Below are 57671 nucleotides of genomic sequence, written 5' to 3'. Positions count from 1 at the left end.
TACAGGATTTACTTTTGCAAAAGAAAATCCTATTGATACGACTTTTCAGTGGAAGTTATGTGAACTGACTCAGATAGACGAAAATATTCAATTGTGTAAACGGGAAGCTAGTGTTTATCAAAGTGCACACTCAAACAGTGTAGAACTAGTTTGTACAGTTTGGTATATTTATAATTCTCAAAAGAAAGAGGTTCATATCGTGAAATATGAAATCTCACCCAATGGGTCGCGTTGTAAATTTCAAGGAGGAATGGGAATGGTTTATCAAAAGAATTTAAATCGTTTGCAGGGATCTTATGCGGGTACTTTTCGATATGAAATAGGCGGAAGAAAGTATTGTGATCAGTTGGAGAAGTCATTTGCTTTTTCTATTGATAAGTAGAGGTTGAATCAATTAACAAGGTAATTATGGCAAAACATCTTATTTTTTTGCTATTCATTTTTGTGGTGATGGCATGTACAAGGGGGACAAAGTATTCTGACGAAACGATAAAAAATGAATTGCGTGCCCCGTCTTATCCACTGTTCTCACTTCATCCACAGGTACGTTTGTGGTCTTCTGCGGATAAATTAACCGATAGAAATATTACTTTTACAAATGGGAAAGCTTTTCCTTTTGTGGGATTTCTACGGGTAGATGCTGTGATATACCGATTTATGGGAAGTGAAGAATTACCAATGCAGGCGATTGCGCCGATGGCTTTCGATTCTGAAAAATGGGAAGGGAAATTCACTAGTCTTATGCCGGAGCCCGGTTGGGAACAGCCGGGATTTGATGATAAATACTGGCAGTTAGGAGAAGGTGCGTTTGGAACGAAGGATAAACGAGAGGTGAAGACTCAGTGGCTTTCATCGGATATATGGGTACGGAGGGAGGTGGATGTTGATCCGTATCTGCTTGAGCATAGGAAAATTTGTCTACGTTATTCTCATGATGATGGTCTTCAATTATATATTAATGGAAAACAATTGGTCAATAAAATAGACGGTACAGCATCGAACGTAAAAGTGGAAATTCCAGATTCTATTTTAGATACGATGAGAGGAGGAAAGGCATTGCTGGCTGCTCATTGTGAGAATAAGGGAAAAAGTGCATTACTGGATTTCGGATTGTTTGTAGATGAACCGGAAATTCTTATAGAGAAGGTTGCGCCTATGGGAAAATGGCAGGGGAGATATACCACAGAAAAACCGGATGAAACTTGGACAACGGCAACTTTTAACGATAGTACTTGGGCGGAAGGAGAGGCAATGTTTGGTACAGAAGGTGAACAAGATGTACATACTCCTTGGAATACCTCAAGACTTTGGGTAAGGAGGAAAGTTGTTTTCGATTCTTTACTGGTGAAAAACAAACAGCTTTGTATACGTTATTCACATAATGATGCGATTCGGTTGTTTATTAATGGAAAGCAATTGGTGAGCTCCGGATTTAAGGCAAAAAATGATGTTCGGGCAGAAATCCCGGATTCAATTGTTGAAACAATGAAGAATGGAGAAGCACTAATAGCCGCCCGTTGTGAAAATTGGGGTGGAAAGGCTTGGGCTGACTTTGGTTTGTATGCTGAACCTAAAGAAGCTGTACAGAAATCTGTTGATGTGCAAGCTACTCAGACTCATTATAGGTTTAAGTGTGGAGATGTGGAATTGAAGCTTACTTTCACAACTCCTTATTTATTGAATGATTTGAAAGTTCTTAGTCAACCGGTGAATTATATTTCTTATCAGGCTAAAGCTTTAGACGGTAAAGAGCATGATGTGGCAATTTATTTTGAAGTTGATCCACATAAAACATTTCGTGCAGGACAGACTACACAAATATATGAAAAAGATGGCTTAGTGCTAATGAAACTGGTCGCGAAAACCAAAAGCTATGGGTCGATAAAGAGAAAGATGCTCCGGTTGGGGATATTTATATCTAGGTACAAAGGATGAGGTTACATATGCTCAAGGAGATGCCGCAGAAATGCGTACGCACTTTATGAAAGAAGGAAGTTTAAAGGAAATGCGCAAGTCTAATGAAAAACGATATACAGCGTTTGCACAGGAGTTGGAATTGGACAGTGAATTTCCACAACATTTGACGATCTCTTTTGATGGACTCTATACGATGTCTTATTTTGGAGAGGACTTGTTCCCATATTGGAATAAAGAGGGTACAAAGAAGATAGAGGAACTGTATGAAAATGCAGAAAAAGATTATAAGGAAGTGATGGCTAAGTGTTATGCTTTCGACCGTCGGCTGATGGAGCAGGCGTATCTTGTTGGAGGAAAAGAATATGCAGAACTTTGTGCATTGGCTTACCATCAGACTGTAGCATCTTTTCAAATGTCTGAAACTTCAGAAAATGAAATGCTTTATTTTACTCCACTGGTTGGCACTGTCGATTCTTATTATGCTGCTTCACCGTTATTCCTTTATTATAATCCGGAGATATTGAAAGCGATGCTTGCTCCTTTCTTTTATTATAGTGAGAGTGGAAAATGGAATAAACCGTATCCAGCTCATGACTTGGGAGGATATCCGTTTGTTAATGGACCGGGAAAAGGAGCAGATTTTCCTGTGGAAGAAGCTGGAAATATGCTGATCATGGTGGCTGCTATGGCTGAAGTGGAACAGGACGTGAGTTATGCGGAAAAACACTGGGAGACTTTGTCGAAATGGGCCAACTATCTTTTAGAGAATGGGACGGATACGAAAGGACAAATGAATGCAGGTAGCTTTGTTGCCCGTTGTCCACATCATGCCAACTTATCTGTCAAAGGAATTTTAGGGGTTGCTTCATATGCTTTACTGGCAAAGATGTTGGAAAAGCAGGAAGAGGCGGATAAATATCTGACGGCAGCTAAAGAGATGTCGAAAGAATGGGAAATGCTGGCTAATGATGGGGATCATTACCGATTGGCTTTTGACCGGCCGGATAGTTGGGGGCAGAAATATAATTTGGTTTGGGATAGATTACTTGGGTTGAATATTTTCCCTGAAAGAGTTATAGAGCAGGAAATAGCTTTTTATACTACGAAGTTGGGTACTTATGGTTGCCCACTAGACAGCGAAACAAATAATGTAAAGGCAGAGTGGAGTGTTTGGATTGCTTCTTTGAGCAAAGACAGTGTGCAGTTTCGTAAGTTTCTTCTCCCGCTTTATCTGTTTATGAATGAAACCAAAACTCGTGTACCAATGCCGGATGCTTATCATGTATCTGACAAAGGGACTTTAACAAAATATTGGGGAAGACCGGTAGTAGGAGGTTATTTTATCCAGTTGCTGGAAAAGAAATTAAATGAGAGCAAATAAGATATAGCACGATTTTAGAAGATCGATGATTTGTATGAATAACAGATAAGACTGTGCTAGAGGGGGCATGAAAGAATTTCTTTCAACGCCTTAAATGTAACGTAGTCTTGTTTATTAGAAATGTGATTTATAAATTTATAGAGAAATAATGAAAAACTTGGCAGTATATATTGATAAGATATTTTTTTTTATTCTTATTGGAGGATCTATCTTTTTTACTTCAGATAAACTAGTAGATCCTCAATTGATGCCAAAATGGCTTTGGACTGGATTAGTGTCTGGTATAATAGGAATATTTATATCCGTAAAGCTTCTGATTAAATCAAATTACGTAAGATGGAATTATGGTTTCCTTTTTGGAACTATAGCTTTTTTTTGTATATGTCAGACATTTTATGGGTTACTGGAATATTTCAAAATAATACCTTCTTTTTATTATAATCAATTTCTTACTGGTAGTTTTGAAAATACAGCTGGTTTTGCAAGTTGTCTTTGTTTTGGATTTCCTTTTGTTTTATATTATTTAAAATGTAAAGAGCAAAAAATAAAAATATTGTGTATGTCTTTGTGTCTAATTGTACTCTTTACTTTGTTGTTATCACTTTCGAGATGTGGAATACTATGTGTTTTGGTAAGTGCTTTTGTCTATATTTTTAATAAAAAGAAACGTTGCTTATGGATTGGAATTACAGTGCTGGCTATTATTATTACAACTTTTTTTTGTTTTAAAAAAAGATTCTGTAAGCGGGCGCCTTTTAATTTGGAAATGTTCTATAGATATGATTGCAGATAGTCCTTTGAAGGGACAAGGAATAGGTGCTTTTGCTGCGCATTATATGGATTATCAAGCTGACTACTTTCAAACACATCCTAATAGCAAATATCAGATGTTGGCAGATAATGTGCAACATCCTTTTAATGAATATATTTATCTTATGATTCAATATGGAGTCATTGCTTTTATAATTATATTGATATTAATGTTTTTTCTTTTATATTGCTATTGGAAATGCCCTTTGAATGAAACTTTTATATGTCTTTTATCCTTGTCCAATATAGCTCTTTTTTCATGTTTTTCGTATCCGTTTCGTTATCCTTTTACTTGGATTATATTGTGCGTATGTATCGGTAGCTTGATAAAATCTGTATATGGAATAATGTTCACATCAGCATGCATTAATAGGTTATTTGGAATTATTGTGTTGGGGTGCTCTATTTTATTGATAATAAGTTGCTCGCGTAGTACGAAAAGTGAATTGCAATGGAAAATGGCTGATAGTCCATGTCTTGATGTCAAAGAAAAAATGCGAGATTATTATCTTTTATTTCCTAAGCTAAAACATAATCCTTTTTATTTATATAATTATGCAGCGACTTTGTATAAATCTGGAGAAGATAAGAAGGCATTATTAGTTGCAGATTATTGCAGAACGTATTTTTTAGCGGATTATGACCTTGAACTACTAAGGGGTGATTTGTATAAATCCTGTCATGATTATCAAAATGCTATTGACTGTTTAAAGCAAGCTGCATTCATGTGTCCCTCAAGATTTATTCCTTTGTATAAGTTGTATACTATATATAGGGAAACTGGTGATTCTATAAGAGGGGATAGTATAGCGGAGATTATTAGTAATAAAAGAATAAAAATAGATTCCCCTATCATAAGAAAAATAAAAGAAAAGATAAAGTTAGATCGATATGATTTTAACGTTTTGTGTGAGTAAAATATTGATATAATTTATAATGTCGTTTATTATTAATTAAAAACAAAGAAAATGGAAAAGAAAAAACAATGTGAAAGTGTGATTTTAGTTTTTTTACTGACAGTTATGTTAGCTTCATGTTCTCAAGACTATGATGAAGAAATATCTAATTCTAGTGAAAATGTGATGAGTCAGTTGAAATATTCAACAATGGTTGTAGAAAGTGAGCCCCAATTTTCCTCATGGAGAGAATATCTCGATTATTTTGTGGTTGGGAAAGGTAGTGAATGGTTGCAAAATCAGAATATGAAACTATTGAACTATGAGGTTGTTAACGAAAACCTGATTCTAACAAATTCAGATCTTAATGTATCTGATGAAACGATAGTGCCAATTTATAGGGATACATGTAATACTAATAAATTTAGTTTAATGAGTATTGCTGACATACGTAATAATGTAGATCCTGTAAATATGATAAATTATTCAGCATTTAAAGAGAGTTTGTTATCTTCATATGTTGGTAAGAAACTGACTGTAGTACGATTATGTTGGGAATATAACCAAGTTAGATATGCAACAGAGGGTTATGCCGATATTAATTCTGTAGTATATGATGATTTTCTTATGAATATAAGAACTGTTGAAGTAAAAAAAAAATGAAGATGTAGCTATTCCAACGAAGTTACAATTAAGACGAAATGAGTCGGAAGGAGAGTCAATAAGTTATTTCTTTTTTAGCGATGAGGTAACTTGGGGTATAGCGGGAGGTTATACTGCTAGAGCTTTTTGTACATTGACTGTGAACGGAAAAAAGACATCGAATGGAAATTTTATTGAGAGTTATTGGCCAGATTATCATACTACAGCAAAACCCGGATTTAAAGCAATAGCAGAACTTAAGGTTGCTAATTTTAAGACGGGGACATCTGGGGCCTGCGAATTTGGTTACGGTATTGCAGCAGGACCTGTTGGACTTTCAATAACATGGAGCGGTGTCACTGCAAGTTTCTCTGGTGGAGGAAACACTCGTGGTGGTGGAGGTTATGTAACCCCATCGCTGTTACATTAAACTTTTGTATGTTTATGTTTCGCAAGTTCTCTCTAAAAGGGAATAAGGATACTTATAAGTATATTATTTATAAAATTTAAAATGATTGTTTATGAAATATTTTTTATTTGGAGTACTATTAGTAGTCTGTCATGTGTTTTATGCTCAAGAGCATAAAACAACAACATTGTACAGATATGGAAAACCATTGGTTACATGTGAGACTAACTTTGAAAATCTTTTTAGCAATGTTCCAAAGTATATTGAAAATAATGATGATTTGGATTTACTTTCTTATCAATTTATAGGAGTGGCCAAAAATGTAAACCATGTTAAAAAGCTATTGAAGAAGAATTTTTCTCATTATCCTCAATGGGCTGTTGCAGAAACTTATCCGGGTTATGTTATTTCTGGGAAAGAAAAAAAATCTGTAGGTAAGTCAGAAGTTAAGTTAATGCCAGCTGTAATTCCACCTTTTAATATAAAAGAAGTGGTTAAAACAATAGCTAATGAATATGTTTCATTAGGAGATCGAATTTATTTGCTACGATTTGTTTATAATCTGGAAACATTTGAACAGTATATTTTTGTACATCCGGATACGAAAGAGGTAGTAACGAAAGCTACTGTTTTTGGAAATGATATCAGATTGTCTCATTTTGACTACTGTAATAAAAACGGTAGTGAATAAATAAAAATAGTGAACGAACTACATTATAATTTGTTAGTTCGTTCACTGTCTTATTAGACTTTAATGTTTTTAATATCCGAATATCTGCTCTTGTGTTAGTTCTTCAATTGGTCCGACTGTTTTCAGTTTATCCATATCAAGATCTTTCTTATCTCCTAGGATACAGTAAACATACGTACGATCTTTCATCCATTCTTTTTGGAAATTGACGATATCTTTCAGTGTCATGTTTTGTATGTCATTGTAAAGCTTGATGCGTGAATCTACATTCTCTCCCAAGTCTTGGGCACTGATATAACTCCAGATAATATCACTTTTGATAATACGTTCAGTACGTAAACGGTTGATTAATCCTTCTTTTGCCAGTTGGAAAGCTTTTTCCGATTCGGGCATGTTGTTGATGATTTCGTTAAATGTATTGATAGCATCGATCATTTTATCATTTTGGGTGGCAATCTGGGTAAACACCATATAAGGGTATTTCAAATACCTTGGTTCATTTAAAGTAGCCCAAGCCGAATAAGCTAATCCACGAGTTTCGCGCATTTCCTGGAAAACAATGGAGTTCATACTACCACCAAAGTATTCATTGTATAGTGCGCGGGTCGGTTCGATAGCCGGATCAAATTTCTTATCAGTGTTGGAAATCTGTGACATATAGATCTGTTTAGCTTCATAAGGAGCTATTAATACCTTAGTCGCTGGAGTTTCGAGATAAGGAAACTCGTCACCTGCAGGAATCTCTTTTAGGGTAGCCGGTACTTTATGATTCTGATCGATAATTTCTAAAATTTCTTTGCTACTACTTGGTCCATAGTATAAGATACGGTGTTGATAACTATTTTGATTATGGATACGGTCTACCAGTGCTTGCGGATCCATTTCAGTAAGTTCTGTTTTTGTCAGTATATTGGTAGCGGGAGACTTGGGACCATACATCGCAAAGTTCATCAGGCGTGAGAAATTCTGTCCCTGATTCAATTTTGCGTCCGAACGGGCTTTCAGGATATCTTCCGCCATGTTACTGTAGGCTTCTTTATTGACTTGTGCATCAGCTAGAAGCTTTTCAAACAGTTGCATAGCCGCCGGCATATTTTCGTTTAGCCCTGAAAGAACGACATAAGTGCGTTCATTGCCCGGAGAAACGTAGAAAGTACAAGCCAAACGATAGAATTCACTTTTTAATTGCTCCGGTGTCATATCAGAAGTGCCTAAGTATTCGAGATAATTGAAAGCTGTCCCTAGTGGCTTATCTTGGTTATTACCCATGTCAAATACATAAATCAATTGGAAGAGGTCATTGGTTACATTCTGTTTGTAAAGAACCGGTATGTCTGATTTAGCTTTTAGTTGAGTCAGATCTTTTTGGAAGTCGAGGAATACAGGCTCTATTGGTTGAACGGTACTATTCTGTATTTCAGTAAGGAAGGCGCTCGCAGTGTCGCGGTTGGATACAATCGGAGTAATTTCCGGCTTTGTCATTTTCTTTTCGTTAGGGTCTTTACCTTGCTTTTTATAGATGGCCGCATAATTATCATTTTTCAGGTATTTATTGGCAAAATCCACGATTTCGGCTTAGTAAGTTTGGCTATACGATCTATGGAAGTGACCTCATCTTCCCAGGAGGTTCCATTAATAAATGAATTGACGAACATATCTGCGCGACCTTCATTGCTTTCCATATTCTGTATTTGATAAAGCTTGAAGTTGTTGATATTGGCTTGCAACATTTTCTCGTCAAAATCTCCGGCACGGAGTTTATGAAGCTCGCCTAACAAGAGATTTTGTACTTCTTCTAATGTTTGTCCTTGTTTGGGAACTCCTCCTAATATCAACATAGAGTAGTCTGCTAATCCCATAGGGTAACCGTATCCACTCAAAACCTTCTGCTGTTGGTTCAGGTCGAGGTCGATAAGTCCGGCCTTGCCATTATATAATAATTGAGAGATTACTTGTAACGTCTCGAAATCTTTGCTTGAAGCACCTGGGAATCTCCATGCCAATGCAACGCTTTCTGCATCCGGTCCCAATACTTCTCGTATAATAGGTTCGGTGATTGGTTCTTCTTTGGGTAGATTAAGTTTGGGTAGTTCCGGATTTGGCTTCATTTGCCCAAAATATTCATCTATGATGGCAATTGTTTTATCCGGATCCAGGTCACCTGACATACAGATAGCCATATTGTTGGGAACATACCATTGTTTATAGTAGTTTTTGATATTGGTAATCGAAGGATTCTTCAAATCTTCTTGTGTTCCTAGAACAGTCTGTGTCCCGTAAGGGTGGTGAGGGAAAAGGGAAGAGAAAATAGCTTCTTGCACTTTTCTGTTATCACGTGTCAGAGACATGTTCTTTTCCTCATATACAGTTTCCAGTTCTGTATGGAAACCACGTATGACATTATTCTCAAAACGATCTGCCTGTATTTTAGCCCAGTTCTCTATTTGATTGCAAGGAATATCTTCCACGTAAACAGTTTGATCGTAGGCAGTATAAGCATTCGTACCGTTTGCTCCGATAGCAGCCATTAACTTATCGTATTCGTTGGGGATAGCATATTTGGATGCTTCGTAAGAAAGACTGTCGATTGTATGATAAATAGCTTTACGCTGAACCTCATCCGTCGTTTTGCGATAAATTTCAAACTGCTGTTCTATTTGATCCAGCAATGGCTTTTCGGCTTCATAATTCTGTGTGCCGTAGCTATTGGTTCCTTTGAACATCAGATGTTCAAAGTAGTGGGCAAGTCCGGTAGTCTCTGCCGGATCGTTTTTTCCACCTACCCGTACTGCAATAAAAGTCTGGATGCGCGGAGTTTCTTTATTTACAGTAAGATAAACTTTCAATCCGTTGTCCAATGTATAAATACGTGCTTTTAACGGATCGTTGGGAACTGTTTCATAGCTATACTTCTTTTGTGAGCTACAACTGCTGAACACTAATACTAGGAAGAGTGATAAGCATAAAAATTTGAGTAGTTTGTTCATATAACAACAACATTTTGATGACGAAAACAAAGGTAGCGGATTTTTGCTTATCTTTGCACCGAAAATTGTAAATTATAAAAGATAAAATTGAAAATCAGATGATTACTATCGAACAACTTAAAGACGTGAAAGAGCGCACAGATGCGCTGAGGAGGTATCTTTGACGTCGATGCGAAGAAAATTCAAGTCGAAGAAGAACAATTAAGAACTCAGGCTCCGGGATTTTGGGATGACCAGAAAAAGGCAGAAGCTCAGATGAAGCTGGTTAAAGATCTGCAAAAATGGATTGAAGGCTATAACGAGGTTAAGACATTGGCGGATGAACTAGCATTAGCTTTTGATTTTTATAAAGAAGAGTTGGTTACGGAGGAAGATGTGGATGTTGCTTATGCAAAAGCAATTGAAGAAGTAGAAACTTTGGAACTCAAGAACATGTTGCGCGAGGAAGCCGATCAGATGGACTGTGTATTGAAAATCAATTCAGGTGCCGGGGGGACTGAAAGTCAGGATTGGGCTTCAATGCTGATGCGTATGTATCTTCGATATGCAGAGACGAATGGTTATAAAGCTACGATTGCCAATCTTCAGGAAGGTGATGAGGCGGGGATCAAAACCTGTACCATTAATATAGAAGGAGATTTTGCGTATGGATATTTGAAGGGAGAGAATGGAGTACATCGTTTGGTACGTGTTTCTCCGTACAATGCCCAAGGCAAGCGTATGACTTCTTTTGCTTCTGTGTTTGTTACTCCGTTAGTAGATGATAGCATCGAAGTGAATATCGAACCTGCACGTATTTCATGGGATACATTCCGAAGTGGTGGTGCCGGTGGACAGAATGTAAACAAGGTAGAGTCCGGAGTTCGTCTGCGTTACCAGTACAAAGATCCTTATACTGGTGAAAACGAGGAGATTCTAATTGAAAATACGGAAACTCGTGACCAGCCGAAGAATCGCGAAAATGCAATGCGTCAGTTGCGCTCTATCTTATATGATAAGGAGTTGCAACATCGTATGGCTGAACAAGCAAAAGTGGAAGCCGGAAAGATGAAAATTGAATGGGGATCTCAGATACGAAGTTATGTGTTTGACGACCGTCGTGTGAAGGATCATCGTACCAATTATCAGACTTCTGATGTGAACGGTGTAATGGATGGGAAGATTGATGGTTTTATCAAAGCCTATTTGATGGAGTTCTCATCACAGGAATCATAAAAACTGAAAAATAGCGAGTATTATTTTTGGAAAGTTAAAAGATTTGTTCTTACTTTGTTAGCGTTGAACTTTAAAGCTAACTATTATGGGTAAGAGTAAAAGAAAAGTAGTACATAGCAAGAAGGAAGAACAACAAGCTCAAAAGGTAATCAAAATAGTGTTTGTTTCACTCGTTATTTTGGCCCTGATTATGCTAATTGGATTTTCTTTCTTAGGTTAATTCATCATGGATTACATAGATTTCTCAGATTATATATCGTAACTTATAGGTTATAATTGATAGTTGGTCTGTTTGTGATCATGTAATCCATGATGATTTTTTGTAATAGGATTGCCATTTATTTGCTGTTTTTCCGTAGTCTCCTTGTATCTTTATAGAGAATTCGGTGTTCCAAGAGAATCGGAATGTGATAAAATAGTGATTGAATCCATGACCCGATTCTAAAGATTTGTATCTTTGTGCCATGGCACAAGAAATTGAACGTAAGTTTTTGGTTTCCGGTGAGTTCAAGTCGCAGGCTTTTGCTCAAGACCGGATTATTCAGGGATATATTTGTAGCGACCGGGGACGGACGGTGCGGGTGCGTATTCGTGATAATAGAGGTTATTTGACTATAAAGGGAGCTTCTAATGCTTCAGGAACCAGCCGGTATGAGTGGGAACGGGAATTGCCGTTGCCGGAGGCAGAAGAATTGATGAAACTTTGTGAACCGGGAATTATTGATAAGACTCGTTATCTGGTACGTAGCGGTAAGCACATATTCGAAATAGATGAGTTTTATGGTGATAACGACGGGTTGGTTGTAGCTGAAGTTGAATTGACTTCGGAAGATGAGGCTTTTAATAAACCCTCTTTTATTGGTGAAGAGGTAACAGGCGACAGGCGTTACTATAACTCTCAACTAATGAAAAAACCGTATAAAAATTGGCGATGATTAACAAATAAGCAGTATATTTGTTTTAAAGTAAAAGGACTGTGTATGGAGCAATTGTATAATTACCTGCCAAGAGAGTTGGTGACTTTTGTATTGGTAACCTTGTTTTCTTTGCTTATCGGGCTTTCTCAACGCCGGATTAGTTTGAAGCGTGAAGGAGAAACAACACTTTTTGGTACCGACCGTACATTTACTTTCATTGGTATTCTGGGTTATCTTTTATATATATTAGATCCTATGGATATGCGTCTATTTATGGGTGGAGGTGCGATTCTTGGTCTTTTACTCGGACTGAATTATTATGTGAAGCAATCGCAGTTCCATGTGTTTGGTGTTACCACGATTATTATTGCTCTTATTACTTATTGTATTGCTCCCATTGTAGCTACTCAGCCTTCTTGGTTTTATGTAATGGTGATTGTTACAGTTCTTTTACTGACAGAACTGAAACATACTTTTACGGAGTTTGCTCAGCGGATGAAGAATGATGAAATGATTACGTTGGCTAAATTCTTGGCAATTAGTGGTATCATACTGCCTATGCTTCCAAATAAGAATTTAATTCCGGATATAAACTTAACTCCTTATTCCATTTGGCTGGCAACGGTTGTTGTATCCGGTATCTCTTATCTTTCTTATCTTTTGAAGCGGTATGTCTTTCATGAATCCGGCATATTGGTTTCGGGAATTGTCGGAGGGCTTTATAGTAGCACTGCAACGATTTCTGTGTTGGCTCGTAAGAGCCGTAAGGCATCGGAACAAGAAACAAATGACTATGTAGCTGCTATGTTGTTGGCAATAAGTATGATGTTCTTACGTTTTATGATTCTAATCTTGATTTTTAGCAAGGAAATCTTTCTATCTATTTATCCATACTTGCTGATTATGGCGATTGTAGCTGCTTTGGTAGCATGGTTCATCCATTCCAAGCAACGTCGTTCGAGTGAAATGACGACAGATGTGGAGGAAGATGATAGCAGTAACCCTTTGGAGTTTAAGGTAGCCTTGATTTTTGCAGTTTTATTTGTTATTTTCACTGTATTAACTCACTATACTTTGATTTATGCGGGGACCGAAGGATTGAACCTGCTTTCATTTGTTTCAGGATTTAGTGATATTACTCCTTTTATTTTGAACTTATTGCAGAATACTGGAAGTGTAGCAGCTTTGGTTATTACGGCTTGTAGTATGCAGGCTATTATCAGTAATATATTGGTGAATATGTGCTATGCTCTATTTTTTGTCGGCAAAGGTAGTAAGTTGCGTCCTTGGATTTTAGGAGGATTCGGAACAGTGGTAGCCATTAATTTAGTTCTGTTGCTATTCTTCTATTTTTAAAGTCGTTGCATGATAGAGATACTACAAAATAATTTCAACTACCAATTTATATAAACAAGAAATAAAGACAGCTGCTTTTTATAAGTTAATGCATTTTGTTTGTGTATTTAAAAATATTTAGTATATTTGTGTAATTATTAAAGCATGCATGGATTAATTTTCGTACGTGAAACGCGTACAAACGCGCTAGTGCAAAATTAATTTGGAGTGAAGCCTAATAAACTAAATATTTATCCTTTAAATTTAACGATTATGAAAAAAAGAATTTTATTATTTGTATTGTCTTAACTGTTGTGATAATATCAGTCGCTTATCAAAAGCAGAAATCAAAGACAATTTTAGGAGATATTGTTCTTCTAAATATTGAAGCGTTAGCTCAAGACGAAGGGGACGGTAACTGTGCGGAATGGATAACAAAGAATTGTTATGAAGTATTCACCTCTGAATATGGATCTGATTATTACGCTTCATGTGCGCCTACAACAATGGGAGGTATGGCAGAATGTGGAGCTATTGAATCTCATAAACCTGCTGGAATGTCTCAAATTAATACTTGTCTTGAATGTATTAGACAGTACTAATATTTATATAACATGAACAAGAAGATTTTTATCCTGATTTTCGTCATTGCCGTCTTGTCTTCATGCCGCAACGGTGCTAAAGATTCTGCTATTCAGAAATCTTCTCGTTTTGAAACCGTATTAATTACCGATACTCTGCCTATTATTAATTTATCTCGGGAAGTCCTTCCCATTGACTTAATATACCCAACGGATATGGTGGCAATTGATACCTTTTTAGTTGTTTTGCAACATCATGAAGAGAAGATTATCAAAGTATTTAGTATTAACTCATATAAGTTCTTAGGAGAATTTCTCAGAAAAGGAGGAGGCCCGAATGAAGTGATTGTTTTCGGACGGGTAAGTCAGTGGTTTATGGAAGAAGGCGAGCCTAAGATTATGATTCAGTCTTACCCTAATTATTTAGCTGTGCTGAACATACGGAAATCTATTGAAGCTGGAGAAACGGTTTATGACCGAAAGTACACTTTTGAGAAAGGCCAAAAAAAGAATTTGTTCTTGGCTTCCAACAGTGTCTATGAAATAAATCAATCGGAGTTGATGATGACCAAGGATCCTCTGAGGTCAGGAATAACAGATAACTGCAACTTCTTTTGGGAGTTTTACGATTGTAAAACGGACGGCGTAAAACGTAATATTATTTACGAGAACTTCACCGGAATGATTGATCCTTTTTTAAAAGAATCGAACAGGCTCTTGAAGCCCGACCGCAAAAAAGCAGCGTTACTGTATAGCAAGATTAACCTTATCGGTATAGTAGACCTTGAACAGGCCTCGATAAAGCAAATTTATCCCGGTGGAAAAACATTTAATGTACAAACAGAATTAGAAATAGATAACCGCAAGTCTTATTTTGACGAAGGAGAATGCACGGACCAATATATATATGCGCTATCCTCCAAGGGGGTAAAAGTCGGTGAAAAGGCGAACATTGAGACAGCCCCTATCTCTCAACTGGATGTATTTGACTGGAACGGCAATTACATTTATAAGGTCGATCTTGGTGAACGAATTAGGCTAATCTCAGTTGATAACAACCAAAGATACCTTTATGCTGTAAATACGGATGATGCCATTATCAGATATGACCTGTCGGCACTGAAGTAAATAACGTTCGATGAAATTCTAGAATAGAGTAAGCTGACTATCAATGTTGAAAGAACATATGATAGGGATATTCAGCAAATAATGTAAAATCAGCCAACTAATTCACACTTAAAGTATTGTAAATTAGTTGGCATTTTTGTATCTTTAGGTATTTTCCTGAACTAAGAGCAAACGCCATCTTGATGATTGACAAAATCTGAAGCAGACAGAGTAAAACCGCATAGCACATGATTATAAAAAAACTATCAGAAGAACTTGTCAGGCTTCTTTGGGAACACTATGCCTAAATGGATAAGATTTTAGGTAGGGGATAGAAAAATTACAATAAAAATGGCATATGAGATGAGAGTAGGCGGTCATCTGCATATGCCATCTTACTTTTTAAAGACATTTACTAAATATATTTGATTAATTCCAGCTCCAGTCGCTTTCCTTATAATTGGCTTCTACCGTATTTTCTATATTATCTGGAAGATTGTGGAAGAAGTCTATACCTGTGTATTCTTCTAATTTATCAATCGAAATTGCATAGCTTTTATAACTTTCGCCTTTCCCATAGGATTTATGTTCAAACCAGAAACCTATTGCATGATATTGACCATTCTTTAGTAATAGTATGGCCATGTAGAAATATTTAGGTACAGGAATAGTATTATTTGCTTTCAAATACTTGATAATATTACCTTGTTGGTCAATAGTTCCTCCCTTAACAGCATAAAGGGTATCCTGATCGTTAGTAATCGTTCCCCATTTCTGAACGCATTTTTCCAGATTAGCCCATATACCGCCATTAAATCCGTTTTGAATCTGAGGATTGATATTTGACATATAGAATGTTTGCAAATTGGCTTCTTCGGAATATTGTCTGTCACTTGAAGCTACCAAATGGCCTCTGCTGTATCCGGAATTGGTATAATCCGAGTAGGATGTTTGGTATTGGACAGGTATTTTCGGATCTTCCGTAAATCTGTCTCCACGACCTGCATCATTATCCGGTGTTGCTGTACTAAAGGTACAAGCTGACCATCGTGCACTTTTCTGTGTGCAATCGTATTCTATGCTGAACGTTGGTAATTCTTTTCCATTAACAGTAGTTGTATGAGTAATGAATAAATTCATGTTTCCTCCTTTTAACTTAGGAATTTCAATTCTTCCGGAATAGTTGGAAGATGTTCCTCCATTGCTGCCCGTTTGTGTCAATACAAGCGTAGCACTTTCTTTTCCTGCCTCAATGGTAATTGTAACGTTACGTTCTGCACCGGTATTTGCTTGTAGGTATCCTGTGATAGAGCTATTGCCATTTCCGGATGTTTGGTTTAATGTACACCATGTTGCGCTACTTTTGGCTTGCCATGCTCCAACAGTTTTGATGCGGATAATAAATCCACCTCCTTCTGCATTTATTTCACTTTGATCAATGACAGCAATTCCTTGGTCGGTATTATCCGAGTTTCCGGGAATGTTGGGTAGATCCTGTTCGCTACATGATACGGTAATGTAACTGATAAAGAAGAATGTGAATAGCTTAAATAATTGCTTCGCCATCTTTGATAGAATTTTATAAGTTTAGGAATAAACAGAAGGAATCTTAAAAGACTTATTTAACTTCTTTTATTAGATAGATAATAGTCGGTAAGTGGTCACTATATCCATTGAGCCACACTCCTCCGGCTTGTGTACGTTTGGGGTATCCTTTATATTTACCGTCTTTTTGAAACATAAAATCTTTGTTGAAGATTTCATGTTTATAATACTTTAATGTACTGCGGTCAGTGCCCAGTAGATTTCCGGTGAAGACGATTTGGTCAAATAGGTTCCATTTTCCTCTATACATGAGAGTACCATATCCTTTTCTCAGCGTATCCCACCATGGATTATACAGATCTGTGGGACCGACCTCGTTTGGTTTACGTTTGGCTCCGAGTGAAACAGCCATGCTCTTGTCCATCGGATCATCGTTCATATCTCCCATGATAACAATTTTAGCTTCCGGATCTTCCCTTAGTAAAGAGTCCTTTATTGCTCTAACTTGTTCTCCGGCACGTTCGCGAGCAGGAGAGGCCGCTCCACGTGAAGGCCAGTGGTTTACGATAAAGTGCATCTTCTCACCTGCTATTTTGCCACTAGCAATCAAGAAACCGCGGGTTTTGCGAATAGTATCATTTATATATATATAAGGTAAGAGTTTACTATGGTCAAGCTCAAACAATTCTGGGTTATAGAAGAAAGCACAGTCTACTCCACGTTGATCTTCTCCCTCATAATGGATATATTTATATCCTCTGTCTGCTAATGCCGGTTGTTTTAAGAGATCTTCCAGCACTCTGTAGTTTTCAATTTCGGATACACCAATAATAGCGGGACCCATCGGAAGTTTGTCAGTTGCAAGCTTGCTTAATACTTCTGACATATTCTTCAGTTTAGCCTTGTACTTCATCGTATTCCACTGATTGGTACCATTAGGCAAATACTCGTAATCATTTTTTCCCTCATCATGGATGGTGTCAAAAAGATTCTCCATATTGTAAAATGCAACACTGTATAGCGCATACTTCTTTTCTTGTCCATAGGCCATGAGGACAAAAAGAGCGAGTATGCCTAAAGTCATTAAACTTTTTTTCATCTTTAAAATCGATTTTAAAAGTGAGCTATATATCATATCTGTGACAAATATCTAAAAAGAAAACGGAAAAACCTTCAAATCCATGTATTTTTTTCATTAATTTCATTGCTATCTATTAAATTCTTTGTTATTTTGTACGACCTATTATTTTAACAACGATTTAATGGTAGAGACCAATTAACATTAATATAAATTAAATTATGAAACAACGATTAGGGTTAGCGATCGTATTATTTTGTTTGGCGCCAACTATTTTTGCGCAGCAAAAGGCAAAACAAAACGCTCGTGAAGACAATGCTTCTTTCATGTTCACAGAATCACAGTTGAACGATGATGATGATGCCGCTCAAAGTGTGCAGGCACTTGTCTCTTCAAACAATGATGTTTATCTGTCTAATGTTGGTTATTTGTTTAGTCCGATGAGATTTCGTGTGAGAGGATACGATTCTCAGTACAATGACATGTACATTAACGGTGTGCAGTTTAATGATGTAGAAACAGGACGTTTCAGTTACGGATTGATCGGAGGATTAAATGATGCTACCCGAAACAAAGAGGGGATTAGTCCTTTTGAAACCAACAACTTTACTTTTGGAGCGATTGGAGGATCGACGAATATTGATCTTCGTGCCAGCCAATATTCAGCAGGATCAAAACTGTCATTGTCAGGATGTAATCGTAGTTATATTTTGCGCGGAATGTACACTTATTCCACAGGTCTGATGAAGAATGGCTGGGCATTCACCGGATCAGCTGGTTATCGTTGGGCAAATGAAGGAAATATCGAAGGTACCTTTTACAATGCTTTTTCTTATTTTCTGGCAGCAGAGAAAGTCTTTAATGACAAACATAGTTTATCAATTGCTACTTGGGGAGCTCCTACGGAACGTGGACAACAAGGGGCATCTACAGAAGAAGCTTATTATTTAGCTAATAGTCACTATTATAATCCTAACTGGGGATATCAGAACGGAAAGAAACGTAATGCACGCGTGGTAAATTCTTTCGAGCCTTCTGCTGTTGCAACATGGGATTTCAAAATTAAAGAAGACATGAAATTGGTGACAAGTGCAGGATTTAAATATAGTAGTTATGGAACCAGTGCATTGGGATGGAATGGAAATGCTTCTGACCCACGTCCTGATTATTATAAGAAATTGCCTAGCTCAATATTCAATGTTTATAATGATGTTCCTACACCTGAACAGTTAGAGCAGTTTAATGAAGTAACTGACTTATGGAAGCATAATAAGGCGTATCGTCAGCTTGACTGGGATTTGATGTATTTCTCTAATCAACAAGCAAATGCATTGGATAAGGAAACTTTGTATTATGTAGAAGAACGTCATAATGACCAATTAGCATTTAATTTCAATTCTGTATTTAATCACACCATCAATGATCATAGCAGTTATACAGCCGGTATTGCTGTGAATACGACAAAAGGAATGCATTTCAAGAAAATGAAAGATTTGCTGGGTGGCGTGTTGTACACTGATATCGATAAGTTCTCAGTGCGTGACTATGGTGAAAACTCTAGCATTATCCAGAATGATTTGGATCATCCGAATCGTCGTATCGGGGAAGGTGATAAGTTTGGTTATAACTACAATATCTTTGTGAACAAACAAAGCGCCTGGTTGCGTTATCAGGGCAAAAGCGGTTCATTCAACTACTTTGCTTCCGGTAAAATCGGTTCTACACAGATGTTTCGTGAAGGTTTGATGCGTAACGGTCGTGCTCCGTTGAAATCTTTGGGGAGCAGTGGTACTGCTAAATTCCTGGAAGGTGGTGTAAAAGCTGGTTTGACTTACTTCCTTAATGGTAACCATTCATTTACATTGAACGCTGGTTATGAAGATCGTGCTCCATTGGCATATAACTCATTTGTTGCTCCACGTATCAAGAACGATTTTGTAAATGACTTGAAGACTGAACGAGTGTATGGTGGTGATTTCACTTATAATTTTAATACTCCTGTTGTGATGGGACGTATTACAGGATATTATACCCGTTTCCAGAATCAGGTAGAATTGGAAGCTTTTTATAATGACAATGAATCTCGCTTTACTTATTTGTCAATGAACGGTATAAAGAAAGAACATTGGGGTGTGGAGGCTGCTGCTACTTTCCGTTTGACTAGCAATTTGTCTTTGACAGCTATCGGTACATGGTCGGAAGCTGAATATATGAACAATCCGGTTGCTACACGTACTTATGAAAGTGAGAGCGAATCTAATCCCGACCGGGTATATGCAAAAGGTATGCGTGCTAACGGGACTCCACTTTCAGCTTATAGCTTAAGTCTGGATTACAATATTAAAGGTTGGTTCTTTAACCTGTCTGGTAATTACTATGATCGTATCTATCTGGATTTCTCTGCTTATCGTCGTTTGGAGAGTGTATTGACTCGTGATAATGATGGTTCAGTAGACGCTAACGGCAATTTGGTAGGTGTAACAGTTCCTTCACAAGAAAAACTAAAAGGTGGTTTCATGCTTGATGCTTCTATTGGAAAGTATATTCGTTTGAGAAATGGCAAAAGCATCAGTCTTAATCTTAGCGTGAATAATGTTCTGAATAATACTAATATGCGTACAGGTGGTTATGAACAAAATCGTGACGATACTTATGATGATGGTTCTATGCGTACTTATATGTTCTCTAAGAACTCTAAATATTATTATGCGCCGGCCATCAATGCATTCATGAATATCGGCTACAGATTCTAAATGTGTTATCAGCCCAATTAATAAATAAAGAAAAATGAATATGAAGAAAATATTATCTATAGGATGTGTTGGAATGTTGATATGCGCTTCAAGTTTTACTTCGTGCATGAATGACTTTGATACTCCGGTTACAGGCAATGCGTTTGGTAATAACTCGATCGAGCCTGGACGTACTATTTCAATAGCCAACTTGAAAGAGAAATATGATGGATTTATAGATACTAGTTCGGATACTTATACCACCATGGAAGGCAAAACACGTATTGAAGGTGTGATTGTAGGAGATGATGAAAGTGGAAATATCTACAAGCAATTGGTCGTAGCTGACGAAACGGGAGCTATTATTGTAGGTGTGAACAATACAGGACTTTATGCAGCTTGTCCGGTAGGTCAGAAAGTGGTTATCAATTGCGAAGGTTTGCAGATTGGTAGTTATCGTAAATTAGCTCAGATAGGTACTACTTATGAAGGTAAGGTAGGTCGTATGCCGGAGTATGAGTGGAAGCAAAGAGTGCGTATCATTAATAAGCCGCAAATGTTTTATGAAGAGTTGAAACCGCTTGAGATTTCTAATGCAACGGAATTGGCGGCTATAGATATGAAGCGTGCTCCGTTATTGGTAACACTGAAAAATGTGAAGTTCCCTGAAGCAAATGGTAAGGTGGCTTTTGCACCGGAATCGGATATTGCAAGTCCTACTTTGAGTTTTGTAGAGCGTAGTATCAATTTTGCAGATGGTACAGCATGTAAGGCAGTAGCTCATACTAGTATTTATGCAAATTTCTCGAAAGATGTGCTTCCGGAAGGAAATACTGATGTAACTGGTATATTGACTCGCTATAACAATAATTGGCAATTGCTTATTCGTACCAGTGCTGATATCAAACAAAATAATTAATAAACTAACAATAGACAATTATGAAAAAGATTCTAAATGCTTTATTCTTGACGCTGCTTGCAGTGATCACATTTAGTGGATGTAGTGATGTCCCTGCACCTTATGATATAAAAGAAGGAGGTGATGATTCTGAATTGGTGGGCGATGGCTCTAAAAATAATCCTTATGACGTAACTAGTTATCTTATCAAGAAAAGTGGTACGGATATTTGGGTAGAAGGATATATTGTCGGTTGTATGAACAATAAATATGATGGAGTAGATGCAAGTGGAGAACCTGTTTTTGCAGGTAATGAATTTGTAACCTCTAACTTTAATGTGAATACTAATATTGTGATTGCGGCAACTACCAGTGAAACAAGTACAGCCAAGATTATTGCAGTGAAGTTACCGGCAGGGGATTTGCGTGATAAGTTGAATGTTAAAGATAATAATGGTAATTTAGGCATGTCTGTTAAAATTAAAGGTAACTATGCCAGTAAGTACTGCGGAGTTACAGGTTTAATTGATATAACAGCTGCTGTTTTACATACTTCAACAGGTGATGTGGAAATTGGTGACGGTAGTAGTGAAGGACCGACAGATGCTTATATTAACGAATCATTCAAATCGTCTTTAGGTGGATTTACAAGTGTTTCAGTATCAGGAACTCTGAGTTGGATAAATGATTATAGCTCTGCAATGATTAAAGGTGGGTCAGCCGAAGGTAAATTCCCATCTGAGACTTGGCTGGTGGCTCCTACTATTAATTTGTCACAGGAAACAGAAGCTTATATAACATTCAAACATGCCATCAACTATGCAGATGCTGCTACGATTAAAGATTATCATCAGTTGATGATTAGTAAAGATTATACGGGAAATGTGTCACAGGCTACATGGACTAATCTTCCAATTGTAATGGCATCAGGTAACAGTTTTACTTTTGTAAGCTCAGGTAATGTTGGTATTCCTGCTGAGTTTATAGGGCAAAGTAGTGTAACAATTGCATTGAAGTATACTAGTACCGAAGTGACAGGTAGTACATGGGAAGTACAGAATTTTGTTGTAGCACATGGTAAAGGTGAAGAAATTGTAGATCCGGAACCTCCTGTTACAGATAACTCTAAAGATAATCCGTATGATGTAACGAAAGCATTGACATTGACTTCTACTAATGGTACTGCTATTGCGTGGGTTAAAGGCTATATTGTTGGCGGAGTAAAGAATGGTAATGATGCAAATACTGTAGATGCTCCTGAAGATGTTGTTTTTGGATTGGATGATATTCGTAATTCTGCTATTCTCATAGCAGCTTCTAAAGAAGAAACTGATTATACAAAATGTATGGTAATTGGTTTTGGTAAAGATAGCCCGACTGCTAAACCTGCTTTGAACTTAGTGGATAATCCTGATAATCTAGGGAAGGAAGTTGTTATCCTTGGAACTCTTAAATATGCATTTGGCGCTCCTGGTATGAAGACTATTACAGACTTTGAATTTTTAGAAGGTGGCAGTGATCCTGAACCGACAGGTCCTGTTTATACAAGTAATATCACATTACCTGCAAAGGACTGGAGTAATTCATCTGATGCAGCTTACGGAGGTATTGTTAAGATTGGAACCGAAGAGACGGAATATCCTATTGTGAAACTTGGAACAACGAAGTTAGCAGGCGTTTGGAGTTCACCTGTATTAGGAGCTGCCAAAACTAAATTGGCTTTTTATGCTGTCGGCTGGAAGGGAAAGTCTGGGATTCTAAAGGTTACCATTGAAAATGGTGGAACTTTTGAAGGAGGAGAAGCAACCAAACAAATTGATCTAGCAGGAAATATTGGAGCTACGAGTAATTCTCCATTTACGATTACCCCTGCTGATTCTGATTATTATGAATTCACATTAACGGGAATAACGGCTACTTCTACCATCAAATTTAATACTGCTGAGGAGGCAGCTGATAAACGTGCAATTATCTTTGGTATTAATGTCAATTAATGCTACGGTTGATAAATAATAAGAAAGGGGGGGCAGCTTGCTGTTCCCTTTCTTTTTTGTGAAAATATAGTAACTGCTCTAAAAGACATTTATAAATATCTATACTTATAGGAAGAAAAAAGATATCTCCATAACAAATTGATATAGCGTGAGTAGATAAGAGAAAACGTGAAGATGACTGAAAATAAAATAAAAGCTTGAACTCTAAGGCGGATTATACTTATCTTTGCATTTCCTGCAGATTAAACAACTGCTGCTTATTTAAAACTATATACTCAAACAAGATTAATATATTATGAATATTGGAATGAAGTGTAATTTCTATATTTGGTTAGGTTTTTTATGCTTAAGTTTTGTATCCTGTAGTAAAGATGAGGATGAGAATGCTAGTGACTCAACAGATTTTGCGACCGGTATTGTCGAACTCCCAGCATTGCGTAATGGAGCAAATGATATGTTTGTTACTCATTCTAATACTTTTAATGGTAAGAAAGTAACAACTTTCAGTATGGAGTATGACAAAAATAAGAAGCATGCCCGTTGGATAGCATTCCGATTCGACAATCAGACAATGCAACAGAATGTGAATCGTAAAACAGGGGATGATCCATTTGAATCGGATCCATTAGTTGCACAAGATTATCAACGTACCCGTTCGGATTTCGGCGTAAAGGGATATGATCGTGGGCACATTTGTGCTTCTGCCGACCGTTTATATTCACGTGAAGCAAATGATGATACATTTTATTACACTAATATGACTCCTCAACGCAATGGATTTAATTCGGGTTTATGGTTAAAACTGGAAGCTAAGGTACAGACATGGGGGAGAAGTTGTACAGCACAAGATACTTTGTATGTTGTGAAAGGAGGAACTATAGATAAAGAAGAACACGTATTAAGTTACATTGATAATAATCACAGTAAACCTGTGCCTAAATATTATTTTGTAGCATTGTTGTTTAAAAAAAGTAGCTCTTTCAAAGCTATTGCATTTTGGTTGGAACATACTACTACGCCTAAGTCACAGAATTTGGCAGACTATGCAATTTCCATAGATGAGTTGGAAGAAAAAACAGGAATTGACTTCTTTCCGAATTTAAATGATAAATTAGAGAATGTCGTAGAAGCTACTTATTCTGTTAAGGCTTGGAATGGCTTGTAAATGTCGTATAATTTGAAAAGATCACTTAGTGTCTTTGAAAAAATCTTCTAACTACAACCGACATCACATTAGCAAGGAAGTTATTGAAAGGTTGATGTTTATAATGTTCCATTTGTGCTATATTATATATTTCAGCTCATTATTAACCCTTTCATCAAGGCTCATTCCTTTAGCAGTATTCTAGACTAAAAAGTGACAAGTGACAATAAATAACCATTTTATTTTCTCCAAGAAAACTTATGCTAAACTCTTACCGTTATGTTCTTATTATTCAAATGAATTATATGGAAGGTATCAACTTTATTTCGAAGAGTTCCAGTAAATATCCGAGTCGCTATTTGGGATTTAGTATTAGTTACCGGATCGGTGACCTGAAAGCGAGTGTGAAAAAAGCGAGCCGGAGTATTCATAGTGATGTTGTGAAAGAAGGTGGAGGAGAAACCATTCAAACGCAAGGAGAAGGGCAATAAGCCCTCCCCTTAGCTGTTCTATTTTTCTTTTGGGGTCTGATTGGAGATCGTATTGAAACCTAATTTAGTCAATCCTGCTTGTACGTCAGGATGGCTCATAAAGAGTTTCCACAATAATCCTGTCCGGTAATTTTCTATCATGACGGCAATAGGACCTTGGTCAATAGCAAGATAACGTTTCGGATACCAATTATCTGTTTCACTGAAAGCATCATAGAAACCGAATGGACCAAAGACTTTATCTCCCATCTTATATAGGTGGCGCATCACTTGCATCGAATATTCGGGTGTATAGACGATAGATGAGAGTGCGGCAGTAGGAGAGATGACTCCTTTGTCGTCTTGTTCATTGGGAGAATGAGCCGCATATCCGTCTACAGAATAACTGGCTGTTAGCCCCCAACAATCCGGTCCGAAACCTTTGTAATGTTTTGGATTGCGGATACAGTAAGCACGATTGACTAATGTCAGATTACGCATTTCATCGAAATAGCTAGGACAATATTCGTCCTTTAATCCTACAGGATCAAGTCCCAGGAAAGAGTATTGTGCCCAGAAAAGTGGTCCTGCTTCTGTCCCTTGATAACGGAGATGTAATTCGATACCTTCTACTTTATGCGGAGAAACGATAGCCCCGTTTTGTGCCCAGCCATCATGGTAGACGGTTGCGGGTACTCCATGCGTTGGAGAAGCAGCGGCGAGAATATACATGATCATACATTCATTATATCCATGTACGGGAAAATCCATTTCCCAACCATAAGTAGGACTCCAATGCCAATATAGAACGTTTTGTCCTCCTTTCCGATACCAATTCCAATCTACTTCACGCCAGATCTGGTCGATACGTTTGGCTAATGCTTTTTCTTTCTCATTGCCATTGACATAATATTGGTGTACGGCGAGCAATCCTTGCATCAGGAAAGCTGTTTCTACCAAGTCGCCTCCATTGTCTTTTTGACCAAAAGGTTTTACTTTCCCGGTATCTCCATACCACCAATGCGGATATGCTCCGTAAAAGCGATCTGCTTTTTCCAGGAAAGAAACAATTCGTTCCATACGTGATAAACCTTCTTCTCGAGTCACATAACCACGATCAATTCCTGCAAGAATAGCCATAATTCCAAATCCACTACCACCGGAGGTAACTACGTTTGAATCATTTTCAGGATATACACCATCTACATGATAACGTTCAGGAGCAAGTCCGCTGTTTGGTTCTGCTCCGTCCCAAAAGTAGAGGAAAGTACGCCGTTGGACAGTATCCAATAACGCGTCATCGGAGATTTCCGAATTATTGGAAGACTGTCCAGAAGGTTTACTCTTACAAGCTCCTACTACTAAAAGAAAACAGAGGAGTGGCAAGTATATATAGTTTTTTATCATACTTCAATAGATTATATATTAGCTATATTAACCTGAGTTTAATAGATACTTAATCAAACTCAGTTTTTTTATTATCATTCATGTAATGTGAACCTGGCTGATTTTACATCTCGCTGTTCGGCCCAATCATAATCTCAAAATCACCGGGCTCAGCAACCAATTGCAGGTCATAGTTATAATACTTCAACATTTCCGGTGCTATTTTGAAATAGACATATTTGACGTCTCCCGGTTCAAGAAATATTTTCTGAAAACCTTTCAGTTCTTTGACGGGACGGGTAGAACTACCTACCATATCTCGGATATAAAGTTGTACAACTTCCGAACCCGGCCAATTTCCTGTGTTGGTTACTTGTACAGTTGCCGTCAATTCACCGGTCATACCAATACTGGAATGACTCAAAGCCACATCACTATAAGAGAAGGTGGTATATGAAAGCCCAAAACCGAACGGGTAAAGCGGTTCATTGTCTACATCCAGATAATTAGTGCGGAATTTTTCGAACCATTTACCCTCGGCTAAAGGACGTCCGGTATTCTTATGTGCATAATAAAGAGGAATCTGACCTACATTCTTAGGGAAACTCATGGTGAGCTTCCCTCCCGGATTAACATAACCGAACAAGGCATCACCAATTGCATAAGCAGCTTCACTTCCCCCAAACCATACATTCAGAATGCTAGGAACGTTTTCTTGTTCCCAGTTTAGTGTGAGTGGGCGACCGGTAAACAATACCAGTACGACAGGCTTTCCTGTTTTCACCAATTCTTTCAATAAGTTCTGTTGCACGTCCGGAATGTTCAGGTCTGTGCGGCTACTACTTTCCCCACTCATCTCCGAAGATTCTCCTAAAGCTGCAATGACAATATCAGATTGTTTAGCTATATTTAAAGCTTCATCCAACAATTGCTGATCTGTACGGTTATCTCGGTTTAGAGAGCGTCCGAACATGGTAGCACGTTCTTCGTAAGCGGCGTCACTGACCAGGTTACTACCTTTTGCATAAAGAATGTTAGCTTTACCCACAGTCATCTCTTTCAAACCTTCCACTAATGAAGGACAACGATCCAACACTGCTGCCACACTCCAAGTGCCTGGCATATTTGTCCGGCTATCAGCTAACGGGCCTATCACTGCGATGTTACCTTTCGGATTGAAAGGAAGCAAAGGTTCCGGTGCTACTCCCGGGCGTCCTGGTACAGGATCGTTCTTCAAAAGCACAAAACTTTCGGCTGCAATTCTACGAGCTGCATCACGATGTGCTTTCGTAAAGATGTCGCGTGCCGGACGTTTCGGATCACAGTATTTGTATGGATTATCAAACAATCCTAATTTATATTTAGCTTCCAGAATTCGTCTACAGGCTGTATTCAATGTTTCCATTGAAACCTTACCTTCCTGAACAGACTTTTTAAGTGTTCCGACAAATCCTTCACTGACCATATCCATATCTACTCCGGCGTTAATTGCCCGTGCGGATACTTCTTGCAGATCACCGATTCCATGATCAATCATTTCAGAGATTCCTGTATAGTCGGTAACAACAAAACCATTGAATCCCCATTGACCACGTAGAATGTCGGTCATCAACCATTTATTAGCAGTGGCAGGAATACCATCTACTTCATTGAATGATGCCATTACACTACCTACACCGGCTTCTACAGCCGCTTCGTAAGGTAACATATAGTCATTGAACATCCGTTGGCGGCTCATATCCACCGTATTGTAGTCACGTCCGGCCTCACTTGCACCGTATAAAGCAAAGTGTTTTACACATGCCATGATTTCATCATTCCGTTCCATGTTTTTTCCTTGGTAACCCATTACCATTGCTTCGGCAATCATAGCTCCAAGAAATGGATCTTCACCGCTACCTTCGGATACACGTCCCCAGCGAGGATCACGTGAGATATCTACCATTGGGCTAAATGTCCAGTTGATACCATCTGCACTTGCCTCGACAGCGGCAATACGTGCCGATTCTTCAATCGCTGTCATATCCCAGGTACAAGATAAGCCTAATGGAATAGGAAACATGGTTTCGTATCCATGGATAACATCCATTCCGAAAAGTAAGGGGATACCCAAACGGGAGTTCTCTACTGCTTGTTTCTGTACATCCATGATACGGTCAACTCCTTTTAGATTGAAGAGACCACCTACCTCGCCTTTCTTGATTTTAGTGGCAATGTCACTACTTTTGGCTTGCCCTGTAGTGATCTCGCCTGTTACCGGAAGATTTAATTGTCCAATTTTCTCTTCCAGTGTCATTTTCTTCATTAAGACATCAATGAAGCGGTCCATATCTTGTGGCGACTTTTGTGCCGCCACATTCATGAGTCCTGCTGAGAATAGCAGGATAAGTAAACTTAATTTTTTATAGTTCATCATTCTAACTAGTTTTTATTGAGCATAGTCAGGATTCTGTACTAATACTCCTTTTGATTTATCAATCTCTGTCTGAGGTAAAGGAAGTAATGCATTCTTAGGCTGGTAATTTACCTTTCCGGCAGCATGCAACACTTCGCTGGCGATCCCCCAACGAACAAGATCATAAAAACGGTCGAACTCCATACCTAGTTCTACGCGACGTTCGTGGCGAATAGCCTCACGCAATTCTGACTGATCATTCGTTGTTATCTTAGGTAGTATACTGGTATCTTTACCTCTGGCACGTGCTCGTACCATTTCCAGATAGTCAACTGCTTCTCCCGGAATACCTTTTTCATTAGCTGCTTCTGCTGCCATCAATACTACGTCAGAGTAACGAATCAAACGGATATTCACCCAGAATCCTTTATTGGTATATTCCTTACGTAGTGCGGGGTCGGTATATGCTTTCTTATTGAAATAAGCTCCTATGGCTGGGGAAACCGGAGATTCTCCATAAGGTTCATTTGTATTTTCCGGAGTAATAGGGTCACTATCTGATCTGCGGAAATAAAGTAAAGTTGCATTCTTACGAGGATCATTGGGCTCATAGGCTTGTGCCATATATTCTGTTGCCATATTCCATCCCCAGCCGAGGTCCCATTTATCGGCTCCACGAACTCCTTGCACTTCTGCAAATTGGCTACCGATAATGTCACTTTGAGGTAGAGCGGCTGTTGCAGTACATTGGAGTTCGAATATAGAACCTCCACTATTCTCTCCATCATCTGTGAAAATCTCGTCATAAGGAGTATTCAGATTATATAAACCTTTATTGATGACATCAGTAGAAGCTGTGTACATATTGTTCCAGTCGTTACGCATCATATAAGTTCGTGCATGAAGAGAACGGGCTGCTCCCCAAGTCAGTCGTCCGGTATATTCAGAACTCCAGGTTTCGGGCAATGTCTCTTCTGCTGTTTTGAGGTCACTGTCAATCTGTACATAGATTTTTTCAGCGGTAGTTTTCGGAATGTTGGCTTCTGAAGCATCGTTGATTTTGTAAGTCACTAAAGGTACTTCACCGAAGGCACGTACCAGATTGAAATAACAGTAAGCGCGGAAGAAAGATGCTTCTCCCTTGTTGATCAAATCTTCAGCTTCTGTCTGTCCGGCTGTTTCTTTGGCGGCAATAGCTTCAAGAATATCATTGCACTGATAAATGATGGCGTAATTCTGTCCCCAATAAGCTCCCAATAGTCCATTGGTAGCTGTATAGATAAAATCATCATACATTTCAGCCACATCGGAACCATCGCTGGCAATACTTCCTTTTTCCGCATCTTCAGAACGGAAGCTGTGGATGGCAAATGCGGGAGGACCGGCAGTAATGTTATAGTTACGCATCATGGTGTAGACATTGTAGATTTTACCGTTCACTAAAGCATTCGGATTGTCATCTTCAGTGAACTGTCCCTGTGGACTGCGGTCCAGAAAATCACTGCAACTGCTAAAAAATAATGCAGTCGTAGCAATACAGATTGAGAGTATATATTTATCTAGTTTCATACAACTATAAATTTTAAAGAATTAAACTTATGTTCCGTATAGGAACTTGGCAGCGGCACTTTGCCACTAGAATGTTAAATTGATACCGAAAGTATAAACTACAGGTATAGGGTAGCTTCCATTGTCCACTCCAAAGGCAGTTGCTGTACCACCTAATTCCGGAGTATACCCAGTATTATGTTTCCATGTCTTCAGGTTCTGTATATTAACGTATACCTTCAAGGCTTGCAGGCGGATCTTTTCTAACAATGATTTGTCGAAAGCATAAGCAAGTTGTACGTTACGGATACGGAAAAAGCTACCGTCTTCAATATAATAATCTGAATTCAGTGTATTGATGGAATGTTTGGAATTCAACAAGGGTTGGCTGTTGGATGTACCTTCACCATGCCAGCGGTCCATACGCTGTGACAAATAGTTGAATTGTGCAAAGTTATAATTGTCCCAAGTACGGAAAATCTCGTTACCGTGTTGCCCCATCATATCGACACCTAATGTCCAGTTCTTGTAAGTCAGTCCGAGAGACAAACCGTAAGTGAAATCGGGAGTAGGATTACCAATCATAGTACGGTCTTCCGGAGTGATGTCTCCGCTACCGTCTACATCCGCAAACTTCAGGTCACCGGGGGTAACTGTGGCAAGCGTATTTTTAGGAGAAGAATCGATGTCTTTCTGTGATTGATAAACACCTTCCACCTTGTAACCATAGAAATATCCGATAGGATAACCTGCCATGGTATAGCTTTGTTGCTTGTCACCTGCAATGATAGAATATCCTTCTTGGACAAGGCTTTTCACTTTATTCTTGATCGTGGTAAGATTGGCACTAACTGAGTATCCCCAATCGCCGATCTGATCACGCCAACTAATAGCCATTTCCACACCTTTATTTTCAATTTCTCCCAAGTTACCGATACCGGGAACGGTTCCTGAGATACCGGGAACTTCTGCAAGAAGGTCTTTAGTATTCTTCTTATAATATACTCCTTCAAAATGCAAACGGTTGCGGAGTACATTCGTTTCAAAACCGGCTTCCCATGCTTCTACTTTTTCCCAACGGAGATTGGGATTAGGCAGATAGGCTAGTTGATATCCGGGATAGATAATGGATGGTTTACCGAATACAGCCGAATAAGCATTTGTCAATAGCGGTTCAGCAGGGTAAGCTTTATCCAGGTTTTGGTTTCCTAAAGTACCATAAGATGCTTTGATTTTCAACATGTCCAACCATGTGATATCTTTCATAAACTCTTCTTCACTCATAAGCCAACCAGCTCCTAGAGAGAAGAAGTTTTGCCATTCATTACCAGTGTAAGAGAAGGCGGAAGAACCGTCACGACGGAATGAACCGTTGAACAGATATTTCCCTTTATAATTGTAAATAAGACGTGCCAGTAAGGATACAGTACTCCGTTCCCATTGGGTACTTCCGTTAGTTGCAGTGGCTGCATCGCCAATGCTCACAAACCATTTATCCGGATCATTTGGAATAACAAGACCTACCCCTTGTTTACGTGCTCCGTCAAGACGACTCAACGAATTATAGTAGGTTGTAAAACCGGCAGTTGCTGTTAAATTATGATTACCATTATCGAAGCTGTTGGTATAAGTCACTAAGTAATCACTTTGCACTTTTGTTTCATTCTCTTTGAACTGGCTGACTTCAGTTTTACCTGTGCCTAAGGTAGCTACATTGCCACTAACGGCAGAGTCATATACTTTCACAATAGGGGTGTAAGTCCTTCCGTTGTTGGACCCATAATCCATAGAGAACATAGCTTTGAAAGTAAAGTGTTTCAGGAAGTTCACTTCACCATAGATATTTCCTGATGCACGGTAATTCTCTGCTTTGGTCGTATTAGCTTTTAGATCTACATCCACCATCGGGTTATTGATCTGTGCTTTCTGAAATTCTGGTAAAGCAGCATAAAGTCCGTATTCATTGTTATATACAGGAGCGATAGGTGTAGCACGCAGTGCACCTAGTACTTGTTTGGAATCTGCCGGAAGCATCCGGGCACCGTTAAATTGGAAACCAACTTTCAGATAATCCGTAATCTTGTAATCATTGCTTGCATTGATTGTTACTTTGCTGTATTTCTCATGCTTGATGTTACCTTGTTCGTGAGAATAACCCACACCTAGATAAAAACTATGCTTGGCGGAAGCACCGGTAATACTGATATTATTGTTAGTGATAAAAGCATTTTGGAAAATCTCATCTTGCCAGTCGGTATTGGCATCCCAACCTGAATAGTTGAATGGATTATCTTTCTGATTTGAAAGTTGTTCGCTGTAGAGTTCTTTGAATTGTGGACCATTTACAAGGTCTATTTTATCTACTACTTTTTTGAAGCCAAATGAAGTATTGATGTTTACTAGAGTCTGTCCTTCTTTAGCTTTTTTTAGTTGTAATGATGATAACACCATTTGCTCCGCGTACACCAAAAATAGCCAATGAAGAAGGGTCTTTTAAGATTTCCATAGATTCAATATCTTCCGGATTAAGGAAATTGATATTGTCATTGAACAGTCCGTCTACAATATACAATGGTTTGTATCCATTAATAGAGTTTGTACCACGAATACGAATTTCCGGGTCGGCACCTGCTCGTCCGGAGTTTACGATTTGAACACCGGCTACTTTACCTTGAAGAGAAGATAGAGGGTTCATTGCCGGTTTGTTGGCAATTTCGTCTCCTTTGATGTTGGTAATAGAACCTGTCAAGTCTCTTTTCTTCGCGCTACCGTATCCGATGACCACTGTTTCGGCCAATAACTGAGAATCTTCTTTTAAGGTTACATTAATAACACTCTGTGTACCTACTTTGATACTTTGTGTAGCCATTCCCACATATGAGAATACCAACACGTCTTCTGGAGTCACAGAAATTGAATACTCGCCGTCCATATTTGTGACGGTTCCGGTAGAAGTACCTTGTACTACCACTGATACACCTATCAACGGTTCATTGTTTGCATCTGTTATTGTTCCTGTCACCGTTTTGGTCTGTGCAAAAGCGGAAACAGAAGTCAGCAACAAGTAAGCGAGCGCCATTATGCCCTTTAACCGGTAGGTTTTCTTTTGAAGATGTTGTAAAAGTCTAGTCCTCATTGCATTAAATTTTTCCATTTGTTATTATTTAGGTTGAAGTCTTTCTTGCCCATTCCGGACGAAGTATTAATGGAAACAAACAAATTGCAAAAAAGATTTTGGAAAAGAGGAGAATGCTTGTTTTTAACACAAGACTATAAGATAAATAGTTCTTGGATTCTAGCCAAAGTTTTGCTTTAGTTAGAAACATAACTATAATTTACGTATAAAATGAGATCATAAATTGGGATATCTTGATCTATCAATCAAAACATTTTTTCCGCATTATTCATACAATGTATAACGTCTTCTTTCGTCCCACTGAAAGGACCTGACTTTTCAATCTTTAATGTAGACATGGCGGCAGCAAAACGTCCGGCTGTAACAATATCTGTACCCAACACCCGTTGATATAAATATCCGATAGTGTAAGTATCCCCACATCCTGTAGCATCTACAACTTGTGTCGGTTTATAGGCAGGGATTCTATGGAAGTCGAAACCGTCGAAAATAAGCGAACCCATACTTCCCAAAGTGACCAATACTTCTTTTACTCCCCATTCATATAGCTGGCGGGCAGCTGTTTGGGGATCGGAGAATCCGGTTAATACTTCCATTTCGTGTTCATTGACTTTAAGGAAGTGGATATATTGCAGAGCTTCTAGCTTATTGGTCCAGTCTATAGGGTAGACGTATGTATCACGTACTTCGCGCAGATAACCCTGAGAGTCTACAGCTATCAATCCTTTCTTTGACAATTCTTTGATCACGTCTACTGAAAAGTCATCAGCTAATAAAGATCCTAAGTGATAGATTTCCGCATCAATGTCTTTTACTGATTCAACGGTGAACGGATCTGCTTTTGCTAGTACTCGTTGCTTGCGGTCATCGGGATTTTCTCCATAAATATTCTCAAAATAAACAGAATATTTGCAGGGTAAGACCGTGGTGTCAATACCTGTTTCACGTAACTGTTCCACTACATTGATTTCTGTAGCACCTACAGAAGTGACTAATTTATAATTAAAGTCCTTGAAATGGGAAATGGCTTTAGAACAATAAAAAGCAGTACCTCCTGGCATATAGACTGTATTTTGAGGAGTAATTACCTTGTCCAATGTGATATGCCCGATGCAGCAAAGTTGATGTTTCTTCATATATGTGTAACCAATTAAAAAGCCTTCAAGATATATTCTTGAAGGCTTTTTAGTTTATTCTGTGCGGCTGATAGGACTCGAACCTACACGTCTCTCGACACCAGATCCTAAGTCTGGCGCGGCTACCAATTACGCCACAGCCGCAGGTGTAACATTTTTGTTTAGCGGTGCAAAGATAGGAAGATTTTCTGATTTGACAAATAATTAAGCAATAAAGTTACTCACTTAAAATTTCAAATGCTTTTTCAATCAGTGTATCTTTGCCTTTAAGTTGGTCTTCCTCAGTCATATCGACGGGAATATCCGGTAAAATACCATTCTCCAGCGGTTTCATATTTTTATCAAAATGTGGGCTGGCAGAGAAACGGATACTCCAACCATTTGGTAGCTCGGAAGTGAAAGGAAGTCCGGAACCGCCTCCTGTCTGATCTCCTAATTGGATAATATTATCATTTTCAATACTACGCATTGCGTTTACAAAGTCATTAGTTGCACTGTAACAACGGCGGTTAGTCAAGATAACCACTTTCTTTTGCCAACGGATACTGCTGGATGGTTCTAGGTAGACTGGCTCAGGATCAGAGAAGTCTGAATGTCCTGGTCCGTTTTTATGCTGGATAAATCCGGTCAATACTTTTTCATTAGTAAAGCGTGCGGCGATGCGTTCGGAATAAGTCAGGTTTCCTCCTCCGTTATCACGTACATCGATAATTAGCCCATTACAAGTAGATAGATAAACAAGGATTTCATCCAAGTTACCATTTCCTACTCCGGAACTGAAACTTTCGTATCGGATATAGCCGATATTGTTATCGAATATTTTATATTTCATTCCGGCGGAGGTACGATATCCTGAACTTGCACTGCCCAGGTAAGTCTGATAAAGAATATCCTTCCGGTAATTCCAAGGAAATCCTTCATACCACGCGTCATAATAGGAAGTTCGGCTGGCAGAGGAGAGGTTTACATGTCCATCTTTCAGGATGAACAGCATTTCGCTTAGTTTGTCGAATAAATCCTCATTAGTCATTTCCGGTACAATATATTTCCGGTATTCTTGATGTACTGCGTCCCAATCAATTCCTTTCTCTTCCAGAAAGCAGTATTGTTGGTCGATGATTTTCCACAGTTGTTCGAAGTTACCAACAGGATCGTCGGCATAATTATCTTCTCCAATGCATCCGGACAGCAAAGGGATGCAACAGAGTAACCGGAATATATATATAATTTTATTTTTCATTCTAATTTCCTTCATTACAGTTTTAGTAAGCTTGTACAGCAGGTGGCAGGGACATAGCCTGTTTGTTAGAAACACGGAATAAGTTCTTTACAAATCCTACCATGAACACGTGAGAGTAGGTATGCGTCTTGATTTTGTTTACATTAGACTGTTGCAAATCAGCTAAATAACTAAAACGCATTTTGGTATCTCCTATAGGTAAATCGACAGAAAGCATCTGACGAAGAGATGGCTGATTATGAATAGAAGTAAAACGTACCACACCACTTGCATTTCCCAATGAGAAAATCTCATAATATGATTGTCCGTAATGCGGTGAGAACATCAGACCGATGACTGGCAAATTGACTTGATAACGCAACACTATCGGATAACGTTTAATTTTTAAATGCCAAATAGCCATACCTGAAGCATCTAGATTAACGTATGCACGTGCAGAAGCTGGATTATTACCGTTGCGGAGGTTATAAACAAATCCACCGTTGAGATCAAATAACCCACCTGCCAATAGTTTGAAGTTGTCTGTTAACCGGAACTGGTAGTGAAGTCCGTAATTCCAATTCACTAATCCGGAAAAAGCATTATTATTGTCTGCACGATTGTGAGTGTATCCTAAATCGGCCTGAAAGAAATTTTGTACAGAGACATTTCCGTCGAATAGTTTTGTCATTCGCATTGTTTCACGGGAAATGCGAAAGTCAATTCCTTTGTATTCCTGAGGCGAGAGATAGGTATCGAACACATTAGTGAAACCAACACCATACATTGTAGAACGTGTCACATAACGGGTAGGATCGGAAAAACCTTCTCCTGAACTTTCATTATTCTGTCCCAAGCTAGGGAGAACATGGACCATCAATGTGATTAATACTATAATACTTTTTCTGAATTCTATCATTCTGTTCTATCTTTATTCCCTTTCCAAAAGAAAGGGGATGAAAGGGAGGTTCTAAAATAATTTCATCTGCCCTGTAATCTCATCAATGATATCTCCTTCACTTTTATCGCTGTCCGGATCTAGATTTTCCACTTCCTCTTCCGTCTCCTTCTGCTCTTCCTGCAACGGTTCGGGAAAACGAAGCGGATCGAGTTCATTGATCGTTTCGATACCAAACGTTGAAATTCGTTTTCCTTTTGCCTTGAAACCTTTCACTGCAATAAATTCTTCTGCATCTATAATCAGCGGGTCACGGAAACTGTCGTGTCCACCAAAGACTACTTCCAGTCTTGGGTAATATTCATCCGTAAGCAGGATGAGGCGGTTGTTCTTGTTGTCTCCCAGATAATTCTGTTTACGATTGGTACCTTCAAAACAGAAACGTTTCAGATAAGGATAGTTCTGCTGGTCGGCATCATATAGTGCTGCAGTCCATACTTTATTGGAGTCAAACTTCTCAACAATGCTCACATTATCTTCGTAGTGGTTGCTTAGGTCAAAGTTAGTAGTATAGAATTCGCCATTGTTTAATACAACCAGAATCGTATCATCACTTTGGAATTCTCCCAAATACTCACCCCTGCCATCATAGTTGAGACGGAGTATGTCACGGTCAAACCATACTTTTCGTCCTCCTAAAGTAGATCCCCCCTTCTGTTTCAGTGTTATCTTATGGATTGGAAGGCGAGTTAGGATGACGCCTCGTGCCTGACGACCTTTAATACCAGTTTCACTAAAGTCATGTTCGAAAATAATACGTCGTACACGTGGATTCGGTTTTAGAGTCACTTTTATAATTTCTGCTTCTCCGTTCGGGTTAGCACTGAAATATGTGATGCGTGAGTCCGGTGTGCCTTGAGTGACGTCATACTCACGATCGCGTACCACAGAAGTAACAGCGAAACGTTTAACGTAAGTGGTCCCTTCTTTGCCGTCCCGATAGGCCACATTGTAAATAGTGCGTTTGTCGTTCTTCTTAAAGACATTAACATAAAGTACATTTTTACCCACGAACTTCTTGTCTGCTACCGGGGTTACAATATATTTTCCATCACGAAAGAATATAATCACATCATCAATATCCGAGCAACAGGCAACGAATTCGTCTTTCTTTAAAGAAGTACCAATAAATCCTTCTTCGCGGTTAATATAGAGCTTTTCGTTAGCTTCCACAACCTTAGCCGCTTCGATAGTGTCGAAGTTTCGAAGTTCTGTATGACGTGGGAAGTTTTTGCCGTATTTTTCTTTTAGCATCTGATACCAGTCAATAGTATATTCTATGATATTTGCTAGATGATGGTCTATCGTAGCGATCTCTTCTCTCATTTTGACAATCAGTTCGTCGGCTTTATCCGAGTTGAACTTCAAGATACGTCCCATTTTGATTTCCATCAGTTTGAGAATATCATCTTTCGTCACTTCACGGATAAACTTTGGATAGAAAGGAGTCAGTCGTTTGTCAATATGTTTACAAGCAGCGTCCATATCTTTGGATTGTTCGAACTCTTTATCTTTATAAATCCGTTCTTCAATAAATATCTTTTCGAGAGAAGCGAAATGGAGGGCTTCCAATATTTCGTTTTTCTTGATTTCTAGTTCCTGTTTCAGCAAGTCTAATGTGTTGTCTGCTGATTTTTTCAACACTTTACTAACAGTGAGGAAGTGGGGTTTACTGTCATCAATCACACAGCAGTTCGGTGAAATGCTTACTTCGCAATCGGTAAAGGCATATAAAGCATCGATAGTTTTATCTGAAGAGGTACCGGGAGCCAGGTGAACCAGAATTTCCACATTGGCAGCCGTATTATCATCCACTTTACGTATTTTGATTTTCCCTTTATCTACTGCTTTCAGAATAGAATCGATTACAGAAGAGGTTGTCTTACCATAAGGGATTTCCGTGATGGCTAAAGTCTTATTGTCTATTTTATTGATTTTGGAACGTACCTTTACGACACCACCTCGTTCGCCATCATTATATTTGGCTACGTCTATTGAACCCCCTGTTTGAAAATCGGGATAGATTTGAAAAGGTTCATTACGTAAATAACTGATAGAAGCGTCGCAAAGCTCGTTGAAGTTGTGTGGTAATATCTTTGATGAAAGTCCAACAGCAATACCTTCTACACCTTGAGCCAGCAATAATGGAAATTTGACAGGAAGTGTGACTGGTTCTTTGTTTCGTCCATCATAAGACAGTTTCCATTCCGTAGTTTTGGGATTGAAAACAACGTCGAGTGCAAATTTAGAAAGACGCGCTTCGATATAACGTGGGGCTGCTGCACCATCACCGGTGAGAATGTTACCCCAGTTACCCTGACAGTCAATAAGTAGGTCTTTTTGTCCTAATTGTACCAAGGCGTCTCCAATTGAAGCGTCACCATGAGGGTGAAACTGCATGGTGTGTCCCACTATGTTGGCTACTTTGTTATACCGTCCGTCGTCCAGACGTTTCATTGAATGCAGAATACGACGCTGCACAGGTTTTAAACCATCATTAATATGAGGCACTGCACGTTCCAGAATCACATACGAAGCATAGTCCAGAAACCAGTTCTGGTACATACCTGTGAGTTGATGTTTTACGTTTTCGTCTCGCCCGTCAGCCGGCTTATAGTCTGAATGTCCTTCTGTTATTTCGTTAATTTCGTCACTCATAAATTGCTGTATATACTTCATTTTAACGCATACGTTCGCAAAAATACAAAAAATAAAAGAGATTTTAATGATGAAAAGAAGAGATTCATTATGTTAAAAGCTGATAACGAGGAAGAATTGTATGATAAACTGAGATTCCTGCAGTTTTTTTACTTTTAAATGTCATTTTAGAAATGAAAAAAATCATTATTAACAGGTCTATGTCATTAACTATCTGCTATTTTTGCTAATTATTTGCTCCTCATAATAATTGTGATAAGTAAATCTGGGGCATAGCATTGGAACGGAATAGAGAAACAAGCGGCTGGGCGTGATTATAATCTGGTTGACTATGGGCTGATGGAAGATTTCACAGTTTTACATCCAAGTAAAACTTGTCTTGTGTATTTTTATAGTTGAATTTTGTAAACATCAACAACTAATATTTTTATGAAACACATTTTATTACTATTATTCCTATTCGGAATTCTTTTTTCTTCAGAAGCGCAAAAAAAAAGAGGTACGACGAAAATATGATGTCGCAGCTTTTTTATACCCTGCTTATGCGTCGGACGATCCTCGCTTACGCCCTTTCTGGCCAATGGGCATTGGAGAATGGGAAACTGTAATGACTATCCAGAACCGTTATCCTAACCATTATTGGAATCGAAAACCTTTATGGGGATATATTAATGAAGCAGATCCGACAGTAATGTCTATGGAAATTGAAGCAGCTGCCAATCATGGAGTAAATGTCTTTATTTTTGACTGGTATTGGTATGATGGACGCCCCTTCATGGAGACAACCTTGGATAATGGTTTTCTAAAGGCTGATAACGTTTCTAAGATGAAATTCTATCTGATGTGGGCCAACCACGATGTACTAAATTTGTGGGATACGCGTTTAGCACGTATTAATGAAAACAACGTCATCTGGACAGGGAAAGTAGATCGACAGGAGTTTGAGAAGATTTGTAAACGTAATATCGAAAAATATTTCAAGCATCCTCAATATTATAAGATTGATGGAAAACCGGTATTTATGATCTATGATATCCCTCAGTTGATTACAGGATTAGGTGGAATCAAAGAAACTACCGATGCTTTAAACTGGTTTAAACAAGAGATAAAGAAAGCAGGTTTTCCTGGATTGGAACTCCAAATAACAATGTGGGGAGTTAATTTGAACTATAGTGGATTTGATGCGGGGAAAACCACCAGTCCTGAAAATGAATTTGTGAAAATACTCGGCTTTACAAGTGCTACTCATTATCAATTTGTACACTTTACGAATGTGGATGATGAATACCCTAATATAGTGGATCGAGCAGAAAAAGAATGGTATCGTATTGATTCCATATTCGATTGTAAATATTATCCTCATGTCAGTGTAGGATGGGATAATAGTCCGCGTACTGGACATAGTGCGGTAATGAGAAATAATACACCGGAGAATTTTGAGAAAGCTTTGAGAAAAGCACGTGATTTTGTAGATAATCATCCCTGGCAAGCTCCTCTCATTACAATTAATAGTTGGAACGAATGGACGGAAACAAGCTATTTGATGCCTTGTAACGTGTATGGCTACGGCTATTTAGAAGCTGTGAAAAATGTTTTTATGAAATAATTTATTTCAATTCTATTTCGTGGCGTGTTCTGATTTTAGAGGAGAGGTGAAAAGATAAAATGTGTGCGTATTCCTTTCAAATGAATAATTGAAGAAACAAGAATAAAACCCTGATATAGGTTCTCTAATAGATAACTCATATCAGGATTTTATTTTATATTAATAATGTCTATTTGTATGAGCGTGTGCCTTCTTTTTAAAAAGACTTTTTCCACCTATGAAAAGCAATCTTGGAACCCACAATATAAAATAGATGAAAAGGCTGATAACAAATACATAGCCTATCTGGGAGAACATTTCGACCCATGGACGTGTATAAACAATGATAGCTATAATGTTAATAATGAACGCAAGGACAAAGCACAATATATAGATATTTCTTTCTCTCTTGATTTTTTTTGAAGTTATGACGATATCTTTCATGGCTTAAAATTTCATGTATGGTATTTTATATTCATCCGGGAAAACAATGCAACGTTCTTCTTCCATAGACTGGTTACCCAGTAAGCAAAGTACTGAAGAACAATAAGCTTCTTCTACAACATCCTTCGCTTTTTCTCCGGTGATGCATGATTGACAGAAAGAAGAAAGAATAGTATCTGATCCGTCCTTTTCGAATCCAACCATACTCAAACCGTTGCTGACGTTGCTACCTCCATCGATTACAAAGTGCGGTGTATATTCCATCTTGGTTTCGGGGCGCCAGCTAGGACCGGCTGTAGGGATAGCGGCAAATACTTTATCCTTTACCTGATCGATTAATTGGCGGATACCGGTGATGGAATGGTCTTCTTCCAGATAATAAAGTCCTTTTGACAAATCCATCGTTCCTTTATGTCCCAGAATTTGTTCTTCCATTCCATTGAATTTGTTAGAGATCAATGACTCGTAAGCAATCTTTGCTCCGTTGGAATACCGATAAGTCACATTTACACTATCATAAACTTCCCGGCCGTCTTTCCAGTAAACGATGTCGCCCATACCCATGATGTGTGTTGGCATTTTATGTATTGCCCAGTTGCAGACTTCCAATTGATGACTACCCAGTTCGGTCATCAAACCGCCGGAACTTTCCTTATAAAGTCGCCAGTTAATTTTACGTTCCAACTCTGGTGAAGGAACAGGACGTCTCCAATCTGCATTACGGAACCAATGGCATCGCATTCCTACTACCTCTCCGATGAGTCCGGAATGAATCATTTGCATTGCCTTGATATATTTCTCATCATACATACGTTGCATACAAAAGTAAAGCACTTGGTTGGTATTCTGATAAGTATCGTACACCGTTTTACATTCTTCTAGAGTACGTGCCATTGCTTTTTCGCAAAATACATGTTTGCCGGCGGAAAGAGCATCCAATGTAATACATGCATGCCAATTAAGCGGAGTAGCGATGATAACTCCGTCAATATCTTTAGATTCCAGCAATTTCTTGTAGTCCGTATAAGTTTTTGCATTCGGGAATAATTCCTGTGCAGCTTTCAGATTGGGAGGATAATTGTCACAGATAGCAACTACCTGTGCATGGGGGATCTCTTTGAGGTTGTGAAGGTGGTATTGTCCTCTGGATCCTGTACCGATAACAGCTACCCGCGCTTTTTCACTGCTGATTTCTTTTAGCTTTTCTGGTGTGCAAGAAGTGAGCCAAGGAGTACTCGCCAATAATGCACTTCCTCCAGCAATGTATCCCAGACTTTTAATGAATTGTCTGAGACTAAGGTCTACACCTTTTTCTGTATTGTTCTTCATTGTTTATAATGTATATATTATTCCTTTTATATTCTTGAAATTCGTGTTGATTTGTTCCCGTTGTTGTTCATTGGCAATCATCCAGACTGTGCTAAGTACTTCGGCGTCTAGAGGATCTTCGGAAACTATGGTACTGGCTTTCCGTTGTTCGTCATAGACACCAGTGAGTGGATTGATAATATGTCCGGTGTATTGCCCGGTATTTCCCGAGGTAGATAATGTTGTATCATTGAGATCAAATTCATTTAACGGAATTTGGTTGTATGGATTGAGAAAACTAACTTTCCAGCATTTTCCGTAAGGATGATGCCCGATGCCCATAATGGAACTGTTGCCAAAATTGACAAACGCATTCTTAACGTTTGCGCAAACGATCATCTTCCTGATTTTTTTTAGCGCATATCCCTTGGCAAATCCTCCAAAGTCGAATGATAAATCCGGTCGATTGGAAGAAATAAAACAGTTGCTATGGAAATTTACCTGTGAGAAGTCTTTTAGAGTTATATCGAACAAGTGAAGTGTTTGTTCGTAATATTGGCGGCAAAGCTGTAACATGGTCCATAGCTCTGTGCTTATTGGGGTTTTATTCACTGAAAGATGTTTGTTTAGAAGAGCCACTTCACTTTGAGGGTTGAAACGATCAAGCATCTTCTCCAAACATTTCAGCTCTTCTACAATAGCTGACCATAACTTATCTGCTAATGTTGAGTCAGGATGAATGAGTAAGATGTCGAGCCGGGTTCCCATGATGTGATTCATAAATCCATGAAACATCGATTCGTTTTCATAATATGTACTTTGGACTTCTAACATGTAACGGTTACTTTCTAATTGTCGTATTTCGAACTACAAATATATGAGAAATCCTTTGAAGATGTTCACGAATAAGATAAATTAATACCCTAGCTGTCTTATTTATGAGATAAATACCTATCTTTGTGGCACTTTTTAGTAAAAAAGCAAACTCAAATTAATAGATAGATATAAGAAATGGCACAAGAAGACGTTTTTAAGAAACTTGTATCGCACTGCAAGGAATATGGTTTTGTATTTCCTTCGAGCGATATCTACGACGGACTAGGCGCTGTATATGACTACGGTCAGATGGGCGTTGAATTGAAGAACAACATAAAGAAATATTGGTGGGACAGCATGGTACTGTTGCACGAAAACATCGTTGGTATTGACTCTGCCATCTTTATGCACCCAACTATCTGGAAGGCTTCCGGACACGTTGATGCATTCAATGACCCTTTGATTGACAATAAAGATTCTAAAAAACGTTATCGTGCTGACGTATTGGTTGAGGATCAGTTGGCTAAATACGATGATAAGATCAATAAAGAAGTAGCTAAGGCTGCAAAGAAATTCGGTGATGCTTTTGATGAGGCTCAATTCCGTTCTACTAACGGGCGTGTATTGGAACATCAGGCAAAACGTGACGCATTACATGCACGTTTCTCCAAGGCATTGAATGATAATGATTTTGAAGAGCTTCGTCAGATTATTCTGGATGAAGAAATTGTGTGTCCGATCTCCGGAACAAAAAATTGGACAGAGGTTCGTCAATTCAACCTGATGTTTTCTACTGATATGGGATCTACTTCGGATGGTGCTATGAAGATTTATCTTCGTCCTGAGACTGCACAGGGGATTTTCGTGAACTACCTGAATGTACAGAAAACAGGTCGTATGAAGGTTCCTTTCGGTATTGCTCAGATTGGTAAGGCTTTCCGTAATGAAATTGTTGCCCGTCAGTTCATTTTCCGCATGCGTGAGTTTGAACAGATGGAGATGCAGTTCTTTGTAAAACCGGGAACAGAACTTGACTGGTTCAAGAAATGGAAAGAAATCCGTCTGAGATGGCATAAGGCTCTGGGATTCGGTGATGATCACTATCGTTATCATGATCATGATAAACTGGCTCACTATGCAAATGCTGCAACTGATATTGAATTCTTAATGCCTTTTGGTTTCAAAGAAGTGGAAGGGATTCACTCCCGTACTAACTTTGACTTGTCTCAACATGAGAAATTCTCAGGAAAGAGTATTAAGTATTTTGATCCGGAATTGAATGAATCTTATACTCCGTATGTGATTGAAACTTCTATTGGTGTAGATCGTATGTTCCTGAGTATCATGAGTGCAGCTTATTGCGAAGAACAATTGGAAAACGGTGAAAGTCGTGTTGTACTGAAATTACCTGCTGCGTTGGCTCCGGTTAAACTGGCTGTTATGCCGTTGGTAAAGAAAGATGGGCTGCCTGAGAAAGCTCGTGAGATTATTGATGATTTGAAATTCCACTTCCATTGTCAATACGATGAGAAAGACAGTATCGGTAAACGTTACCGTCGTCAGGATGCGATCGGTACTCCTTACTGTGTGACTGTCGATCACCAGACATTAGAAGACAATTGCGTGACATTGCGTAATCGCGATACAATGCAGCAAGAGCGTGTGGCTATCTCTGAACTAAACAATATTATTGCAGACAGAGTAAGCATCACTTCTCTATTGAAAACTTTACAATAAACCTTTGACGAATGAGTAAAAAAATCTATTTATTCTCTTTAATTTTGTTGGCTTTGGCCTTTGTTTCTTGCGAAGAAACTGAGGAGGTTGGTCGTTATGATAATTGGCGTGCACGAAATGAGGCTTTTATAGACTCATTGGAGAACGTTTATGAAACGCTTCCGAATAGAGGTGGATTAGAGCGATTCAGCATGTACATAGATCCAGGAAGATTTATTTATTACAAAGTAAAAACACCTGTCACAACAAATAAACTGAATCAGGATATGATAGGACGGAGACCTACAAGTGCTTCAACGGTTACTACTTATTATAAGGGTATGAATATCCTTCGTGAACGTTTTGATGGCTTTTCGGGGGATAATCCGAATCTGAATGAGTCGAATGCCAATGAAGGAGAAACAAAGGCTTCAAGTTTTGAATTGGGAAGTGTTATTTCCGGTTGGCAGGAAGCACTTCAACATATGGTTGTAGGTGATCGTTGGGAAATTTACATTCCTTGGCAATATGCGTATGGAAGTACGGGCGATTCTAAAGGTCAGGTAGAGATTTTAGGTTATTCTGCATTGATCTTTGACTTACAGTTGCTTGATACTGATTATCCAGCAGCAGTGGATGAAGAATAGAATATACGAAGATTATAAAAGAATAACGGCCTGCTTCTCGAAAAGAGACAGGCCGTTATTCTTTTATTCCATTCAGAATTGCCGGATTGGAAGATATCTTATACCTTTGTAACTATTTCCACTGAAAGTATCTTCTGTAATTACTATTCTTTTCTGCAATAAAGTCTATTTCTTGGTCTCCATAATAACCTACTTTAACCTTGTATCCTTTATATAAAAGATGATTGTAAACTATATTTTCTCATAAAAGGCTTTGTTTGCTCAATATAACCTTTTTTTTTGGATACTTTAGGAAGCTTCATTCTATTAAAAGTTTGAAGTATGTTCTGGAATGTATTGTGGCATTTTAATAATGTAGTTAACGAATTCGATAAGCTCCAATTGCTTTCTTCACCGACCCATGTAATAACAATAGTTCCTGGGCTTCTTCGTGATTCAAACCTAACTCTTCCATAATCATTCGAGTTCCCCTTTCCACTAGTTTATGGTTGCTGAGTTGCATATTTACCATCTTGTTCCCCTTTACTCTCCCAAGTTGAATCATGACGGAGGTACTAATCATATTCAGAATCATTTTCTGTCCTGTACCAGATTTCATGCGGGAACTTCCTGTCACATATTCCGGACCGACGATCATTTCGATAGCTACATCTGATTCAGCGGCCATAGGAGAGTCCGGATTACTGGTAATACATCCAGTCAGAATACCATTTTTACGAGCTTCTCGTAAAGCACCAATTACGTAAGGAGTGGTACCAGATGCAGCAATACCAATTACTATATCTTTATCATTGATATGATGCTCTGTGAGTTTTTTCCATCCTTGATCCGTATCATCTTCTGCACCTTCCACTGGATTTCGTAGAGCGGAATCACCTCCGGCAATTAATCCGATTACCCAACTAGGAGGCATACCGAATGTCGGAGGAATTTCGGAAGCGTCGAGCACTCCCAAACGTCCGCTAGTTCCGGCTCCCAGATAGAAGATACGCCCTCCTTGTTTCATTCGAGGGACAATCTGATTGACAAGCTTTTCTATTTGAGGAATAGTTTGTTGTACTGCAAGTGCAACTTTTTGGTCTTCCCGATTGATATCTTCCAATATCTCCCGGACGGATTTTTTCTCCAAGTCGTTATAAAGTGATGATTGTTCTGTGATTAACATAATTACTCTATCTTATTTTAAACGTATTACAAGTGAAGAGACATTATCGGTGGTATTGAATTAATCCTTCCATTGGACTTTGGAGTATTTTCCCTAATTTTAAATCTGTTTGTTGCATAGCCTCTTGCAAAACCTCTTTATAGTAATATGCAATAGAGCCGATAAAGTGTACCGGATAATATTTATAATCATACTGCATTACATTTCTGCGAAGGAAAGCGAGAAAGCTGTTGAGTACTAATGAATGAATAGCAGGTTCTTCAATATGTTGTGCCAGGAATGGGGATAGGCTGGCAAGAAAACGATTAGGAAAGGGTTGGCGGTAGACACGATCTATAATTTCTGGACTAGTTAAATTAAACTGCTTCAGGAAAACCTCTTTTAGTGCAGGAGGTAATTGATTTTTTAAGATATCGCCAACTAACAGTTTACCTAAAACGGCACCGCTTCCTTCATCTCCCAGAATAAATCCCAGAGGAGATACATTATCCACGATTTCTTCGCCATTATAGAAACAGGAGTTGGACCCTGTCCCCAGAATACAAACAATCCCGGCTTCATGTCCACATAAACTATGGGCAGCAGCTAGCATGTCCGAGTTTATTTTAATATTCCCAATGGCGGGTAGACTGTCAGCGATTGCACGACGGATGATAGGAGCTTTCTCAGGTGTACAACCGGCTCCGTAAAAGTAAACGGCGTCTAACTTCCCTTCTGGTAATTGGGGTAGAAGGGTGGCGGTTAGTTCACGTTGAATATCTTCTTCCGTTTGGAAGAAAGGATTCAATCCTTTTGTTCCTATTCGTTGAATGGGCGTGCCGTTGAGTGCAACACACCAGTCGGTTTTAGTAGAACCACTGTCTGCTATTAGTATCATATCATATTTTCTTTTTAGATAGAATATAACTTCATTTATACTTTTCTACCGAATGATTCATCCAAGCGTTTGCGAATCATCCATGCAGCGATAATCCCCGGAATGGTACAAATACAAACCCAGATAAAAAAATAAGTATAACCAATATGCTCTTGTATCCATCCGGCAGGCATACCCGGGATCATCATACCAAGTGCCATGAAACCGGTTCCAATGGCATAATGTGCTGTCTTATGTTCTCCGTCAGCAATGTATATTAAATAAAGCATATAAGCTGTAAAACCGAATCCATAGCCTAACTGTTCAATGGCTACACAAATTGATATGAACAGGGGACTGCTGGGAGTGGTAGCTGCCATCCATACATAAAGCAGGTCCGGCAAGTTGATTGCCAGTGCCATGGGTAATATCCATTTTTTTAGACCGTCACGTGAAACGAGGAAGCCACTAATAATGCCCCCAACTAATAGAGCTACTACCCCTATTGTTCCATAAATCATGCCGACTTTTCCGGTGGAAAGAGCTAATCCTCCCAAATCAGCTTTGTCGAGTAAGAAAGGGGAGGCTATTTTTGCTAGTTGTGATTCTCCCAACCGATAGGTGAGGAGGAAGAAAAACATCAGAGGTAGATTCTTTTTTCGGAAGAAAGAGAAGAATGTTTTAAAGAAGTCTTCCAGTAATTTTCTGGGTGTTAATCCTTCACGTTTTACGTCTGCCTCAGGATGCGGAAGAACTAACCGATGATAAAGAGTCAGAGCGAGGAAAAGTCCTGCCATCAGATAGAAGATAATACTCCATGCCAAAGGGGTATTGCCTTGAGATGTTTCTAACCAACCTGCCAGCATGACAAGTATACCTTGGCCGAAAATATTGGCAAAGCGATAAAACATATTTCGAATGCCGACAAAATAGGATTGTTCTTTGTTGGTAAGCCCAAGCATATAGAATCCGTCTGCTGCAATATCATGGGTAGCGGAACTGAATGCCAATAACCAGAAAAAGGCAAGGGTGAACTGTACATAATGTGCTGTCGGAATAAAGAAAGCAATTCCGGCAAATCCGGCACCAATAAAGCTCTGCATAGCGATAATCCAGGCACGCTTTGTTTTTATCAGATCGACAAAAGGGCTCCACAGTGGTTTGATGATCCAAGGCAGATATAACCAGGAGGTATAGAGCGCAATATCTGTGTTTGATAATCCCAGACGTTTATACATGATGACAGCGATAGTTATCACTGCCACATTGGGGAGCCCTTCTGCAAAATAGAGAGTGGGAATCCAGCTCCAGAGATTTTTATTTCTTGTTGTCATCAGGGTGATGTTGTTTTATTAGTATTTTTTCTTAATAGTACTTCCTGGATAGTAGTGGGATAGTATTTCATTATATGTGTATCCTTGTTCTCCCATAACGGCTGCACCGATCTGGCAAAGTCCGACTCCATGCCCCCAACCGGCTCCGGTAAGAATAAAAAGGGAAGGAATTTCTTCTTCCCCTTCTTTGTCAATGATAAAAGCAGAACTATAGAGGTGAGAGGAAGAGAGTGTACGGCGTATTTCCAACTCTTTTCCTATGATAAGGGTACGTAAAGTCCCTACTATTTTTAGCTTTACGATACGTCCGGAGGTTCCTCGTTCTATTGGAATTAAATCTATGATTTTTCCAAAATCTATTCCTGAACGGTTATGTATCAATTGAGAAAGCTCTTGTTGTGTATAAGTTACTTTCCAACGATAAAAGTCAGTAGTTTCCTGATCGTAATTGTTGAGTACCTGATTCAATATTTTCCTGTCTTGTGTATTACAGAAAGCGGTAGGAGAGGTACGAATCCATTGATCTGCTTCCGATTTTATGGTCAGATCGGGAAGTTCGTTTGCTGTTGTATCATCGCGTTTACCAACCAGATAGGGATGTTTCACATTCTCCCAACAATTTTGAAACTCCTCTAGACTCCGCCGCAACATTTAGAAAACCGAGCATCACAAATGTGATTTTCGAACATAAGCACTTCTCCTCGCGTAGAAAAAACAGCTTCGGTAACTTCGGAAGTAGAAGTACGTGTAATTCCTTGATAACGTTGGCAATGATCATCAGCACAAACGTCAAAATGAGTGTGTGCTTCGTGGTCGTACCACTTGATAAATGAAGAATGAGGAATGGGGTATGAAGAATGGGCTGCGCTGTCAGTTTTCATCTGGAACACCTTATCATTTCTTACTTTTAACTTTTCATTCTTCATTCTTAGTTTTTCATTTTCCCGTTCTTCGATTTTGTTAAGTAACCAACTTCTGGAGATTACAGCATGTGCTTTTAGTAATTCTAAAGAAGCGGTTGCGCTCATTTCGGATGAAATAACACTTGTCAGGTAATCTTCTATAGGGATAATGTTAATAGCAGTGAGTTTCTTCTCTTCTATAATTAGCTTTAATGTTCCTTTGAAGCGCTGAGGCTCTTTACGTTCCCAGTGGAAGTTGATGCCAATAGTGACATTTTTCAATTCAAAGAATGCAGAATTAGAAAGTTGTGGTGAAAAAGAAATTTCATCATACAGATTCCCCTCCCAATATATTTTTCCTTCTTTATAGACAGCCTTTTGATCTCCTGCGGATTCTATTTTATCAGAGGAAACAAATGTTTCCGGAAAAGAGAATTCAATCTCTTTTCCGGAAAGGATTCCGACTGTTATTAGAGGTTCTTTCATAAAGCTGTTTGAATACGGTTGATAACTTGTTCCAACTCTTCTTTAGGCATAGAAACTTCGCGGCAGATAGAATGTATCTTTTCCGGAGTTAATTTAGGAATATCTTCTTCGCGTGCAATCGGGAATATTCCGCACATTTCGGCAATAGCTGGGCTGATAAGTATTTGTTCATCTCCTTCTGCATAGTAACAGTCCGGTCGGTGTTTGCTACGTAAAAAGAGGATACAGTTATAACGAAACGTCAGGTCATGTATTTCTTCTTTATAGTCACGATAGAAGTCTTTATTTTTTTTCAGTCCATACCAAGCGAGGATGTTCATCAGGGGCTCCTTGCCTTTATTCTCAGTGGCAAGGATATCATAGATGACTTTGAATAGGAGAGACATCTCCTTTTTGTTTTTTGTTTTGAGGTAAAGAGCACTGACCGGGTCGTCAGTATAAGACAGAGCTTTGCTGTCAGTTGCAAATAACTCGCTGACATGCCAGTCGTTCCATATCAAAGCTGATAGATTTTCTCCTTTAGCAGCCGCTTGGAAATGAGCATGATCAGGGGCAGAGGCTCCACATTCCGGACCATTATACATTAATAGATATTCTTTCAGGTTTTCTGTCAGTTCTATTAAATCTTCAAAGCGGGTGGTGATAGATTGAGGTGTATGATTAATTGCAGCTATTGTTAGGTGCTCTTTGAATATAGGATAAGGATTGACTAGTATCTGATAATTCTTATAATTAACAGCCTTTTGTTCTGTCGGTCGATTTCCCTGGCAAAGAAAACAAGGGCGAGCCTGAATAGAAGAGGCGTCTGTTTGAGCAGCTGTGGAGAGAATTCGTTTGGGATTGGGGAATACATCCACGTATATCCACCAGCCCTCTTTGTACTGTTTGATTGATTTAGATTGTCTGCGATAACCTCTGAGTGTGTGATAATTCTCCTTAGCTAGTTCCCAAGAGTGAATTTGTTCTGTAAACAGTTGTTCTATCTCTTCGGACAGATTCTGAATCCCTTTTAGTTGCAGAATTCTCTTTTGCAATTCCCAGCTACGTAGACGGTCTTTATAGAAATTATTCTGATTGACTTTTTCAATAGGAAGTGCCGCATCCGAATTTCCTTCCCAACGGCGGCACAGATAGACTACATCATATACTCGTCCTATCTGATAATCTCGTGAAATTCTTAGTCCGAGAGCATAGTCTTCGCCATAGCTCGTGTTTGGAACATTGATTTCACGAAGTAATGGAGTGAAGAATGCGCGGGGAGCTCCAAGACCATTGATGCGTAATGCATTATTTCGTCCGTTTTCGGGTGTCCATTCTTTGTGGTCTATGATACCGGGTGCAATTTCATTCATATTAAAGTCCGTCATCATATAGGTACCAATCACCATAGCGCAGTTCTGTTGATAAAATGCGTCTACCATGATTTGTAGCGTATGTTCGTCTTTATACACGTCATCGCTATCGAGCTGAATGGAAAACTTACCGCATTTTTCGTGATGAACACCTACATTCCAACAACCTCCGATCCCAAGATCTTCTTTTTCAGGAATTACATGGATCAGTCGTTTGTCTGCACTGAGTTCACGAAGAACTTCGGTAGTTCCGTCTGTAGAATGATTGTCGATAACGATTACATTGAACGGAAAAGATGTTTGTTGGCACAAAGCGGAACGAACTGCATCTTTGATAGTACGGATGCGGTTACGTACGGGAATAATGACGGAAGCCTCAATATCGAAAGTAGAAGATGAAAAATTAATGGGCTGAAAATTGGGAGCCAGATATCCGCCAATAACTTTCAGATGATTGGTGCATACTTTTTCCATTTCAATCTGTACTTCCCGATTTTTCGGATTAACATAGTCAAATTGTTTCTCTCCACTTTTCCGATGATCATCTTCTATTTCTGTATATAGATATTCGTTGATATGTTCCAACTTGTTTTTCTGAGAAATCTTGAGTCGCAGATCATATAAACCTGCATATTGGTAGTTCTCTTTAAAGCTCTTTACCGCTTTTCTGAAAACATCGGATTGAAACAATAATACCGAACCGAAATCAAAATCATCACGCAAACTACCTAATTGATAATCAATGACAGGAGCTGTTTTCCGAGCCCCATCTATCTGCTGAAAATGATCGGCATAAGTCATACCTGCCTGAGTCATTTCCATAACTTGCACCATTCGTTCAAGAGCAAATTGCCCGAGTTTCAATTCTGTGGGCTTAGTATATAATAAGGCGTATGGAACATCGGAATGTGCTGCAATGGCTTTCATTGCTTGTGTAGATAGGAAGTTATTGACAGAGATCAGTTCACAGCCCGGAATACAGACATTGGTAATTTCCGGTGCCATTAAATAAATTTTGTTCACTAACTCTGATGCACGTAATTCTTTTACTGTTTGCATACTTTCTTTTAGCCTGCTAAAAGGAAGAAAACAGTTGATTATTGCTTTCATTTCTTATTTGTTATTTTATGCTACGGGTAGCAGATACTACATGCTTATCTTTTCTTATGATGAGCAGACAAAGTCCTAAAAAAGTAAAGAATGCGTTAAGTATCAGTAGCTCGTAACTGATTTGATATCCATTGAACCATGCTTCCGAATTACTTTGAAGAATGTAGCAAAGTATGGGAGAAAGAATGGCTACGAATGGAATATATTTATCGTTTATCTGTTTCTTGGTGAAAATACCAAAAGCAAACAGACCGAGAATCGGTCCGTATGTATAGCTGGCTAAAGTATATACAGCGTCGATAACACTGGTATTATTAAGCAAACCGAATACAAATATGACTATACCCATTACAACTGCCATGCTGATGTGAACCCGTTTACGAAGTTTGCTCAAAGTTACTTCTTCTTTCCTTTTTGCGTGCAATATGTCTACTGTAAAAGAGGTAGTCAGAGCTGTTAATGCTGATCCGGCAGCGGAATAGGCGGATGAGACTAATCCTATAATAAACAAAATACCGACGATATCGGGGAAATAACTACTGGTTGCTATCATAGGAAAGAGCTCATCACTCTTTGACGGAGCAGTAAGTCCTTGCTGTGCAACGAATGTATAAAGTAATACACCTAACATCAGAAAAAGTAAGATGACAAAGAATTGTGAGATACTGCTGGTGATCATGTTTTTTTGAGAATCCCGGAAGTTTTTGCAACTCAGATTGCGTTGCATCATATCCTGATCTAAACCATTCATTGCGATAACAGTGAAGACTCCTGCCAAAAATTGTTTGAAGAAATATCGTTTGTCGTTGATATCGTCAAAAAAGAATATACGTGAAAGATCACTATCTGAGATCGTATTTACTAATCCTCCGAAATTAAGTTTCAAATCCGAAGCGATATAATAAATACACAGCACAACCGAAACAACCAGGCAAAAAGTTTTCAGAGAATCTGTCCAGATCAGCGATTTCACTCCTCCGCGGAAGGTATAAAGCCAAACCAAAGCTACGGTAACGGCTACATTCAGGATAAACGGAAGATGGAAAGGTTCGAATACAAGCAATTGAAGGGTAAGGCATACCAAGAAAAGGCGGACGGCTGCCCCCAACATTTTAGAGATAAAAAAGAACCAAGCCCCTGTCCGGTATGATGAAGTTCCAAACCGATTTTCCAGATATTCGTAGATGGACACCAAATTCATTCGATAGAACAGAGGGACGAGTATAAACGCAATGATGAACTGTCCGACAATAAATCCAAGTACCATTTGGAGATAGGAAAAGCAACTGCTCCCTACCATACCCGGCACAGATACAAAAGTCACTCCGGAAATAGTAGAACCTATCATAGCAAAAGCTACTACATACCAACTGGACTTTCGGTTGCCTACAAAGAATCCTTCGTTGTCTGTTTTCCGTCCCGCAATGTATGAAACGGTGAACAATAATGCAAAATAGGCAATGATGGTGATGGTTACGGCAATCGGACTCATTTTGTGTTATTTTTCATTTCTTTCCTACAAAAGTAGATAAAATCTCATAGATACACTTATTCTTGAGCGTTTTTTATTCCGGGGGTGCCGCCGGTTGCATTTTTTGAGGAGGTCCAGTTCTTGCTGAAAGCAGAAGCTAGCTCCGGTGATTTTTTCTCCAGGGATACACCTTGTTTCCTTTTCTTGTCGGCATGTATCTGGTCGGAATAGCCGCATTTATCAATAAGTCGGGGCTGTTCTTCATTGGTGACTATGGCAAGATAACCTCCTTCATTGTTTATTCGTGGAAACTTCGTTGTTTCTATCATTGTTTCCCCACTTACTTTATGCTTTTTAATCAAAGTACTTACCGATTTGGTGAAACAAACGTATCCATGAGACGGAACGTTTATGACTTGACTACCGTCAGATGGCTCTAACATCGCTGTTGTAGTGGTTTGTGTCGCACCGGATTCATCAGCAACATACCTTAATAATTTGAATGGTGGAATAGAAACCATCTGATCCGAAGGATTGTAAAGCTCTATATATTCTGCACCATCTGTTGCGTTGTCATACATGACCTCATTGAATACTAACAGATTTCTCACATTTTCCGGATAACTAGGTATATCAGGATCTTCCGGGGTATCCGGTTCATCGGAAGTATCCGGATTGTCGGGAACCTCTTCCGATCCGTTCGGATCAGTGGTCGTTTCCACATCACCTGAGAGTTGAATGTGATGAAATGTAAATCCGTTGCAACGACTTTTGGTATAAACACAGTATATACCACAATATTCAGAACTTTGGAAACTTGTATCTCTTATCTGTTTTTCTTTCGTATATTCATTTTCTGATTCCAGTCGCGTCCAGAAAGTCCAGTAACCATTGTCGTCACATTCTACTTTGATATACAGTTTAGGAGAGTTGTTTCCTTTCATTAATTCTCTTCCTGAAGCGAGTAATACAGATTTATTCTCATTCTGACGATAAAGGGCGACATTATCTTTAACTCCTCCAATTTGGAGATAATAACCATTTAGGGTATTGGATAAAGTAGCTGTTGAAGAGGTAAGATAAAAGCGGGCATAATTATTAGCAGAAGGATTAAAAGTTAGTTTCGCCCCGAACTCCCAACGGGTGTTTCTTACCGTTGAAGAAGGAAAAGCGAGATAAGCTGTTCCGGCAGCTTCTTGTGGATCATCCAGTCGTACTCCCTCTTTTGAGGTAATTGTAAATTTGTCGGTTTCTCCTAACCAGGCAAGTTGATTTACAGAATCATCATTTCCCTTTTCTTCCTTTGCTTCATCTTCAATGTTTAGTGCGCAGCTGCCGAAGATGAGGCAGCATATCATGCTGAATAATTGATAGAACTTCATACGGTCGATTTTATTTGTTGTTTAGGGCCGTATGGGCTTTTCTCGATTTCGGCTTTTGATACCACAAAGATACGGTAAAACTTTCGGAATACGCCTATGAAGTCGATTCTTTTTTTTCTTTCCTCTTGTCCCATCTGTACGAAATTATTCACTACGAAACTATACCTATAATTAGCGATGAGTAACTTGGAGTATCTGGAAAAAACGCCATCTTTGGCTTTTAATCTATCAAAGATAGCCTTATAGGGAGATGTTTTAGTATGTAGAATCACTTTCCTTCATAGTCATATTTTTAAGTAACTGGCTATGATCTAGTAGATTATGATGAAGCATCTTTTATGGTGACATTTCTATGTTTGGTTTCTATTAAAAAATGCTGTTAAATAAGGCATGGTAGTAACTAAAATGTTTCTTCATTATATGTTGCTGATTGATAGGGTGGTATAAGTAAATATGACATGAAGCAAACATATTTTCATTTGCTGGAAAAACGGGTAATATGCCAGAAAAAAGATTTCAATGTTTTTTTCAAACACCCCAATGATTGAAAAAACATTTGAATAAACAAAAACAAACTTCTCATAGTTTAAACGGACCGTATCATTTGTTATAATTGACCGCTTGATTTTATTCAATCCATAGCTTGATTTTAAATATGGTATTATTTAAGAACTTGGTCATAAATATCATCTAATGAAAGAAATTCATGATTAAATGGTTCAACTATCTGGGCTATATTAAGTAAATTGTTAGGGGGATGTAATTCATAATATTTTTATTTGTGTTTCAGTTCAAGGTTGCATTTTTGTTAAATATAGTATGAATTTTGATATGTCTGTTATATGTAGACTGAGATTTGTAATAGATTAACAAACAAGCAATAATAAAAACAAGCGGTTGTTTTCTTAAGTATACCTCTCATGTATATTAAGAAAATAACCGCATTGCTTTTCCCAAAGCTACCTTTAATTCTTCGGCAATAACTAAATTGATGTATTTTTCATAAAACATAAATTGGGTTTTCCTATCACTGCTTCATAATTGGAGGGTGAGGGACAAAGCCATTGATAAACGCAATTACTGCAAGGTTCCTGATTACGGATTTTGAGCCATGATTTTCCTTCAGTTAATTCATGATAAACAACGCTATGCGGTGTATCATTGACTGTTCCGATGGAAGGATCATTCAAATTTGCGTATATTTTCCCATCGGGTAAAACGATTAAGTTGCCAAACGAGAAAATATTTAGCTTTTGTTGGATGAAAACCTGGCGTTTAGATAGTTCGATTCCCGAAATACTTTCTGAATCTATATATAGATTGTTTTCAAAGAAAGATAAATTCTCTTCGGTATATATAGGTACTATTTCTACTTTGGATAGTTCGTTCTTTTCTATACAAGAGTTTGCATTCTCATATTCTTCTTCCGAGCGGATAAGAAATATAAAAGAAACTGGAGGTAACTGCTTAATGACTTTCATTAATTTTTTTATCACTGAATAATCGGATACAAGTACTGTATATGAAATCGCCTTATTCTCCCAATCCTGATTCGTTTCTATGTATTTTAAGAAATCATTATCCAGACAATAGACTGATATTCTTCTAAATCCAAAATCCAGAATGTCTGATAATAATCCTTTAAAGTTAGGGTATGATGCTATATCCCCACTAATGCCATTTCTCTCAGATAACTACATGAACGGGCATTCTTAACAAATGATGAAATAATTCCATGATGGAGTACCGAACTTGTTTGGACCGGGTGGTATATTGTTTGTTTGGTATAAGCAATATTTCCATAATAACTTCCATTGATGTGGATAATTATTTTGTGAAGGTTATCTATAATATGACCATCAATACCACGTTTATGTTCCCATTCGTAATATTTTACGTCATCCTGCACTTT

Annotated in this window: 39 protein-coding genes, 1 tRNA gene and 6 pseudogenes (2 of these 46 running past the window's edge); 23 read left to right on the top strand and 23 right to left on the bottom strand. The window is 38.5% G+C overall.

Features of this window, described 5'->3' with window-relative positions:
- The 8 genes and pseudogenes from JCM17102_RS28795 to JCM17102_RS03590 all read left to right on the top strand — a co-directional run.
- Positions 1 to 382, top strand: the 3' portion of a protein-coding gene (locus JCM17102_RS28795; RefSeq protein WP_025074026.1) for a hypothetical protein. 287 nt of this gene lie to the left of the window's left edge; the window shows 382 of its 669 coding nt (coding positions 288–669); the start codon falls outside the window, past its left edge; its stop codon occupies positions 380 to 382.
- 26 nt (positions 383 to 408) lie between these two features.
- Positions 409 to 1935, top strand: coding sequence for a DUF4964 domain-containing protein (locus tag JCM17102_RS31225; protein WP_275564314.1), 1527 nt, complete (start codon positions 409 to 411; stop codon positions 1933 to 1935).
- A gap of 25 nt (positions 1936 to 1960) precedes the next feature.
- A pseudogene (locus tag JCM17102_RS31220) lies at positions 1961 to 2191 on the top strand (hypothetical protein); the annotation flags it as partial.
- 21 nt (positions 2192 to 2212) lie between these two features.
- On the top strand, positions 2213 to 3298 hold the full coding sequence (locus JCM17102_RS31215) for a glutaminase domain-containing protein (RefSeq protein ID WP_306302454.1): 1086 nt from the start codon (positions 2213 to 2215) through the stop codon (positions 3296 to 3298).
- Positions 3299 to 3939: 641 nt separating this feature from the next.
- Positions 3940 to 5025 (top strand): O-antigen ligase family protein, encoded by a 1086-nt coding sequence (locus JCM17102_RS03605; protein ID WP_159106304.1) that lies wholly within the window; start codon positions 3940 to 3942, stop codon positions 5023 to 5025.
- 51 nt (positions 5026 to 5076) lie between these two features.
- A complete protein-coding gene (locus JCM17102_RS03600) occupies positions 5077 to 5667 on the top strand; it encodes a hypothetical protein (protein ID WP_025074023.1) in 591 nt (196 codons plus the stop codon).
- 133 nt (positions 5668 to 5800) lie between these two features.
- Positions 5801 to 6076, top strand: a complete 276-nt coding sequence (locus tag JCM17102_RS03595) for a hypothetical protein (RefSeq protein WP_025074022.1) — start codon at positions 5801 to 5803, stop codon at positions 6074 to 6076.
- Between the two features lie 91 nt (positions 6077 to 6167).
- Complete coding sequence (locus JCM17102_RS03590) at positions 6168 to 6746, top strand: hypothetical protein (protein WP_025074021.1); 579 nt, start codon at positions 6168 to 6170, stop codon at positions 6744 to 6746.
- Between the two features lie 69 nt (positions 6747 to 6815).
- On the opposite strand, the pseudogene JCM17102_RS26020 reads toward JCM17102_RS03590, so the two are convergent.
- Positions 6816 to 9733: pseudogene (locus tag JCM17102_RS26020) on the bottom strand (M16 family metallopeptidase).
- A 98-nt stretch (positions 9734 to 9831) separates the two neighbouring features.
- Here JCM17102_RS26020 and prfB point away from each other — a divergent pair.
- The 6 genes from prfB to JCM17102_RS03550 all read left to right on the top strand — a co-directional run bounded on the left by prfB (position 9832) and on the right by JCM17102_RS03550 (position 14909).
- Positions 9832 to 10948 (top strand): peptide chain release factor 2 gene (prfB, locus tag JCM17102_RS03580; protein WP_136498263.1). Its coding sequence is split into 2 segments (ribosomal slippage): positions 9832 to 9894 and positions 9896 to 10948, totalling 1116 coding nucleotides; the frame shifts between segments, so codons are not numbered across the junction.
- A gap of 85 nt (positions 10949 to 11033) precedes the next feature.
- Positions 11034 to 11168 (top strand): hypothetical protein, encoded by a 135-nt coding sequence (locus JCM17102_RS31210; protein WP_025074019.1) that lies wholly within the window; start codon positions 11034 to 11036, stop codon positions 11166 to 11168.
- A gap of 244 nt (positions 11169 to 11412) precedes the next feature.
- Positions 11413 to 11883, top strand: a complete 471-nt coding sequence (locus JCM17102_RS03565) for a CYTH domain-containing protein (protein ID WP_025074018.1) — start codon at positions 11413 to 11415, stop codon at positions 11881 to 11883.
- 45 nt (positions 11884 to 11928) lie between these two features.
- On the top strand, positions 11929 to 13221 hold the full coding sequence (locus JCM17102_RS03560) for an MgtC/SapB family protein (protein ID WP_025074017.1): 1293 nt from the start codon (positions 11929 to 11931) through the stop codon (positions 13219 to 13221).
- Positions 13222 to 13514: 293 nt separating this feature from the next.
- Positions 13515 to 13802, top strand: coding sequence for an NVEALA domain-containing protein (locus JCM17102_RS03555; protein WP_025074016.1), 288 nt, complete (start codon positions 13515 to 13517; stop codon positions 13800 to 13802).
- Between the two features lie 12 nt (positions 13803 to 13814).
- Complete coding sequence (locus JCM17102_RS03550; RefSeq protein ID WP_025074015.1) at positions 13815 to 14909, top strand: BF3164 family lipoprotein; 1095 nt, start codon at positions 13815 to 13817, stop codon at positions 14907 to 14909.
- 408 nt (positions 14910 to 15317) lie between these two features.
- Here the strand turns inward: JCM17102_RS03550 and JCM17102_RS03545 are convergent, their stop codons facing one another.
- On the bottom strand, positions 15318 to 16454 hold the full coding sequence (locus tag JCM17102_RS03545; protein WP_025074014.1) for a DNA/RNA non-specific endonuclease: 1137 nt from the start codon (positions 16452 to 16454) through the stop codon (positions 15318 to 15320).
- Between the two features lie 52 nt (positions 16455 to 16506).
- Positions 16507 to 17532 (bottom strand): endonuclease/exonuclease/phosphatase family protein, encoded by a 1026-nt coding sequence (locus JCM17102_RS03540; RefSeq protein WP_025074013.1) that lies wholly within the window; start codon positions 17530 to 17532, stop codon positions 16507 to 16509.
- Between the two features lie 200 nt (positions 17533 to 17732).
- Here JCM17102_RS03540 and JCM17102_RS03535 point away from each other — a divergent pair, with 200 nt between their 5' ends.
- From JCM17102_RS03535 to JCM17102_RS03515, 5 genes and pseudogenes are all read left to right on the top strand, one after another.
- Complete coding sequence (locus tag JCM17102_RS03535) at positions 17733 to 20264, top strand: porin family protein (protein ID WP_025074012.1); 2532 nt, start codon at positions 17733 to 17735, stop codon at positions 20262 to 20264.
- Positions 20265 to 20304: 40 nt separating this feature from the next.
- Complete coding sequence (locus JCM17102_RS03530) at positions 20305 to 21162, top strand: DUF5689 domain-containing protein (protein WP_025074011.1); 858 nt, start codon at positions 20305 to 20307, stop codon at positions 21160 to 21162.
- Positions 21163 to 21182: 20 nt separating this feature from the next.
- A complete protein-coding gene (locus JCM17102_RS03525) occupies positions 21183 to 23135 on the top strand; it encodes a DUF6359 domain-containing protein (RefSeq protein WP_025074010.1) in 1953 nt (650 codons plus the stop codon).
- A gap of 307 nt (positions 23136 to 23442) precedes the next feature.
- Positions 23443 to 24300 (top strand): DNA/RNA non-specific endonuclease, encoded by an 858-nt coding sequence (locus tag JCM17102_RS03520; RefSeq protein WP_025074009.1) that lies wholly within the window; start codon positions 23443 to 23445, stop codon positions 24298 to 24300.
- Between the two features lie 278 nt (positions 24301 to 24578).
- Positions 24579 to 24770, top strand: a pseudogene (locus JCM17102_RS03515) (hypothetical protein); the annotation flags it as partial.
- Positions 24771 to 24788: 18 nt separating this feature from the next.
- Here the strand turns inward: JCM17102_RS03515 and JCM17102_RS03510 are convergent.
- The 9 genes and pseudogenes from JCM17102_RS03510 to JCM17102_RS03465 form a co-directional block, all read right to left on the bottom strand.
- Entirely contained in the window at positions 24789 to 26156 is a 1368-nt protein-coding gene (locus JCM17102_RS03510) for a glucoamylase family protein (protein WP_025074007.1), read from the bottom strand.
- A gap of 74 nt (positions 26157 to 26230) precedes the next feature.
- A pseudogene (gene bglX, locus JCM17102_RS26015) lies at positions 26231 to 28548 on the bottom strand (beta-glucosidase BglX).
- Between the two features lie 15 nt (positions 28549 to 28563).
- Complete coding sequence (locus tag JCM17102_RS03500) at positions 28564 to 30099, bottom strand: RagB/SusD family nutrient uptake outer membrane protein (RefSeq protein ID WP_025074006.1); 1536 nt, start codon at positions 30097 to 30099, stop codon at positions 28564 to 28566.
- A gap of 66 nt (positions 30100 to 30165) precedes the next feature.
- Positions 30166 to 33232: pseudogene (locus JCM17102_RS26010) on the bottom strand (SusC/RagA family TonB-linked outer membrane protein).
- 227 nt (positions 33233 to 33459) lie between these two features.
- A complete protein-coding gene (locus JCM17102_RS03485; RefSeq protein ID WP_025074005.1) occupies positions 33460 to 34350 on the bottom strand; it encodes a carbohydrate kinase family protein in 891 nt (296 codons plus the stop codon).
- A 62-nt stretch (positions 34351 to 34412) separates the two neighbouring features.
- Positions 34413 to 34494 (bottom strand) — tRNA-Leu (locus JCM17102_RS03480).
- Between the two features lie 73 nt (positions 34495 to 34567).
- The gene (locus tag JCM17102_RS03475; RefSeq protein WP_025074004.1) at positions 34568 to 35590 is read right to left on the bottom strand and encodes a S41 family peptidase; all 1023 of its coding nucleotides are present in this window, start codon (positions 35588 to 35590) and stop codon (positions 34568 to 34570) included.
- Positions 35591 to 35612: 22 nt separating this feature from the next.
- Positions 35613 to 36488, bottom strand: coding sequence for a DUF3316 domain-containing protein (locus JCM17102_RS03470; protein WP_033886495.1), 876 nt, complete (start codon positions 36486 to 36488; stop codon positions 35613 to 35615).
- Positions 36489 to 36539: 51 nt separating this feature from the next.
- On the bottom strand, positions 36540 to 39206 hold the full coding sequence (locus JCM17102_RS03465) for a DNA gyrase/topoisomerase IV subunit A (RefSeq protein ID WP_373278857.1): 2667 nt from the start codon (positions 39204 to 39206) through the stop codon (positions 36540 to 36542).
- Positions 39207 to 39765: 559 nt separating this feature from the next.
- Between JCM17102_RS03465 and JCM17102_RS03450 the strand changes: the two genes are divergently transcribed.
- Positions 39766 to 40791, top strand: a complete 1026-nt coding sequence (locus JCM17102_RS03450) for a glycosyltransferase WbsX family protein (RefSeq protein ID WP_025074000.1) — start codon at positions 39766 to 39768, stop codon at positions 40789 to 40791.
- Between the two features lie 177 nt (positions 40792 to 40968).
- Positions 40969 to 41193 carry a hypothetical protein gene (locus JCM17102_RS30600; RefSeq protein ID WP_025073999.1) on the top strand — a complete coding sequence of 75 codons (225 nt, stop codon included), beginning with the start codon at positions 40969 to 40971 and terminating at the stop codon, positions 41191 to 41193.
- A 24-nt stretch (positions 41194 to 41217) separates the two neighbouring features.
- Here JCM17102_RS30600 and JCM17102_RS03440 read toward each other — a convergent pair whose 3' ends face one another.
- Together JCM17102_RS03440 and JCM17102_RS03435 are read right to left on the bottom strand one after the other, a co-directional pair.
- Positions 41218 to 42543, bottom strand: a complete 1326-nt coding sequence (locus tag JCM17102_RS03440; protein WP_025073998.1) for a Gfo/Idh/MocA family protein — start codon at positions 42541 to 42543, stop codon at positions 41218 to 41220.
- 3 nt (positions 42544 to 42546) lie between these two features.
- Positions 42547 to 43317 carry an FAD:protein FMN transferase gene (locus tag JCM17102_RS03435; protein WP_025073997.1) on the bottom strand — a complete coding sequence of 257 codons (771 nt, stop codon included), beginning with the start codon at positions 43315 to 43317 and terminating at the stop codon, positions 42547 to 42549.
- Positions 43318 to 43533: 216 nt separating this feature from the next.
- On the opposite strand from JCM17102_RS03435, the gene JCM17102_RS03430 reads away from it, so the two are divergent.
- On the top strand, positions 43534 to 45075 hold the full coding sequence (locus JCM17102_RS03430) for a glycine--tRNA ligase (RefSeq protein WP_025073996.1): 1542 nt from the start codon (positions 43534 to 43536) through the stop codon (positions 45073 to 45075).
- A gap of 11 nt (positions 45076 to 45086) precedes the next feature.
- Entirely contained in the window at positions 45087 to 45701 is a 615-nt protein-coding gene (gene bamJ / locus JCM17102_RS03425) for a BamJ family beta-barrel-assembly machinery protein (protein WP_025073995.1), read from the top strand.
- Between the two features lie 358 nt (positions 45702 to 46059).
- On the opposite strand, the gene murQ is transcribed toward bamJ, so the two are convergent.
- The 9 genes and pseudogenes from murQ to JCM17102_RS21830 all read right to left on the bottom strand — a co-directional run.
- Positions 46060 to 46866, bottom strand: a complete 807-nt coding sequence (gene murQ / locus JCM17102_RS03420; protein ID WP_025073994.1) for an N-acetylmuramic acid 6-phosphate etherase — start codon at positions 46864 to 46866, stop codon at positions 46060 to 46062.
- A 43-nt stretch (positions 46867 to 46909) separates the two neighbouring features.
- Positions 46910 to 47743, bottom strand: a complete 834-nt coding sequence (locus tag JCM17102_RS03415; protein WP_025073993.1) for an ATPase — start codon at positions 47741 to 47743, stop codon at positions 46910 to 46912.
- A 35-nt stretch (positions 47744 to 47778) separates the two neighbouring features.
- Complete coding sequence (locus tag JCM17102_RS03410; protein WP_025073992.1) at positions 47779 to 49056, bottom strand: MFS transporter; 1278 nt, start codon at positions 49054 to 49056, stop codon at positions 47779 to 47781.
- An 18-nt stretch (positions 49057 to 49074) separates the two neighbouring features.
- Positions 49075 to 50444: pseudogene (locus JCM17102_RS26005) on the bottom strand (SpoIID/LytB domain-containing protein).
- The gene (locus JCM17102_RS03400) at positions 50441 to 52906 is read right to left on the bottom strand and encodes a DUF4922 domain-containing protein (RefSeq protein ID WP_025073991.1); all 2466 of its coding nucleotides are present in this window, start codon (positions 52904 to 52906) and stop codon (positions 50441 to 50443) included. Before JCM17102_RS03400 ends, JCM17102_RS26005 begins: the two are co-directional and overlap by 4 nt.
- 10 nt (positions 52907 to 52916) lie before the next feature.
- Positions 52917 to 54398, bottom strand: coding sequence for a sodium:solute symporter (locus JCM17102_RS03395; protein WP_025073990.1), 1482 nt, complete (start codon positions 54396 to 54398; stop codon positions 52917 to 52919).
- A gap of 56 nt (positions 54399 to 54454) precedes the next feature.
- Positions 54455 to 55759 (bottom strand): lamin tail domain-containing protein, encoded by a 1305-nt coding sequence (locus JCM17102_RS03390; protein ID WP_025073989.1) that lies wholly within the window; start codon positions 55757 to 55759, stop codon positions 54455 to 54457.
- Positions 55760 to 56742: 983 nt separating this feature from the next.
- Positions 56743 to 57240 (bottom strand): hypothetical protein, encoded by a 498-nt coding sequence (locus tag JCM17102_RS21835; RefSeq protein ID WP_051572730.1) that lies wholly within the window; start codon positions 57238 to 57240, stop codon positions 56743 to 56745.
- Between the two features lie 179 nt (positions 57241 to 57419).
- Positions 57420 to 57671, bottom strand: the end of a protein-coding gene (locus JCM17102_RS21830; protein ID WP_033886493.1) for a hypothetical protein. 300 nt of this gene lie beyond the right edge of the window; 252 of the gene's 552 nt are visible here — the last part of the coding sequence; its start codon lies off the right edge, out of view; the stop codon is at positions 57420 to 57422.

Origin of the sequence: Bacteroides faecichinchillae JCM 17102, assembly GCF_000614145.1 — a bacterium.
Classification (GTDB): domain Bacteria; phylum Bacteroidota; class Bacteroidia; order Bacteroidales; family Bacteroidaceae; genus Bacteroides; species Bacteroides faecichinchillae.
The sequence above is the reverse complement of the archived record's forward strand: the minus strand, read 5'-3'. Positions and strand labels throughout refer to the sequence as shown.

Coding starts and splice junctions, on each gene's coding strand:
- JCM17102_RS03545 (WP_025074014.1), bottom strand. CDS start 16,454: ATGGCGAAGCAATTATTTAAGCTATTCACATTCTTCTTTATCAGTTAC.
- JCM17102_RS03590 (WP_025074021.1), top strand. CDS start 6,168: ATGAAATATTTTTTATTTGGAGTACTATTAGTAGTCTGTCATGTGTTT.
- JCM17102_RS03560 (WP_025074017.1), top strand. CDS start 11,929: ATGGAGCAATTGTATAATTACCTGCCAAGAGAGTTGGTGACTTTTGTA.
- JCM17102_RS03430 (WP_025073996.1), top strand. CDS start 43,534: ATGGCACAAGAAGACGTTTTTAAGAAACTTGTATCGCACTGCAAGGAA.
- JCM17102_RS03510 (WP_025074007.1), bottom strand. CDS start 26,156: ATGATAAAAAACTATATATACTTGCCACTCCTCTGTTTTCTTTTAGTA.
- JCM17102_RS03550 (WP_025074015.1), top strand. CDS start 13,815: ATGAACAAGAAGATTTTTATCCTGATTTTCGTCATTGCCGTCTTGTCT.
- JCM17102_RS31225 (WP_275564314.1), top strand. CDS start 409: ATGGCAAAACATCTTATTTTTTTGCTATTCATTTTTGTGGTGATGGCA.
- bamJ (WP_025073995.1), top strand. CDS start 45,087: ATGAGTAAAAAAATCTATTTATTCTCTTTAATTTTGTTGGCTTTGGCC.
- JCM17102_RS03440 (WP_025073998.1), bottom strand. CDS start 42,543: ATGAAGAACAATACAGAAAAAGGTGTAGACCTTAGTCTCAGACAATTC.
- JCM17102_RS03525 (WP_025074010.1), top strand. CDS start 21,183: ATGAAAAAGATTCTAAATGCTTTATTCTTGACGCTGCTTGCAGTGATC.
- JCM17102_RS03400 (WP_025073991.1), bottom strand. CDS start 52,906: ATGAAAGCAATAATCAACTGTTTTCTTCCTTTTAGCAGGCTAAAAGAA.
- JCM17102_RS03435 (WP_025073997.1), bottom strand. CDS start 43,317: ATGTTTCATGGATTTATGAATCACATCATGGGAACCCGGCTCGACATC.
- JCM17102_RS03600 (WP_025074023.1), top strand. CDS start 5,077: ATGGAAAAGAAAAAACAATGTGAAAGTGTGATTTTAGTTTTTTTACTG.
- JCM17102_RS03500 (WP_025074006.1), bottom strand. CDS start 30,099: ATGAAACTAGATAAATATATACTCTCAATCTGTATTGCTACGACTGCA.
- JCM17102_RS03410 (WP_025073992.1), bottom strand. CDS start 49,056: ATGACAACAAGAAATAAAAATCTCTGGAGCTGGATTCCCACTCTCTAT.
- JCM17102_RS03390 (WP_025073989.1), bottom strand. CDS start 55,759: ATGAAGTTCTATCAATTATTCAGCATGATATGCTGCCTCATCTTCGGC.
- JCM17102_RS03415 (WP_025073993.1), bottom strand. CDS start 47,743: ATGATACTAATAGCAGACAGTGGTTCTACTAAAACCGACTGGTGTGTT.
- JCM17102_RS03565 (WP_025074018.1), top strand. CDS start 11,413: ATGGCACAAGAAATTGAACGTAAGTTTTTGGTTTCCGGTGAGTTCAAG.
- JCM17102_RS03535 (WP_025074012.1), top strand. CDS start 17,733: ATGAAACAACGATTAGGGTTAGCGATCGTATTATTTTGTTTGGCGCCA.
- JCM17102_RS03520 (WP_025074009.1), top strand. CDS start 23,443: ATGAAGTGTAATTTCTATATTTGGTTAGGTTTTTTATGCTTAAGTTTT.
- JCM17102_RS03540 (WP_025074013.1), bottom strand. CDS start 17,532: ATGAAAAAAAGTTTAATGACTTTAGGCATACTCGCTCTTTTTGTCCTC.
- JCM17102_RS31210 (WP_025074019.1), top strand. CDS start 11,034: ATGGGTAAGAGTAAAAGAAAAGTAGTACATAGCAAGAAGGAAGAACAA.
- JCM17102_RS03470 (WP_033886495.1), bottom strand. CDS start 36,488: ATGATAGAATTCAGAAAAAGTATTATAGTATTAATCACATTGATGGTC.
- JCM17102_RS03530 (WP_025074011.1), top strand. CDS start 20,305: ATGAAGAAAATATTATCTATAGGATGTGTTGGAATGTTGATATGCGCT.
- JCM17102_RS03395 (WP_025073990.1), bottom strand. CDS start 54,398: ATGAGTCCGATTGCCGTAACCATCACCATCATTGCCTATTTTGCATTA.
- JCM17102_RS03485 (WP_025074005.1), bottom strand. CDS start 34,350: ATGAAGAAACATCAACTTTGCTGCATCGGGCATATCACATTGGACAAG.
- JCM17102_RS03475 (WP_025074004.1), bottom strand. CDS start 35,590: ATGAAAAATAAAATTATATATATATTCCGGTTACTCTGTTGCATCCCT.
- JCM17102_RS30600 (WP_025073999.1), top strand. CDS start 40,969: ATGAGCGTGTGCCTTCTTTTTAAAAAGACTTTTTCCACCTATGAAAAG.
- JCM17102_RS03450 (WP_025074000.1), top strand. CDS start 39,766: ATGGGCATTGGAGAATGGGAAACTGTAATGACTATCCAGAACCGTTAT.
- JCM17102_RS21835 (WP_051572730.1), bottom strand. CDS start 57,240: ATGAAAGTCATTAAGCAGTTACCTCCAGTTTCTTTTATATTTCTTATC.
- murQ (WP_025073994.1), bottom strand. CDS start 46,866: ATGTTAATCACAGAACAATCATCACTTTATAACGACTTGGAGAAAAAA.
- JCM17102_RS03465 (WP_373278857.1), bottom strand. CDS start 39,206: ATGAAGTATATACAGCAATTTATGAGTGACGAAATTAACGAAATAACA.
- JCM17102_RS31215 (WP_306302454.1), top strand. CDS start 2,213: ATGGCTAAGTGTTATGCTTTCGACCGTCGGCTGATGGAGCAGGCGTAT.